The organism is Mesorhizobium sp. WSM4836 (assembly GCF_055811815.1).
Window position 1 is genome coordinate 283,136 of record NZ_JBVVQF010000005.1, and the last position, 48,547, is coordinate 331,682.

The window sequence follows — 48,547 nt, forward strand, 5'->3', positions numbered from 1 at the left end:
TGTTTTTTTGGTTGTTTTGGTTGGTTGTTTTTTTTTTGTTTTTTTCACCCCCCCCCCCCCCCCCCCCCCGCGGCGGGCGGGGGGGGGGGGGGCCCCCCCCCCCCCCCCCCCCCCCCACGGCGTGTCGGCTGTTTGATCACCGGCCCCGGCGCTGCGTGAGACGGGCTTGGCTTGGTCGCACGCTGCTCGGACATTTGCGTCACCACCGCGAGCCGGCCCTCGTCATTTCGCGGCCTTGACGAATGACGGGTCGATCATCTGCTCCGGCGTTACGTCCGCCTGAAGCAGTCCGGCGTTCTTGGCGGCCGCTTCGACATCGGTGAATATCTTGGTGGAGAATTCGCCCGTCAGCGCATCCTTGTTCTCGGCGAGACTATAGTAACGCACGCCATCAAAGGCGGTGTTGAGGTCTTCGACGCTCGAACCGACCGCCTTGGAGATGATCGCCCGGCCGTCGGGCGTGTCGGCATTGTAGGCCTTCAGGGCCGCATCCCAGGTCTCGATCATGGCAAGCACCTGGCCGGGACGCGACTTGATCACCTCATCGCGCACCACGAACACGTCACTGATCAGGCCGGGATCTTCGCCCGCGGTGAAGAGCAGCTTGATGTCCTTGTTCTGTGCCCTGGCCGCGGTGAGATAAGGCTCATAGGTAACCGCGACCGGGACCTGGCCAGCGATCAACGCGCTGCCGGCATCCGCCGCCGGCATTGGAACCGGCTGGACATCGGCGATGGACATGCCGTTCTTGGCGAGCGCGTATTTGAGCAGGATGTCGCTCGTCGTGCCTTCCTCGAAAGCGACCTGCTTGCCCTTAAGGTCGGCGACGGAGGCGATGTCCTTGCCGGCGATCATGGCGTCCGCCGTCATGCTGACGTCGAGCAGAAGCACGATCTTCACCGGCAGGCCGGCCGCAACCATTCCCATAGCCGTGTGGGTCGCGATATTGGCGGCATCGAGCTGGCCGCTCGCCAGGGCGGCGTTGATGTCCTTATCCTCGGCGAAGTTCACGATCTGCACGTCGGACAGGCCGCTTGCCTTGAACAGGCCCTTGGCCTCGGCGACGTGCCACTGGCCATAGCCAAGCCATGGCTCGATGCCGATCTTGAATGTTCCTGCCTCAGGCGTCCCCGGAATTGTCGTGTCGGCCGCGTAGGCCGCCGGGGCAAACCCGACGGCAGCAGCCATAACGAGTGCCCGAAATTGTTCTGCTAGGTTACGCATCATTTTGTTCCCCTTGATGATCAGGCCGCTTTTTTGAACCAAACATCCGGCCTGGTGAAAATCCGGGCTTATGCTCTTGCGGCACCGTGCCCCGGCATCTTAGCTGTCCGTTCAACGAGAGTGCGACGACACTTCAACGTCAGCAACAGCGGATGTCAAGGCTAATACATACATGCATATACAAGTCAGACCTCTCCTTCCAACTCTGAATCGCTTCACTGCGATCAGTTTTTTTTGGACGGAGAATACCGACTGCCAAGCGAGTAGCGGCTGCCAACGTAAGTCAGCTTGCTGATCGTGGCAACGACGGCGCCGGTCCATGTCCGGCGATGCAGAAACAGGCAGCAGCTGCCGACATCGATGCCCAGATGCCGCGCCGTTTCGGCATCGGCCGGGGTCGCCGAGATGATGTGCTCGACCTCCGTCACCGGGGTTTTCTGCATGAGATAGTCGTAGGTCGCTGTCTTGGAAAAGTCCTGCTTGTCATAGTCGGGTATCAGGCTCGGATTGACGAAGCGCTCTTCCAGTTGCACGGGCAAGTCGTTCTCGAAGTTGACGACGATGGAATGATAGACCGACGGGCGCTTTGCGAACTCGAAGGAAAGCGCGAGCTCCTTTGTCGGCGTGATCTTTTCGAGGACGACAATCTTGGAACGATGCCTGTTTCCACGCGAGGCAATTTCCGCCGCGATGTTGTTGATCTCGATCAATGCGGATTGCGGTCGAGGTGGCGCGATGAATGTGCCGACGCCCTGGAGCCGGATCAAAAAACCCGCAGAGGTCAACTCCCGCAAGGCACGATGGACCGTCATCCGAGACACGCCGAGTGTCGCCACGAATTCATTTTCGGACGGCAGCTTCCGGTCCTTGCTCCATCGCCCCTTACCGATGTTCGTTAGGATGTAGTCCTTGACCTTCTCGTAAAGAGGGCTGGCAGTGTCGGGCAAAGTGATCATTTCAAAAATCCTTTCGGGCGACGTTCGGAAATCACACGCGCCCGGCAGACCGCATGCGGATGATTGTTTTCAAGCCATCGCCCTGCCCCGCCAACAGACGCTCATAGGCTGCGGGAACATCATCCAGGCCAATCTCGCGGTCGACCAGTTCGACCATGGGCTCGGTCAACTCGCCGAGCATCCGGATGGCATCGGGAAGCTCATCGGCAAAGGCGTGGCATCCCAGCAATGCGATTTCGCGCTCGACCAGGATGTTGGGATCGATATCGAGACGCCCATGGAAGATGCCGACCATCGCAACGGTGCCGCCGGCATCGAGAACTCCAAGCAACTGGCTGAGTGCTGCGATGCTGCCGGTCGCTTCGACGGCAGCGAGCAAGGGGGCATCCGCGGTGGCAGCGGCAATGGCGTCCCGGTTCAAATCGACGATGCTGGCGCCGGTCACCCGCGCGACCCGAGCGCAGCGGCCCTTATTGCGATCGGCAACGAGCACGGTACCTGCGAATGTCCGGGAAAGCAGCAGTGCGACAAGCCCGCCGATAGTCCCGCAGCCGACGACAAGAACGGAGCCGGCCGTTTTCGGCAGACGCCGCACTGCGTGCAACGCTACAGCCAGCGGCTCGGCCATCGCCGCGACCCGTTCATCAAGCACGGCATCGATGATGTGCAGGAGGCGTGCGGGCAGCACAGCCTGTTCGGCAAATCCGCCGTCGCATATCTCTCCGACGAAGCCCAGCGACGTGCAAAGATGCCGCCTGCCTGCATGGCATTGCGCGCACTCTCCACACCAGAAACGGGAATCGGCGACCACTCGGTCGCCAACGGCGACAGTGTCCACGCCGTCGCCGATGGCGATCACCGTGCCTGTCAGCTCATGGCCTGCCGTTGAAGGCGACCGGCTTATCCACTGGCCCGTGCGGAAGTTGTGGAGATCGGAACCGCAGATACCTGCGGCATCGACCCTCAGCTTCACCCAGCCTGGCTCGGGAGCGCCTGGCGCGGCGATATCCTCGACGCGCAAGTCGCCGGGTCCATGGAGTCGCGCCGCCCTCATCGTCATCGTTTCAGCTCAGCCTGCGAGATAGCGATCGCGGATCTCCGAAACCGCGTTCTCATGCGAGCTGAATCCTTCGTAGCGGGCGAGCCTGCGGGCATGCAGGGCGAGTTCCGGATAGGCCGCCGAGGTCACATAGCCGACCGACGATCTCTTGACGAAATCGGTCACGGAAAGTGGTCCGAAGGTTCGCGCCCACCGGCTGGTCGGCAGCACCGCATTGGGTCCCAGGACGAAGTTGGCGAGGGTCACCGGCGTATGCGGTCCCATGAGGATCTCGGCGGCTTCTGTGATATGTCCGAGATGCGCAAATGGCTCCGTTGACAGAATCTCGAGGTGCTCCGGCGCATAGTCGTTTATGAAGCGGTAGCTGTCCTCCAGCGACTCAGTCAGCACGATGCCGCCGCGCTTTCCAGTCAGCACCGCGCGTGAGAACTCCACACGCTGTTCGCTCATCCGGGACCAGTGTTCCGGTATCGCAATCAACGCGGCGTCGGCGACCTTGCGGCTGTGCGTCACCAGATAGGCCGAGGAATCCGGCCCGTGCTCGGCCTCGATCAACAGGTCAAGAGCAGCCAGGCCGCCGTCGACGCTGTCATCGGCGAAGATGATCGCTTCGGACGGACCGGCCGGGAGACCTGTGTTGATGATCGGGGACAACACGCTCTTTGCCGCCACCACCCAGGGGCTCCCCGGCCCGACGATCTTGACGGCAGGCTTCACAGTCTCCGTTCCATAGGCGACAGCGGCGACCGCATGGGCGCCGCCGCACTTATACACGGTCTCCACGCCGGCGAGGCGGGCAGCAACCAGCGTTGCCGCGTCGACGGAACCATCCGAAGTCGCAGGCGTCACGATCGCGATCTGGGGAACCCCGGCAATCACCGCGGGAACAGACGTCATCATCGTCACCGAAGGGAAGGCGCCTTTGCCGCGCGGAACATACAGCGCAACCGAAGCGATCGGCGTGTATCGGTCACCGGCATAGGCGCCCGGCCGGACTTCCTTGAGCCACATCGTTTCCGGGCGCTGCTCCTCGTGGAAATGCCTTATGTTCTCGATGCCGAACCGGATACTCTCCACGACATCTTTGTCGACCTTGTCGAATGCCGCGTCGAACTCCGCTTCCGAAACTTTCAGTCCACCGTCGGCAACATCGGCTTTGTCGAGCTCGCGTGCAAACCGGAGCAAGGCTGCGTCACCCTCATCCTTGACGGCCTGGATGATTGGACGGACCTTTTCGATGAAGGAAGACAGATCTCCTTCGGCGCGTTTCAGTAAACTGGCCCGCTGATCGACACTGAGGGATGACAGGCGGTGGAAGCTGACGTCAGCCATGGCGGCTCCTTTTCTTGGGACGCAATTACGATTAACGCTTGTCGATCACTTCTGGGACACATCTCCGGTCCCTGAAGCCTTCAAATCGATGCGAGAAAGCCTCCATCAACGGGAATGGATTGGCCGGTTATGTAGGCTGCCGCATCCGAAGCGAGGAACACCGCGATTCCGTGCAGGTCCGAGAGATCACCAAAACGGCGCTGCGGAATCTTGGCGAGCATCGATTGGTGCCATGCCTCGTTGCTGTAGAACACGTCTGTCATCGCTGTCCTGAAATAGCCAGGTGCAATGGCGTTGACCCGGATCCCGAGATCGGCCCACTCCGCTGCAAGCGCCCGCGTCATGCCGAGGAGGCCTGATTTCGACGAGCCGTACGGCGCCGCTGTGGGAACCCCGACCTCGGAGGTCAGCGAGCAGAGATTGATAATGACGCCGGGCCGTCCGGCGTCTCTCATCTGCCGCGCGGCGGCTTGGGCGCAGAAGAACGCGCCTTTGAGATTCGTATCGACAATCCTGTCCCACAGCGCCTCATCGACGTCGAGCGAGGGCCGGACCTCTTCCGTACCTGCATTGTTGACGAGAATATCGAGACCTCCGAGCAGGCTGCCGGCCTCGGCTGTCGCCGCCCGGCACCGGTCGACATCGGTGACGTCCAGGGCGACGGCATGCGCGACCCCGCCGGCAGTGCGGATTGCGGCCATCGTCTCCTCGAGCGAGGCCACGCTGCGCGCTGTGACCGCGACGTCGGCGCCGGCCGCGCTGAGCGCCTCGGCGATGCTGCGCCCGATACCGCGGCTTGCGCCGGTTACAAGCGCCTTCCTGCCCGACAGATCGAAGAGAGATGCGTTGCGCATGTCGTCCTCCTTGGTAATGTCGCGCCTGGACCGATCGCATCGAGACTATCCGAATGCAGCTTATCTATACAAGCATGTACATCATTTCGGTAGTGCTCCATGCAGGCCTTTGCTTGTCAGAGCGGCAGCGTATTTGGCCGAGATCGGACGGTCTACGCGGTTCGCCCCGGCCCGTGTAGAGTTCGTCGGGAGCGATAGATGAAGCGCGCAGTAGACCACGACGCGATGAGGGTGGTTGGTTATACCACCCCCTGGAGTGCCAAAGCAGGCCAGCGGATCAACCTCAGCCTGTCATGCGATCGGCCGATAAAGGCCACACGAATTTGCCGGCTCGACAAGCCGGCTCCGGAATTTCTCGCCTGGTCGATCGAAACGATAGCTGAACCACGGCATCGGCATTTCGATCACGGGTCGTTCCTGTTCGTGCGAGCCGGCGAACTGGCCAAAGTACAAGCCGTCCACGGCATTCGTTTTGAGCTGTTCCTCACGCGCAACGAGGGTGCGCGCACGATCCTGGAAGCAGGCGTGCTCGGGCTGCGCCTCCGCGACGGCGCATTTGTCCTGGAAATCGGCGACGAAGTCTTTGTCGAGAGGAAGGCGCGAAATGGTGTGTGGCTCACTGTCGAGTTGGGTCTGCGGCAGGAGCAGTTGCGCCTGCGCATCAAATCGCATGATCTTCTCGCGCCTTACGAACTGCATGAAGGTTTTGGCAGCCCTGCACGGAACCTCCAGGCGCAGGGCGTCCATTTCGGCGCAAGTGCCACCAACCACGAACCTACCCTCAACGCGAAATTTGCCGCGATCCGGCTCGATACTCCACAGGGGACCATTGCCTGGGATTTCCCGACGCTGTTACCAACGCAGCCGATACTGTCGTCGAGCGGAGCAGATCCGCTGCTCCTCGATGTGACCAATCAGCCCGCCTTCTGCATGACTTCGGCACGCTGGGACGGATCGAGCTTCGAGCCTCGTTTCGTGCCGTCGCACTACGACGCCATCCATTGCCACGACGACGACATCGGCCCGCTTGAGTGGCCGGCCTCGCACCGCGTGACGATCCCTGAAAACGCACGCCCAGGCGTCTACGCGTTCCAGGTCGAATGGGAGGGTGGCTACGAACGCGTGGTGTTCTTCGTCACCTCTTCACAGGTTTCGTCGCCGCTGTTGTATCTCGTGCCGACGGCCACCTATCTCGCTTATGCGGACGAATATCTCCCAGATCATCTTTATGAATGGAAAGGCGACGACCGGGGACATCGCTTCGCGATCGCCAACAATCTGAAATCTCTTTACGACTACCACTCCGACCTCAGCGGCGTTTCCATCTGCTCCTACAAAAAGCCGAAAGTGACGCTCAGGGACGATTACGATTATCCGCTCTGCGGCTGCCCACATAATTTGCCGGTCGATCTGCACTTCCTCCGATTCTGCCACGAAAATGGAATCGTGTTTGACGTCATGACCGATCACGATTTGCACGAATGCGGCATAGACGGTTTGCGTCGACATCAAGCCGTCGTCACCGGCAGTCACCCCGAATATATGTCGATCGAGATGGAGCAGGCGCTGCGGCAGTTTGTGGCCGAAGGCGGCAGCATCGCCTATCTCGGCGGAAACGGCTTTGCTGCCACTGTGGCTTTCAAGAACGATCTGATGGAGCTGCGGCGCTCGCCGCTGGAGGCCGGCCGAACCTGGGACGGCCCGGTCGCCGAACAGGCGCTGTCGATCACCAACGAACCCGGCGGCTATCTCCGCTCCCGCGGCCGAGGCGAATTCTCGCTGATCGGCGGCGCGATCTCACTGATGGGCTTCGAAGGTGCGCGCCCCTTCACGCGCACTGACGAAAGCCGTGAAGCAGGATGCGCATGGCTGTTCGAAGGCGTTAAAAATGCGATCTTTGGCACCGACGGCATGGTGCTGGGTGGTGCCGCGGGCTACGAAGTGGATGCGATGGATCCAGCCCTCGGCACTTCCGCCGACACCGTCGTGATCGCGCGTGCGACGGGATTTCCCGACAGCTTCTACCAGGATCCGACGCGCTGGTACGAAGGCGGGGATACGCAACGCATCGCCCGCCGCTGCGCCGAAATGACCCTGCGAAATCTCGCAGCAGGCGGCTTGATCTTTTCGGCAAGCTCGGTCGCCTGGTGCGGCGCTCTGCCAGCCGTAGGCGCCATGAACGATGTCGGCAGGATCACGCTCAATCTGCTTAACCGCCTCGGCGCCACGAAAGGAGAGCTCAATTCCGGCCGAGAAAATCGATAAGCTGATTAGTCCCGTTGCGGAAAGACCCGTATCCGCTTTCGACCGGCGGCGCTATGCACGTCGAGTTCTGAGCCCCGGCTTTAACCGCGCAATGCGGCCGCGACGAGACTTTGCATCGAGGTGGTCGGGCGACCGATCAGTCGCCCCAGGGTGTCTCCGTCATCGAACAACGCTCCGCGTGAGGCTGCGGCGTCGGTATCGGCCAGAAGCGCGGCGAAGTCGGCCGGCAGCCCCGCCCCCGTCAACACATTCTGATAAGCGGCTTGGGAAAGATCGTTGTAGGCAATAGCCTTGCCCGACTGCCGCGAGATCTCCGCCGCAAGGTTGACGAGCGCAAAGGCCTGGTCCGCGGCGAGTTCGTACGTCCTCCCCGCCCGATCGTCGGTGGTCAGCACCACGGCTGCGGCCTCGGCATAGTCCCGCCGCGCCGCGGACGAGAAGCGCCCGTCTTTGGCGGCACCGACGAAGGCGCCATGCTCGAGAGCCGCCGGAAGCGCCAACAGATGGTTCTCGGTGTACCAGCCATTGCGCAGGATGGCGGCAGGAAGGCCCGAGGCCGCGATGACCTCCTCCGTCTGGCGATGCTCGATTGCGAGCGTTGCGGGAGACGTGTCGGCGTGCAGCATGCTGGTGTAAGCGATCAGCGAAACCCGGGCCCGTTGGGCTGCCTCGATCACCGCGCGATGCTTCGGCAGGCGGCCGCTGACGTCGGTCGAGGAAATCAGCAGTTTCTGGACGCCGGCGAAGGCCGGGGCGAGCGTGTCGGGACGGTCGTAGTCCGCCTCCCTTACGATCACACCGCCCTCCGCCAGATCGCTGGCCTTTTCCGGATTGCGAACCGCCGCGACGATCCGGTCGGCGGGCATGGTCTTCAGCAGTGCCTCGATCACGAGGCGGCCAAGCTGTCCCGTTGCTCCAGTTATTGCGTACATGGTTCAGTCCATTTCGTGGTTGTGTGATTGGAGAACCTTCGAATAGCGGCTCTCGTTACCATTGGAAACCACGTATCTTGCGGTTACCGCCATTTTCCGGTAACCAACTGGAAACTCCTCGAAGGGTGCGCGATGGTTCTCAAGGCGCGAAAGAAGGTGAAGGCTCCCCCCGGCTGCCCCATGTCGAGATGCATGGCGCTGCTTGGCGGCTGCTGGACACCCGAGGTGCTCTGGTCCCTGAGCGAAGGCCCGCGTCGGTTTTCGGAGCTCCGCCGCGATACCCCAGCCGTTTCGGCGAAGGTACTGACCAGCAGACTGCGGGATCTCGAGGAGCGCGGCGTCCTCAGTCGCAACGTGATGGCGACCTCGCCACCGACCGTGGAGTATGGGCTGACACCGTTGGGGCAGGAACTGCTTCCCGCTATCAGGGCTATCGTGGAGGTCGGGTCGCGCCTGCTGCTCCGCGATTCTTCGGCTAGATGATCGCGAGCACATCGTTTGGCGGCCAGACTGCATTCGGGCCGCCCCTGAACGGGGATGACGCCTGATGTGCCCGTTGATCTGTGGTGGAGCAGTTCCGCCGAAACGATGCACGAGGTAACATCGGCGCCGCCCAGAGAAAACCGCCCCAGCTAAGGCATTAGCCAGAGGCCATAGCGATCGACAAGCACCGGTGTTTCACACACCCTGCTGCAGGCAGTATGTTGTGAGTGCTGGCATCCACTCGATTCCTGCCGAGATTCCGGGTAGCTTGGGCGATAGATGGCTCAGTTCTGGTCGGTGAATCATAATCAGACCGTCCGTCAAGAGATTGATGGGCAGCGCCTTTGGTCCCCCAGGACCGAGAGCGATGGCGCGCGAAATGAGTTTTACAACAATGTGCGCCGTGCGACGCCCGGCGGCCTTGTCCCTGCGTATGCCGATCAAGCAATTGACAATATGGGCAGGATAGCGGAATTCGCCTTCACCACTCCGAAACCAATGGAGTTCGGAGAGACCGGAGCTTATTGGAATCAAGAGGGATGACTTCTGCCGACCTTTTGGAGACCGCTTTCCCCTTCGATCTATCCCAAAACAACAGGGAGTCTCGGCCCGCTCCCGCCGAGGCGATATTCGCCAATCCATCCAGTTTCGGACTCAGGCAATCAGAAAGCCTATCTGACAGGCATTCCACAGAAGTAATACAAAAATTTGAAAATCGCGGCCTCATGTTTCGAAACCAGGATGGTTTCGAAGCCGGCGGGTCGCTCACGGTCCTCAAGCGAGAATTCTAAGAGACGTTCAACAATGACCCAGCACGCAGAAAACGCTCGAATTCTCATGTACAGCCACGACACGTTCGGGCTCGGCCACTTGCAGCGCTGCCGGACGATCGCGCATTCGCTGGTCGAGGATTTCCGCGGACTTCAGGTGCTTATCATTTCGGGTGCGACTATCGCTGGCGCCTTCGACTACCGCGCCCGTGTCGATTTCGTGAAGATCCCCAGCGTCATCAAGTTGCGCAACGGCGAATACACCTCGCTGGAAAAGGACATCGATCTGCATGAGACGCTAAGAATGCGCCAGTCGATCATCCGCCACACAGCCGAGACCTTCCGGCCGGATATCTTCATCGTCGACAAGGAACCGCTCGGCCTGCGCGGTGAGATCGAGGACACGCTGTCCTACCTCAAGACGCGGGGCACCACGCTCGTGCTTGGCCTGCGCGAGGTGATGGACGCGCCGCATCTGCTCGAAGCAGAGTGGGCGCGCAGGGATGTGATGCGCAAGATAGGTTTGTTCTACGACAAGGTCTGGGCCTATGGTCCGCCGGATTTCTACGATCCGTTGACCGGCTTGGATGTGCCGCCGGCTGTCAGGGCAAAGATGAGGTTCGTCGGTTTCCTGCAACGGAGCCTGCAGCGAAACGAGTTGCCCGGCCACCGGCCCGAGGGCGACTATATCCTCGTTACTACCGGTGGCGGCGGTGACGGCGCCGAACTGATCCACGACGTCATCGATGCCTATCAGCAGGATCCGCAATTGCAGCATAGGGCCCTGATCGTGCTTGGGCCTTACATGCCGGCGCGCAAGCGCAACAAGCTGCTCAAAAAGGGGGCCAAGATCCCCTACGTCAAGATCATCGAGTTCGACAACCGCATGGAAGACCTGATTGCCGGCGCCAAGGCGGTAGTAGCGATGGGCGGCTACAACACCTATTGCGAGATACTGTCTTTCGACAAGCCGGCGCTGATCGTGCCGCGCGTCGAGCCCCGCCAGGAACAACTGATCCGCGCTCGGCGCGCAGCCGAACTCGGCCTGATCGAGATGCTTTTGCCGGAGGAGGCCAAGGATTCCCAGCGGTTTGCGGATGCACTGGTGGCATTGCCGGACCGCCCCCACCCATCACAGAGCAATCCGCATCTGACGCTGGAAGGGCTGCCTCATATTTCCGAAATCGTCGCGGAACTGCTCGACCGGCGGGCCGGCCATCATCTTTCGGTCATTGAAGGAATGACCTGAGTTGCAACATCGCAAGATCGTCGTGGTTCTGAAGGGCTATCCGCGGCTGTCGGAAACCTTCATCGCGCAGGAACTGCTCGGTCTTGAGCGTACGGGGTTCGACCTGATACTCGTCGCGCTCAGGCGGCCGACCGACGCAAAACGCCACCCGGTGCACGACGAGATCAAAGCGCCCGTTCATTATCTGCCGGAATATCTTCATGAAGAGCCGCTGCGCGTGCTTCGCTCGCTTTTTGCATATCTGCTGCGGCCGTGCTTCTGGCGCGCGCTCGGATCGCTGGCTGCCGATCTCCCCCGCGACTTCACGCGCAATCGCGCGCGCCGCTTCGGGCAAGCGCTCGTGCTGGCGGCCGAATGGCCGGAAGACGCGGGTTGGCTGCATGCGCATTTCGCACATACACCGGCATCGGTGACGCGCTATGCCAGCCAGCTTCGTGGCCTGCCCTGGAGCTGCTCGGCCCATGCCAAGGACATCTGGACTTCAGCGGACTGGGATCTGGCGGGCAAGCTTTCCTCGGCCCGCTGGACGGTCACTTGCACGAAAACCGGCTTCGACCGTCTGAAAAAACTCGCTAACGGCAACTCGTCTGTGCATCTGAGCTATCATGGGCTCGACCTTGATCGCTTCGGCAGTTTCGGCGAGGCGCGAAAGCAGCATGACGGCTCGGCGCCGGACGAACCGGTTGTCGTTCTGAGTGTCGGGCGCGCCGTCGAAAAGAAAGGTTACGATACGTTGCTGGAGGCCCTTGCCCTGTTGCCCGGTGATTTGGCGTGGCGATTCGAGCATATCGGCGGCGGCGAGGAACTGGAACGGTTCAAGGCACTGGCGCAAAAGCTCGGACTGGATGGTCGAGTCTCTTGGAAAGGCGCGCTTGCGCAGGAGGAAGTGCTTGAGCACTACCGCCGCGCCGACATCTTCGCCCTGGCCTGCAGGATCACCGCAAATGGCGACCGGGACGGTCTGCCGAATGTTCTGGTGGAGGCGGCTAGCCAGCGGCTTGCCTGCGTGTCGACCGATATTTCTGGCGTGCCGGAGCTTTTATCGGCGGATGAAACCGGGCTGCTGGTTCCGACTAAAGACCCAATTGCCCTGGCACAGGCGCTGGAGCGCCTGATCCGTGATCCCGTACTGCGCGCCCGCCTCGGCGACGCCGCAGAGCGGCGCGTGCGCGGCGATTTCGATCATGTGGCAAGCATTGGACAGCTCAAGGAACTGTTCGAGCGGGAGTGGCGGGCCGCCGAATGAAGCGGCTGCGCGCTTTCTTCTATGTCCAGCACCTGCTCGGTATCGGCCATCTCGCGCGCGCCAGCCGCATTGCGGCGGCTCTGGTCGATGACGGGTTTGACGTAACCGTCGTGACCGGCGGAGCGCCGATCGCTGGGTTTCCGGGACTGGGTGTAAAATCTGTAATCCTGCCACCTGTCACCTCCGGTGATGAAGGATTTTCCGGACTTGTCGACCTGCAGGGCAAACGCATCGACGATGATTTCAAGAAACGGCGTTCAGAGATGCTCCTGCAGGCATTTCAGGATTGCAGGCCTGATATCGTCATTGTCGAGGCGTTTCCATTTGGACGCCGGCAGATGCGTTTCGAACTCTTGCCGCTGATCGAGGCCATCGAGGCGACGTCGCCCAGACCGCTGCTGGCGACGTCCGTCCGTGATATCCTTCAGGAGCGCGTCAAGCCGGGCCGAAACGAGGAAACGGTCGATCTCATCAACAGGCATTTCGACCTTGTTATGGTCCACGGCGATCCGGCTTTCGCAACCATCGACAAGACATTTCCACTGGCTGGGACGATCAGGGCCGAGGTCACCTACACAGGGCTCGTTGCCGCGCCGCCCTCGCCCGCGACCTCCGAGCGCTTCGACATTCTGGTGTCCGTTGGCGGCGGGGCTGCCGGAAAGAGCCTTGTCAGCTCCACCATCGCAGCGGCGCGGCATGCCAACAACGCTTGGAAATGGTGTTTGATCACCGGCCCAAACCTGCCGAAAGACGAGTTTGACGCGATCGCACGCGATGCCACGCCGGGCCTGTCCATCTTCCGGTTCCGCGAGGATTTCGCCAGCCTGCTGAGCGGCGCCCGCCTGTCAGTCTCGCAGGCGGGCTACAACACGGTCTGCGATGTCCTGCGCGCGGGTTGCCGCTCCCTGCTCGTTCCATTCGCAGCCGGCGGGGAAACCGAACAGACGGTTCGCGCGCTGATGCTCGAAGAACTCGGTCTTGCAACGATGCTGATGGAAAAGGACCTGACGCCTGAAGGTTTGGCGCAAGCGATCGAACATGCGCTTGTGGCACCGACGCCATCCGCGCATCGTCTCGATCTGGAAGGCGCGCGTCGCTCGGCGCAAATCCTGCGCGAGCGGTATCGAACATGGTCCCTAAAAGTGGGGCCAGGTTTCGGAAAAGTTCATGATCAAACAGACGACAGATCCTAGAGCAGTTCATCGTTTCGCGGAAACGCAGAACCGCTCTATCTCATTGTTTTGACGCAATTCCGGACCGAAAACCGTTTGGCTACGCAATTTTTGGGCGAAATGTATTAAACAGTTCCGATCAGCATGAAGCGCGTATAATTTTTTGTCGGCAGTTCGCCGGAGAACCGCACCTCCCGTAGCGCTGCCATTGCTTCGAAGCCTGCAAGTGAAGCCACGCAGTTGATGTGCGTGGGCTCGCTGAAATAATCGTTCGATTGCAGCAGAACATTCGTGCCCGGCGGAAGCAGAGCAAGCCAGGCGCGCAGATCGGCTATGTGTTCGCAGCTCGTATTGATCGTCAAGTCGGGCCGCCCGGCCGCATAGTCGAGTGCGTACATATCTGCCGTCAGCGCCCGGAACCGGTCGCCGGCTTCCCGGTTAAGGGTCCGGGCGACCGGCGCGACTTCGGCGTCGATGTCGATGCTGTCCATCGCCGCGATGTCGAAGCGGGCGTCGTTGAAAAGCATTGCCGGCAATACGCCGTACCATCCACCCAGAACCCATATGCTCCCGAACCGGCCGCCGCAGCTTTCGAACAGCCTGTCGCGCGCCCACATCTTGCAGGCGACCTGCTTGTGATTGAAGGCGTTGGCGATATCGGCCTTCGGATGCTTGGTGACGACGCGCGCCAGCCCTGCCACGAGAGGGCAGTTGACATAGGCAGCAATTCCCCGAGTGAGGTCCAAGGCTTGCTGGTGCCAGTCCATGCCGGCATTGCGTGGTTGCGTGATATCCATCATATTTGTCTTGTATGTTGGGATTTCGGGCGACACAACGCAATCTTGCCTCCTGCAAGGCAGTTTGATTCCGCGGACGTGATTATGCTGCAAGCCGCTTGGCCATTGCCCGGTGCCGGAGAGAGCATGTTGCATCTGTCCGGATCATCGGCATCCATCCGCCAGCACCAGCCGTGCGGGCTCGCGCCGCTCGGCTATTCGCCAAAACCCTACGGAAGCTGCGAACCGTTTGGCCAGCTGCCTTCTTCGCCGATTGTCATCGACGACGCGCCGGAACTGGATCGCGCCGCCTCGCAGGTTCCTTGCATCGTTGAGCACAGGACAATGTCAGTGCACAGCAGCTTCGAGCTTGTCATTGGCGACGAAGAAATTGCCGACACGCCATTCGCCAGCAGGTGCTTTTACATCCTGCATCGTTCCAACTGAAGGGTCCACAGTCGCATATGGAACCCAGCCTAGCCCGTTATATCTGGAAGCACACCAAGAAGCAGCAGCTCTGGATATTGATGATCGTCGTGCTTTCGATGATCCCGTATTTCATGTCCTTTGATCTGCCGAAGCTGATCGTCAATGGCCCGATCCAAGGTAGGGGCTTCGAGCAGCCGGGCGCGACCCAGCCATTCATGAGGCTACACTACAACCTGCCGTTCATTGGAGAGGTCCAGTTCTTCTCCGGTTTTCAGCTCGACCGCAAGGAGACGCTGCTTGCCCTGAGCGTGGTGTTCCTCTTGCTGGTCGTCATCAACGGCCTGTTCAAACTCTACATCAACACCTACAAGGGCCGCCTCGGCGAGCGCATGCTGCGGCGTATCCGCTTCGATCTGATCGATCGTGTGCTGCGGTTTCCGCCGATTTACTTCAAGCGGGTAAAATCCGCCGAAGTGGCGACCATGGTGAAGGACGAGGTGGAGCCGCTGGGCGGCTTCATCGGCGATGCCTTCCTGCAGCCGGTGCTGCTCGGCGGCCAGGCGCTGACGGCCATGCTGTTCATCGTGGTCCAGAACTTCTGGCTCGGAATGATAGCGGCCGTGATCGTGGCCATCCAGATCGTGCTCATTCCCAGAATGCGGCGGCGACTGATCGTGCTCGGGCGCCAACGGCAATTGACGGCGCGCGCGCTTTCGGGCCGGGTTGGCGAAATCGTCGACGGCATCGGCGCGGTTCACGTCCACGATACATCAAACTACGAGCGCGCCGACATAGCTGCCCGGCTCGGGCTCATCTTTAAGATCCGCTTCGATCTTTACCAATGGAAATTCATGGTGAAGTTCCTCAACAATTTTCTCGCGCAGGTCACGCCCTTCCTGTTCTACATGATCGGCGGGTACCTGGTTATCCAGGGGCGGCTGGACGTCGGCCAGCTCGTGGCCGTGATCGGTGCCTACAAGGACCTGCCCGGACCGATGAAGGAACTGATCGACTGGGACCAGGATCGGCAGGATGTCCAGGTCAAATATCAGCAGGTCGTTGAACAGTTCACCGTCGAGGGTCTCATCGCGCCGAGTATCGGGGCATTGTCGATCGACGATCCCGATCCGATGACCAAGCCGCTGTCGGCAGTCAATCTGTCCATAGCAGACGATGGCGGTGCAATGCTCCTCAACCGCGTCTCTCTCCAGGTCAAGCCGGGTGAGACGGTGGCGCTGGTCAGTACGGCAACAGGTGGAGCTGAGGCGCTTGCAGAAGCTTTCGCGCGGCTGAACTGGCCGGACAGCGGAAGGGTCGCCTCGGGCACCGACGACCTGCTTGAACTCCCCGAAGCAGTGACCGGCCGGCGCATGTCCTACGCCTCTTCGGATGTTTTCCTGTTCCAGGCAAGCCTCCGCGACAACCTGCTCTACGGGTTGAAGCATGCGCCGCTGACACCGGTGCATTATGACGGTGCTGCGGCAGACCAGCACCGCTGGGACATCCACGAGGCGCGCCGGTCGGGCAATCCGGATCTTGATATCCGCAGCGACTGGATCAACTACGCTTCCGCCGGCGCTACCGGCCCGCACGATCTCTTTGAAGCCGTGCGCCGGGTGCTGGACGCGGTTGTTCTGTCGCGCGACATTCTGGATCTTGGCTTGCGCTCTTCGGCCGACCTCACGCGTCACACGGAACTTGCCAGGCGGATCGTCGAACTGCGTGCGGCGCTGCGAACCCGGCTGGAACAGGAAGGGCTGAGCGGACTGGTGGTTCCTTTCGAACCGGGCGCCTACAACCAGGAAGCAACGATCGGCCAAAACCTGCTCTTCGGCGCTGCCGCCGGCCCCGAACTGGCCGACAGGGCTCTAGCGGCCAATCCCTATTTTGCTTCTGTGCTGAGGCAAGCCGGCCTCGACCGCACGCTCTACGAAATGGGCATGGAGATCGCTCAACAGACGATCGAGCTGTTTGCCGACCTGCCGCCCGATCACCAGTTCTTCCAGCAGCTCGCCTTCATGAGCGCCGAGGAGATACCCGCCTACGAAACCCTGCTGCAACGGCTCAAGAACCGTCCCCACGAGGCGGTTTCGGAGAACGACCGCGCCATGATCGTCAGCTTGAGCTTTGCCTATATCGAGCCCCGGCACCGCTTTGGCCTGTTGAGCGACGAGCTGATGAGCAAGATCGTCGCGGCACGCAACCTGTTTTATGAAAACCTGCCGTCCGAGCTGCAAAATGCGATCGAACGGTACGATCCTGCCAAATACATTGCCGCGGCCACCGTCATGGATAATGTCCTGTTCGGGCGTGTTGGCAACAACCATCCCGACGCGCCGGACCGCATACGCTCCATCGTCTATGACATTCTTGATGAACTGGGGCTTTATGGCGAACTTCTTGATGTCGGCCTGGACTTCAACGTCGGCTCCGGCGGCAGGCGGCTGACCGGTGGACAGCGACAGAAGCTCGATGTTGCCCGGGCCCTGCTCAAGCGTCCTGATTTTCTCGTTCTCAATCGGCCGCTGTCGGCGCTCGACCAGCGCATGCAGGATAAGGTGCTGCGAAACGTGCTTGAGGAAGCCAGGCGCGACGGCCATTCGCCGGCAATTGTGTGGGTCGTAACGAATCCGGCAATGGCGATGATGTTCGATCGCGTTATCGTCTTCGACTCGGGTCAGTTGGTGGAAGACGGACCACACGAGACACTTTTGGCAGGGAGCGGCATCTTCAAGGAACTGCTGTCATAGAGCAACGGACATTCAGATGGGGTCATTCTGCCGGTGCACGACATCGGGCTCGCCATCTTTCGGGTCTTTCGTCTCGGCATCCGAAAACAGAATTGATTCCATCTGGGCGTCCGTTGCTCTAGTCTGGCAAACGCGAATTTTGGGAAGGTTTGCGACAATGCTGCTCAAGGACGAAGTTGGAATGCTGCAACGCGTTCCCTTGTTCTCTGCCATCGAGCCGACAAAGCTCAAGCTGCTTGCGTTCACATCCGATCGTGTGAGCTACAGCGCCGGCCAGATCCTTTTCCGGCAGGGCGACGAGGGAGACGCCGCCTATGTCATCCTTTCAGGCAAGGCCGATATTCTGGTCGATTCCGACAGTGGACCGATAAAGGTTGCCGAACTAATGCCAAATTCGATCGTTGGCGAGATCGCCATATTGTGCAACAGCTCCCGCACTGCCACCGTCAGAGCGGCAAGTTCGCTGGAAGTCTTGAGGATCCGCAAGGATCATTTCTTGAGGCTTATGAGGGAGTTCCCGGAAATGACTATCGAGATATTGCGGGTTCTTGCCGATCGCCTAAGCCATACGACCGCGGATCTGATCGACGCACGAAGTGCCAAATAACGAATGACGTGCGCTCGATCCTCGCCGTCGTGACGGCACTGTCCTCTCGCTGAGAAGGTCACCCGGAGAAGGCCTGTCTCGCCTAGCAGCAGTTGTTTGGATACGATGGGCGAAGGGGTAGCATGAACGACGACGTTTTCCTGGTCAGGTTTTGGGGTATCCGCGGCAGCATTTCGGTATCAGGGCCAGAATTCGCTCGCTATGGCGGCAACTCAATCTGCATCGAAATGCGATGCGGTAAGCATACGCTTCTGTTCGACGCAGGCTCTGGCCTGCGGCCTGCCGGCGGGGCGCTTCAGGCGTTGGGCGTGACCGATTTCGACCTGCTTTTCACCCATAGCCATTACGATCACATCATCGGGCTGCCGTCCTTTGCGCCGATCTATGACCGGGGCGCCAAGGTTACGCTTTGGTCCGGGCATCTTGCAGGACACATGACGACGCGGCAGATGGTCGATGAATTCATGCGGCCGCCGTGGTTTCCGGTGAGACTGGAGGCCTGCAAGGCAAGCCTCGACTATCGCGATTTCGTAGCCGGAGATGTGCTTCGCCCGCGCGAAGGGGTGGTGGTCCGAACCGGCAGTCTTATCCATCCGGGCGGCTGCATAGGCTACCGGGTCGAATGGGGCGGCCGCGTCGTGGCGGTGATCACAGACACTGAGCACGAGCCGGACAAACTCGATCAGGCTGTGCTCGGCCTGATCGAAGATGCCGACCTGGTCATTTACGATTGCACCTACACCGAGGAGGAAATGGAACGCCGCCGCGGTTACGGGCACTCGACATGGCAACAGGGCGTCAAGCTCTGTGAGGCGGCCGGTGCGCGGAGGCTTGCGCTGTTTCACCACGATCCTGCACGCACCGATAAAGAACTGGACAAGATCGAGAAACTGGCCAAGGACAGGTTTACCGGCGCTTTTGCCGCGCGGGATGGCCAGACGCTCAAACTTCCAATCTCATTGCGCAAAAAGCGCTGAGCTATTTTCCGCTATCTCTTTGTTTGACGCAATTCCGGACGGAAACCGTTCACACTTTTCCTGGAATTGCTCTACCGTTGCGCCCGATCAATGTCCTGATTGGAAGCCATGCGCAGGCTTCAGTCTGTGTGGTGACTGTGAACAGCCGTTCGAGAAAGAGCCATGCCGATTCATCATGTACGAGATGGTGGGTAAGCAGGCCGACCGGTTCGCCACTGTCGAATGCATGCCGCAATTGCGCGATAATAGCCTGAACCAATAGGCCGTGATCGCGGCAACCGCGCGTGCCATGCCAATCCATGATGTCGACATTGCTGTTGATGACCGCCAGCGAAGCCGGGTTTGGCCGCCCATAGACCGACAATGCCGCAAATCCTATCGATTCAAGATCGGATACCAAGCTGGCGTCGATCCTGTTCCAGGGTGGCACCAGAATCGGAACGGCACGTGCTCCGTGCAGGCCGGTTACGTGCGACAGCCCGCGAGTCAGATCATCGAGCACCGCCTCGCGCGGCCGATGCGGGCCGAGCTCCTCCTTTTTCTGGTTCTCGGGCGCATGATTTCGGTGCGCCCAGCCATGGATCGCGACCGTGGCGTGCGGCGCCTCGTCGAGCCGGACGACAAGCTTCTTATCAGTCAGGGCCGGAATGACGGCCAGAGTCACCGGAACCGCGAATTCACCGGTGACGTCGAGCAGCCGATCAAGCGCAGGCGTCGGATCCACGGCGTCATCGTCGCGCAGCCAGAACTCCGCCTTACGGTCCGCCCGTTGCCGGCACGCTAGTTCTTCGACCAAGGGCCGCCAGATCTGATCGGATGTCATGAAACCGGGATCTTCGCAAGGAGTTCGGCCAGACGCGCGGATGCAGCACCTAGGGAACGTTGTTCGAGGATGAAACGTCTGGCTTCCGCGGCCATGATGGTTCTTTCGTCGTTACGGGCCAGAAGCCTTTCAATGGCAGAAGCGAACGCCGCCACATCGCCCGGCGGGGTCAGAAACCCGGTCTGGCCATCCCGCATGACCTCAGGCACGCCGGCGATGTCCTGAGCCACCACCGGAAGGCCGGCAGCCTGCGCTTCAAGATAGGCAACGCCATAGGCCTCGCCGTAACCCGGCCAGACGTAAATTCCCCCACTATAGAGGACATCCGGCACAGCGGCTGGCTCAATCGCGCCAAGCCATTCGATACGGTCGGCGGGCAAGCCGGCGAATTGCGCTTTGACCTCTTCACGGGCAGGTCCGTCCCCGACGACCGACATGGTCCAGGGCAGGTGACCGATCGAACCGAGCGCTTGCGCCAGCATGCGATAGCTTTCGACTTTGTCGCCCGGGCGCATCATGGCGACGGTAACGAGGCGCGTCGGACAACCCCTTGCCGGCAGTTCCCGGAATACCGATGTGTCGATGAATGGCGAAAGCATGCCGAGAGCGGCGTCGGGTATCGCATCTGCCAGTCCCTGACGATCCCTTTGCGTGAAGCAGATGTTCAGCGCCGCCTGTTCGACGGCTCGCGCCACCAACGCTTGCGTATCGGCCCACAAACCGGTGTTGCGCCGCCTCGAATATGAGGCTTCCGCTGTCACAAAGGGGATAGCAAAGGCCGACGCGAGTTCGGGTCCGATCAGGTCGGGCGCCTTGTAATAGGGATGGTAGGAGAACCACAGATCGGGCTTGCCGTCACGATCCCAAAGCTTGGTCAGCCGCCCGGCCTCCTCCCGGGCCTCGATCTTGAGCGCATCGAAACACTTCGACTCCGGTTCGCGTAGATACAAGCGCACTTCGGATGCCAGTTCGACGCTGTGCCCTCCATGCTCCAGCGCCTTGACCAGCATCCGTGCCATCTGACGGTCGCCGGAGGCAACGGAATGATTGGGTGACTTCAGCGGCGCGTAGAAAGCAATTCGCATCGCCGGACCCTATCATCGGAAAGCCTACGCAAGTCAATTTCGAAGCATGATCGACTTCACCTTCAAGCACGGGAGTGTGCTATCTGATGCTTATGGAAACAGCTGCCGCATCCGACCCCTTTGTCGCTTCCTTGCCGGTCTTCGCCAGGTTCGAAAGCGTTGCCGATATCGATAACTATCGGCCTCTCCCCGATGGCTGGGCGCTGGCCACCGCAGACATAGTCGGCTCGACCAAGGCGATCGAGGCGGGGCGCTACAAAACCGTCAATATGGCCGGCGCCAGCGTCATTTCGGCGCTGCTCAATGCGCTAGGTCGGCAAGATCTTCCCTTTGTCTTCGGCGGCGACGGCGCGCTCGTGGCGTTTCCCGGCTCGGCGCTGGAGATCACCCGCAACGCGCTGGCGGCTGTCCAGAGATGGGTGGCGGACGAACTGGATCTGACCTTGCGTGCCGCAATCGTGCCGATCAAGGATATCAGAGCGCAAGGCCTCGACGTTCGCGTGGCGAGATTCCAGGCCTCCGATGCGGTCTTCTATGCCATGTTCGCCGGCGGTGGTGGCAGTTGGGCGGAAGCCGAGATGAAAGCGGGGCGCTACCGCATCGATCCTGCGCCGGCCGGCGCGCGGCCGGACCTGACCGGCCTCTCGTGCCGCTGGAACCCGATCGAAGCCCAGCATGGCGAAATCGTCTCGATCATAGCCATACCGGGGGCGTCGCGCAACTTGCGCGGTTTTCAGTTTCTGGTTTCCGACATCATCGCCCTTGCCGGCAGGCAGGAACGTGATGGCCACCCGGTGCCGGTGAACGGGCCGGACTACAGTTTGCTGCCCGCCGGCCTCGATATCGAAGCGCGGGCCACGGCACCGGCAGGACGGCGGTGGCTGTCGAAGCTGTGGATCGTGTTCCTGATGACGCTTACGGCTGTTACGGATAGATATGGCTGGACGATCGGCAGATTCGATCCGAAGATCTACAAGCGCGAAGTGGCCAGCAATTCGGATTTCCGGAAGTTCGACGATGGCTTGAAGATGACCATCGACGTTGACGCGGATGTCTTGCAACGGATCGAGAACCGGCTGAAACAGGCGGAAGAGGCGGGCATCTGCAACTATGGCCTGCACCGCCAGAAATCGGCCTTGATGACATGCCTCGTCGCATCGCCGCTGCAGCGCGACCACGTTCATTTCATCGATGGCGCCGCCGGCGGCTATGCGATGGCTGCCGCAAGCCTGAAGGCGAAGGTGGCGGTTTGATGACGGCTTGCGGAAATCGATCTTCCGCACTATGCCTCGGTCATGGTTCTTGAGACCAAGTGAGCCTCGCCATGGGAACGGACAGCCTGTCCGAATTGACGGGAAAGCAGATTTTTGGACGCCTCACGATCGATATATCACCGTCTTCTAAACCGGATTTCGACGCGTACCGCGCAAGTCGGTGTGATCGGACTGGGCTATGTCGGGCTGCCGCTGGCGGTTGCGATCGCACGCGCCGGCTTCCCGGTTTCCGGCTTCGACGTCGAAGGCCTGAAGGTCGAGATCCTGAATAAGGGCCAATCCTACATCGAGGCGGTGACGTCGACAGACCTTGCCGGCCAGGTGGCGAGCGGACGGTTCCGCGCCACTGCGGATTTTGCCGAACTGGCCGTCTGCGATGTCATCATCATCTGCGTTCCGACACCGTTGACGAAACACCGCGAGCCGGATCTCTCCTTCGTCAGGAACACGGCGGGCACCATCGCGAAGCATCTGCGTCTCGGCCAGCTGATCGTACTGGAATCGACCACCTATCCCGGCACCACCGACGACGTGATCAAGCCCATCCTGGAAAAAACCGGCTTGCAGTCGAAGATAGACTTCTTCCTCGGCTTCTCACCCGAACGCGAGGATCCCGGCAACCGCAGCTTTGAGGTCGCGACGATCCCCAAGGTCGTGGCAGGTGACGGCATTGAAGCGGCGACGCTCGTGCAGGCTTTCTACCAAGGCGTGGTCAAGACCGTCGTTCCGGTTTCAACCACGGCGACCGCCGAGGCGGTCAAGCTGACGGAAAACATCTTCCGCTCAGTCAACATAGCCCTCGTCAACGAGTTGAAGGTAGTGCTCGGCACGATGGGCATCGACATCTGGGAGGTGATCGAGGCGGCAAAGACCAAGCCCTTCGGCTACATGCCTTTCTATCCTGGCCCTGGACTTGGCGGGCACTGTGTTCCGATCGATCCCTTCTACCTGACGTGGAAGGCGCGCGAATACGAACTGCCGACCCGCTTCATCGAGCTGGCGGCAGAGATCAACACGGCTATGCCGCGTCATGTGGTCGATGAACTGGCGAAGACGCTGGACCGGCGCTGCGGCAAGGCGCTCAGCCGCTCGCGCATTCTCATCATCGGGCTCGCCTATAAGAAGAATGTGCCCGACATCCGCGAAAGCCCCTCATTGCGGCTCATTGAACTCATCGAGGAATGGGGCGGCAAGGCGGAATTCCACGATCCGCATGTTACCGAAATCCCGACCACACGGGAGCATATGGCGATCAAGGGGCGTCGCTCGGTCGAATTGACCGAGGTGGCCTTGAAGGATTTCGACGCGGTCGTCGTTGCAACCGACCACGACGCGATCGACTATCAGGCGATCGCGGATCACGCTCTACTGATCGTCGACACACGCAATATTTTTGGCCGCCTCGGGCTGGCCCGGGAGACGGTGGTGAAGGCCTGACGGCGTCCGAGCCGGCGAATTGTGGCGGATCAAGGAGATTTCGAGATAGCATGAGCACAGCGCAAGCAGAAATTTCTGCCATTCTCATGGATAAGGTTGCCGATTGGCTGACCCAATCGGCGCTAGCGGGCGACGACCTGGAAACATTGGTAAGGGGCTTTTGTGAACGGCTGGCTGCTGCCGGCCTGCCGTTGAAGCGGGTGCATTTGAGCTTTTCGATGCTTCATCCGCTTTATGACGCGCTCGGCTTCACCTGGCTCCGCGGCCAGGGTCTGGAAGTGGAAGGCTTCCGTAAGGAGAATGGCGTTCATTCCGACAGATTCCTGACCAGCCCATACTACCATCTGCTCAGCCACAAGCTCGACCATCTGCGGCGCCGGCTCGACCCGTCGGTGCCGTCGGAATTTCCTGTTTTCGATGACCTCAAGCTTATGGGAGTCACCGATTACATGGCTTTCGTCCATCCCTTCGGCGGCAACACCAGTCAGGGCATGATCGGGTCTTGGTCCACCGACAGTGCTGCAGGCTTCAGCGAAAGCGTGATTTCGGCGCTGCTGCGCATCCAGAACCATCTCGCTATCGCAACCAAGATGGCGGTGCTCACCAAGCTTGCCGACAACATGATGACCACTTATCTCGGCGGCGACGCCGGCAGGCGCGTGCTCGACGGCCAGATCAAGCGCGGCGAGGGCGATACAATCCGGGCGGCACTGGTCATGGGCGATATGCGCGGGTCATCAAGACTTGCCGAAACCGCTGGCCGCGAAGTCTATATCGATACGCTGAACCAGTTCTTCGACGCCGTTGCTGCACCTTTCAATCGCAAGGGCGGGCAGATCATGAGTTTCATAGGTGATGGCTTCATTGCCGTCTACCCTTGCGAAAGGCACCGTTCGCAGTCCGAGATCGCCTGCCAGGCTGCGCTTGCGGCAGCGCACAAGGCCAACGCGCGTATGATGGATCTCAATCTGCGCAGAAAGCAGCAGGGATTGAGCGACATAAACTATGGTATCGGCCTGCATGTCGGCAATGTGATGTTCGGCAATGTCGGGCTTACCGACCGGCTCACATTCTCTGTCTTCGGCGCGGCTGTAAACGAGGTCCAGCGCCTCCAGACCCTGACCAAGAAATATCCCCACAGTGTTCTCGCCAGTAAAGACTTCGCCAACTATTGCGGCGCCAACAGCTGGCTGTCGCTGGGCTTGGAGGATCTGGCGGGCATCAAGCAGAAGCTGACGGTGCTTTCACCCGATTTGTCGGGTGCTCTCGCACTCGAGGAAGACGGTGCGCTGGAGCCGATTTACGACCGAATATCGGACGCCGAACAGGTCATGCTGCTTCATCGCGATGCCGCGCGGCTGGCGGCGGGCGACCCGAGGAAGCTCCAGTGACCGCCAGGATCTGATCCGGTCCGGTCGCCGGTTCCGCCAGGGGACTGGCGAATCCAAGTTGCTCTAGGCTGGCAATGCGCTAGTCTCGCCTTCTTAACTGCCAGAGTGGGGGCTGGTGTGAGGATGAATTTGGGCGTTGATCTGCTGCGGATCGAGGATGTTGGCATCTCTTTTGCCATTACAGGGGGACCGTTGCATGCCGTCAGGCGTGCAAATCTTCGTGTCCTGCCCGGCAAGGTTACCGCGCTTGTGGGCGAGTCCGGCTCCGGAAAATCGGTTCTCAGCCAGGCAGTGATGGGCATTTTGCCGAACACAGCCCATGTTCGCGGCCGTATCCTGTTTTCCGATCCTGAAAAGCCCGGCACGACGCAGGATATCCTGCAGATGCCGCGTGACGGACCCGAAATCCGGGCGTTGAGAGGCAGCCGCATCGGCAAGATCTTTCAGGAGCCGATGACATCACTGTCGCCGCTGCACACGATCGGCAACCAGGTCAGCGAATCCCTGCAGGTTCACACGCCCATGGCTCGGGTGGAGCGCAAGGCGCACACCGAGGAAATGCTCGGTCTTGTCGGCTTTCCCAATCCCAAGCGCGCCTATGACATGTATCCGTTTGAACTTTCGGGAGGACTGCGTCAGCGCGCCATGATCGCCATGGCGCTTATCTGCCGGCCCGCGCTGTTGATCGCCGACGAGCCGACGACGGCGCTGGACGTGACCATCCAGGCGCAAATCCTGCAATTGCTGCGTGGGCTTCAGACCAAGCTGAACATGGCGATGCTGCTGATCACGCACGACCTCGGCGTGGTCGCCAATGTCGCCGACGAGGTGGTGGTCATCTACCATGGCGAGATCATGGAAGCGGGACCTGTCGAGGCGATATTCCGCCGGCCAGGCCACCCCTACCTTAGGGGTCTAATGGCAGCCGTTCCGCATTTCGACCTGAAGCCTGGCGAAAGGCTAAAGGCGCTCCGCGAGGTGCCGGTGAATGTCGGGAACCTGCTCGGCAAGCAGACGGCGCCGGTATCGAAGGGGCCGGACGACATCCTGCTGTCGGTCAGGGATCTGAAAAAGGTCTTCACCATCCGCAAGTCCGGATGGCTAGGCGGGGATCATCAAACCTCTATTCGCGCCGTGGACGGCGTGAGCTTCGACATCAGGCGGGGTGAGTGCCTGGGTCTGGTCGGCGAAAGCGGCTCCGGCAAAACCACCGTCAGCAAGATCCTCATGCGGGCTGTCACCCCTAGCGGCGGCTCTGTGATCTTCAACGGCCGCGATGGACCGATCGACGTCCTGGAAGGCGAGGGAGACGCCCTGCGCCTGTTGCGCGCGAAAATCCAGATGGTCTTTCAGGATCCGGTCTCGTCACTTTCACCTCGCATGACGGTGGAGAACATCTTGAGCGAGCCGCTGGAAATCCATCAACGCGGCAATGCCGCGTCCCGACTCGCCACGGTCAAGAGCCTGATGCAGGCAATCGGGCTCGATCCGCGCTTCATCAAGCGTTATCCGCACAGTTTCTCCGGCGGGCAGCGTCAGCGTATCGGCATCGCGCGCGCGTTGGCGCTGGGGCCTGAACTCCTGATCTGCGACGAGCCGGTTTCGGCGCTCGACGTCTCTGTCCAGGCGCAGATCCTAAATCTCCTGAAGGATCTGCAGAAGGAACTGGGCCTGACCTACCTGTTCATATCCCACAACCTGGCGGTGGTGGACTACATGGCAGACCGCATCGCGGTGATGTGCGGCGGGCGTATTGTCGAGCTTGCGCCGCGCGAAATTCTGCTTAGGAAACCTATCCACCCCTACACGCGCTCACTGGTCGCCGCAGTACCTTTTCCCGATCTCGACAGGCCGATGGATTTCAAGACGCTGAAGCTTAGCGGCGCTTCCGACACGAGCGCATGGGGACCGCAATTCCGTGACGAGGGCGACGAGAATATGCTGTCGCCGCTCGATCTTGGCGGCGGCCACCTCGTGCTGGCCCGACGTTCGGCCGATATCAGCGAGCTACGCCATTGATCCGCCGGCGCACCGTCCTTGGGCTTATGGCTTCGGCATTTCTGCCGGGCACATTGCGCGCCGGCGATCTGGAGCCGGAATTTCTCCAGCCGCAGCTGAAGGCCAGGGCGCTGCCGGCACTCGCCGAACGCCTGCCCAAGCGCCCCCGCGCGTTGAATCTCGCTGCGATGGGCCGACAGCCCGGCCAATATGGCGGCACGCTGCGCACGATCATCGGCAGCCAGAAAGATATCCGGATGATGACGATCTACGGGTACGCTCGCCTGGTCGGCTATGACGAAACGCTTAACTTGCAAGCCGACATTCTCGAAAGTTTCGATGTAGCGGATGATCGTGTCTTCACTTTCAAGATACGGGAAGGGCATAAATGGTCTGACGGTAGCCTGCTGACGCCGGAGGATTTTCGCTATTGCTGGGAAGATGTCTGGCTGAACGATGAGCTTTCGCAAGGCGGGCTTGCCCCGGCCCTACTGGCCGACGGCAAGCCGCCACGCTTCGAGATCGTCGATCCGTCGACGGTCCGCTATAGTTGGGATGCGCCCAATCCCGACTTCCTGCCCAAGCTCGCTGCTGCTTCGCCGATACCGCTTGTTCTGCCGGCCGCCTATCTCAAGCAGTTCCACAAGAAATACCAGGATCCATTCCGGCTCGCCGGCCTAATGAGGGAGAACCGGGCCAAGAAATGGACGCTCCTGCATATCCGCATGTCGCGGCAGTATCGCCCGGAGAACCCGGAACTACCGACGCTCGATCCCTGGCAGAACCGGACCAAGCCGCCGGCGGAGCAATTCGTCTTCGAGCGCAACCCGTTCTTTCATCGAATAGACGAGAATGGCCGGCAACTGCCCTATGTTGACCGGATTGTCATGAATGTCAGCTCATCGGCGATTATTTCCGCCAAAACCGGTGCTGGAGAGAGCGACCTGCAAGGCATGGGAATCGACTTCACCGATTACTCCTTCCTGAAGGATGCGGAGAAGCGCTACCCGGTGAAGATGCATCTCTGGAAACGCACACAGGGTTCGCGGCTGGCGCTGCTGCCCAATCTGAATTGTGCCGACCAGGTGTGGCGTGGCCTTTTTCGTGACGTGCGCGTGCGCCGCGCACTTTCGCTCGCTGTGGACAGGCGCGAGATCAATTTAGCTGTGTTCTACGGATTGGCGCAGGAAAGTGCCGATACGGTCCTGCCGGAGAGCCCGCTCTACCGGCCGGAATTTGCGAAAGCCTGGGTCGCCCATAATCCCGACCAGGCGAATGCCCTGCTCGATGAGGTCGGGCTTCAGGCGCGTGACGATGACGGCCTGCGGATACTTCCCGACGGACGCCCGGCACAGCTCGTAGTGGAAACGGCCGGCGAAAGCACGCTGGAAACCGACGCGCTCGAGCTCATCACCGATCATTGGCGCAAGATCGGCATCGCCCTGTTCATCCGGACTTCGCAGCGCGACATCTTCCGAAGCCGCGCGCTTGGTGGCCAGATCATGATGTCGATGTGGTCGGGCATCGACAATGGTGTGCCGACCGCCGACATGAACCCGTACCAACTGGCTCCCACCGTCGACGACCAGCTGCAATGGCCGCTCTGGGGTGCTCACTATCTGTCCCATGGCAAGATGGGTGAGGCGCCCGATCTTCCTGAGGTGGTCCAGTTGATGGCTTTACTCAAGCGCTGGAACGCGTCGACCGAAGCCACGGAGCGCGCCGAAATTTGGAATTCAATGCTGTCGATCTATACCGATCAGGTGTTTTCAATCGGCACGGTGAACGGAACGCATCAGCCGGTTCTGGCGTCCTCGCGGCTGCGCAATCTGCCTGACAAGGCGCTCTACGGCTACGACCCGACCGCCTATTTCGGTGTCTATATGCCGGATACATTCTGGCTTGGAGAGTCCTGAGCGTGCTTCGATATATTGTCTGGCGAATTGCCGTGATGGTTCCAACGCTGCTGGTCATATCGGCACTGGTGTTCACGATCATCGAACTTCCACCAGGCGACTACTTCGACAGCTATGTTGCCGAGCTTCGGGCTCAGGGCGAAGCGGTGGAGTCCGATCGCATCGAGATGATGCGCAAGGAATATGGTTTCGACCAGCCACCGGTCATTCGCTACTTCTACTGGGTCGGCGGGATGCTGCACGGCGATTTCGGCTATTCCTTCGAATATGAGCTGCCGGTTCGCGACGTCGTCGGGGACCGAATGTGGCTGACGGTGCTGGTTTCCTTTGTCACGATCATCTTCACCTGGCTCATCGCCTTTCCGATCGGCATGTACTCCGCCACGCATCAATACAGCTGGGGCGACTACGGCCTGACTTTCTTCGGCCTTCTCGGCCTTGCCATTCCGAACTTCATGCTGGCACTGATCCTGATGTATTTCGCCAACATCTGGTTCGGCACATCCATCGGCCATCTCATGGACCAGCAATATCTCGGCGAGCCGATGAGCTGGGCTAAGGCGAAGTCGATCCTCGCCCATCTCTGGATTCCGGTCTTGATCATCGGCACCGGGGGCACGGCAAGCATGATCCGGCGTCTGCGCGCCAATCTGCTCGATGAGCTACATAAGCAATATGTCGTGACCGCGCGCGCCAAAGGTCTTCATCCCTTCAGGGCGCTGGTCAAATATCCGCTGCGCATGGCGCTCAATTTCTTCATTTCAGACATCGGCTCTATCCTGCCGGCAATCATCTCCGGCGCCGAAATCACGGCGATCGTGCTGTCCTTGGAAACGACCGGGCCGATGCTGATCAAGGCGCTGCAAAGCCAGGACATGTATCTGGCAGGGTCGTTCCTGATGTTCCTCGCCTTCCTGACGGTCATCGGCGTCCTGATTTCCGACCTGGCGCTGGCGCTGCTTGATCCGCGAATTCGTTTGCAAGGCGGCAGCACCAAATGAACACGCAATCACCGCTGCCCGCTCCGGGTGCTCCACTGCAACACTACGTTTCCATCGCGCCCTTTGACCTGCAATCGGTCGAGGCGATGACGCCGGAGCAGTCGAAGGTCTTTCAGGCGTCGCAGTTGCGGCTGATGTGGTGGAAATTCCGTCGGCACCGGCTTGCCCTTGCATCCGGCATATTCCTGGCAGCGCTTTATTTCGGGATACTGATCTGCGAGTTCCTGGCGCCCTACGATCTGCACACGCGCAACATGGACTACATCTATTCGCCGCCGCAGCGGGTGCACCTGTTCCACAACGGCCAGCTCGTCGGGCCATTCGTCTATGGCCGCCATATGGCGCTGGATATGGACACCCTCAAGCGGAACTACATCGAGCAACAGGACGATGTTCAGCGGATCCGTTTCTTCTGCAAGGGCGACAGTTACCGGTTCTGGGGCCTGATCGAAGGTGACAGGCATTTTGTCTGCCCTGCTGAAAACGGCCAGCTCTTTCTGGCCGGTACCGACAGGCTGGGGCGCGATGTCTTCTCGCGCATCATCTATGGCGCACGCATTTCACTGACAATCGGTCTCGTCGGCATCAGTTTTAGCTTCCTGCTCGGCATAGTCATCGGAGGACTGGCCGGCTATCACGGCGGTATCTTCGACCTGGTCGTTCAACGGATAATCGAAGTTCTGCAATCGATCCCCAGCATTCCACTATGGCTGGCTCTTGCGGCAATCATGCCGATAACCTGGAGTCCGATCCTGATCTATTTTGGCATCACCGTCATCCTCGGGCTGCTCGACTGGACCGGACTGGCGCGGGCCGTGCGTTCAAAGCTTCTAGCCTTGCGCGAGGAGGATTACGTTTTGGCCGCGCAATTGATGGGCGCCAGCAGCAGCCGCATTATCCGGCGACACCTCATTCCCGGCTTCATGTCGCATCTGATCGCGACGGCGACGATTTCCATACCCGGCATGATCCTGGGCGAGACGGCGCTGAGCTTCCTCGGGCTCGGTCTGCGGGCACCGATAACCAGCTGGGGCATTCTGCTCACCGAGGCGCGCAGCGTCAGCGTGATCGCGTTCTACCCATGGCTGCTTTTACCGATGCTCCCGGTCGTTCTCGTCATCTTGGCATTCAACTTCCTCGGCGACGGGTTGCGGGACGCCGCGGACCCCTACAAGTGAGATCAGGACATACAATCGAACATGAGTCGCCTCGACAGTTTCATCCGCAGGATGACCGCACAGCGCGACATACTCGATCATGTCTGCGCCGAGGTGGCGAAGATTGAGGGCCCCGTGCTCGAGCTCGGCCTCGGCAATGGCAGGACATTCCACCATCTGCGCGAGCGCCTGCCCGGACGCCGGATCGTAGCGTTCGACCGCGCACTTGCCGCACACGCCACCTCAATTCCCGAAGCTGAAAACCTCGTGCTCGGCGAAATACGCGAGACGGCGAGCAGGTTCATTGGCATCGATGCGGCTCTTGTTCATGCCGACATCGGCACCGGCTATGAAGATCGCGATGCAGTGACCTCTACCTGGCTCCCCGATCTGGTTGCCCGACTGCTTCGCGTCGGCGGCATCGCGGTCAGCGGCACGCCGCTCGATCACCCGCAGTTGCAATGCCTCCCGCCGCCGCCTTCGGTGCCCGCGGATCGTTATTTTGTCTGCAGACGCGTGTGAGGAGCCGAGACGAGCCAGATCTTTGGGGGCCAACTCTTCAGGGGCCAAGTCTTCAAGGGCCAAGCCTTCAAGGGATCGTATACACCGCTATCTCTCGCTCGATGCCACGCAGCGAGACCTCGTGGGGCACGGGCGTCAGCGCGTTCCTGTGCAACAGATCGGCGGTGAGATTGTCGTCGACTACCGCCCGAGTGGCGAAGATCGCTTGTGCGTTGGCAAGGTTCTGGACCCGCGAAGCAATGTTGACCGTCTGGCCGAAATAGTCCTGTCGCTCATTCATAGACACGGCGATGCAAGGGCCGGCATGGACTCCGATCTTGAGCAGCAGATCCTCGCGCCCGCTCTTGTCGTTGAGCATACGCATGGCATCGCGCATCCTGAGGGCTGCAGCAATCGCACGATCAGGCGTCGCGAAGGTCGCCATCACCGCATCACCGATCGTCTTCACCACCGCGCCCGCCTCCGCCGTGACGATCTCGTGCAGAACCTGGAAATGCTCGCGCACGAGATCGAAGGCTGAAAGGTCGCCCACCCGCTCGTAAAGCTCGGTCGATCCGCGCAGGTCGGTGAACAGGAACGTCAAGCTCGTAATCTTCAGGCGCTGGTTGATGTCGAGTGTATCCGTGCGATAGAGATCGCGGAATGTCTGGTTGGTGAGCAGGCGCTTGGCGGTCAGGAAGGGCCGGCGTTTTCCCAGGAAATCATGCAATGCCTGGCCGGCTATGAAGACCGTCGGCAGTACGCGGGTGTCGGTCCTGTTTTCCAGCGAAATGCGCAACGGGCCGGGTTGCATCTCCAGCGTCTGGTTCTGGACATGGTCGCGATCGAAGGCCAAAGAGAGGCTCCGGCGCTCCTTTGTTGGTTCGCCCTTCCCGTCGATGAACTGCGCTGAGTGGGTGACCGGCTCGAAGACGATCATGAATTCGGACGGAAGCTGTATCGGCAGAACCGCCTTTTCACCGGGCGCAAGCTCGATATCCTCCAGCGAGAACGCTTCCATCTGTTTCGCGAAATCCCCTTCCGGCAGATCGACGCCGGACGCCCAGTAGATCTGGCGGAAATATTCCGCCACCGGCAGTTCGTGTGGATTGTGGGCGGCAATCCTGCGCACACGGGGATTGACGGTGAATGTCACCTCGACCATCTCGTCGAGGGTCGGCGAATAGCCCTCGGAGCACAGCGCGCAGGTGTATTCGTCCTTTTGCAGGGTTTTCAGCGTGGCGTTGGTGTCGAGCACGCCGCCACAGCCGGGGCACAGAACATTCCACGAAATGTCGAAGATGCCCACCCGCGCCGCATGGAGAAAGGCGCCTATGGCGCGCTCCTCGTCGAGACCATGCTTGCTGGCGAAGGCTGGCGCATTAATGCGGCAAAGTTCGCGGTCCTCGCCCTCCGCGATGGTTCGCCCGATCGCGTCGACCGCCTGTGGATCGACATTGGCCGATTGTCGCAGAAGCGAGAACAGATCCTGAGCTTCGTTCATCGTGCAGGCTCCGGAAAATGCACCTCGAGGCGTTTTGACCGGACCGGTCTTTGGTCCGAGCGCTCCATCTTACTTCGAAACGGACCGTACGGCCATTCGAATGGATAAGCCTGATGACACTTCAATTTCCATTCGGCGGATTTTAACCGGCCGCAAGCAGCACTATGATGGTTCATGGAGCATTCATCTTCGGGATTTTCTCCCATGCCGGCATCCGACAACCCGCCATTTCCCGCGGCCCTGCGCCTTTTCTCTGTGGTGGTCATCATCGTCCTGACCGTAGGGGCCGGCCTGTTTTTCGCGCCTGCGCTGATCAAGCCGGGCTGGCCTTGGGCCGTCACGCCGTTCAATGCGCGCTTCCTCGGCGGCTTCTATTCCGCCGAAATGATCGTGATGGCGGCGCTGCTGGTCTGGAATCGCTGGTCGCCCGGCAGGCTCGTGCTCGTCATGGCCTTCATCTTCACCGTCATCGTGTCAGTGGTTTCGTTCATCAATCTCGGCTATTTCAACTTCGAGCGCAAAGCGCCCTGGCTGTGGTTTTTGGTCTATCTTGCTTCGGCCGCGGTATCCGGACTGTTCTTGTGGCGGGCCAGGGCCCGTCCTTCTGCAAAAGGCGTGACCTTAAATTCCGTATGGCGCGGCAACATGCCGGCGGAATCTGCGATCCTTGGGCTCTATGGCGTCGGCTTGTTGCTGTTTCCCCTGACATTCAGTGGCATCTGGCCATGGCCGATCGATGCCTTCCACGCTCAGGTCTACAGCGCCATCTTTCTCGCCGGTGCGGGCGGTATATATCTCGTCTGGAGAAGTGCGCCGCGCGAGGAACTGCTGGTGCTCGGGTTGGCGCAGTTTCTGGTTGGCCTGCTTGCCATCCTCGGCGTCCTCATCACCGACGCTGCGGTGCACCGAATCGACTGGACCGCGACCGGGACATTGTGCTGGCTCGCCCTTTTCGGCTGGATCGGCATCAGCGGCGTCTTCAAACTCTACGCCGCCTCCCGGTAGTTTAGCTCGCAATCGGCATCATAGGTTGCACAGACGGCTGGATTTTCAGGTGTCGTCCGGTGCATCGTACCGGGCCGATTGCCTTCGCGGGAACGCCATGACCAGCACGACCTCGCCGCCCTCCGAGAAAATCCAGCCGAAGCTCCGGTCCGTCCGGCCAAGCGATGCGGAGGCGCTTTGCGCTATCTTCAACATGCCGGGCTTCCGCTGGGGCACGCTCAGGATGCCTTTCGAGATGGTGGAGCAGGTGGAGCGGCGCATCGCCAAGTCCGGCCAGGAAACCACCTGGATCGTTGCCGAGCTGGACGAAAAGGTCGTCGGCCACGGCAGCCTGGTCGTGCAGGGCTCGCCGCGCCGTTCGCATATCGGCGAGATCAATATCGGCCTTGACGACGCCTTTGTCGGCAAAGGTATCGGCTCTGCCATACTTGGCGCGCTGCTTGACGTGGCCGACAACTGGCGCGCCCTGAAGCGGGTCGAATTGACCGTCTATGCCGACAACGAACCGGCCGTCCGTCTCTACAAAAGCCACGGCTTTGAGGTCGAAGGCCGGCATGTGAAAGCCGGCTTTACCGACGGGCAGTACCACGATCTCCTGAGCATGGCCCGGCTGCGGTTCTAATATCCGCTGTTTGGCCTTAGCTGTTTAGCCAATCTGACGATTCGTGCCGAGTCGGCGAACAGGTGATTGCTCATGAAGAACTGCGTGGGATGCGGTCATTTCGTCTCACACCATCTCGGTCGAGTTGACGATCTATGTGTGGGCCGGCCGCATCCAGCAAGTCTGGTCTCGCTTGGCGTTTGCACCGCAAGCGGCTAGACGGGACCAATGACCGCCGTCTTTGACCCAACGCCTACGCCTCCGGTGGAAATTCTGGCTGTGCTGTCGCTGCTCTGCCCGGAGGTCGTGCGCGACATCGAGCAGAACTGGAATGCACCGGTTTCCGATTACGCCCGCCATCTGTGGCGGCCGGTGGCGAGGCCTGCATCGGGCCCGGCGATCGCTGCCCGATCGATCCTGCGCGAAGTCCTGCATCAGCGCCTCGGTATCATGATGCAATCTGAGGAGATCGGCAAAGCCCTCGACGAGTTCGAGCACAGACCGGTGATTCAGTCCGGCCTGCACTGCCTGCTTCTGATGGACCGGATCACCTTCGATGCCCTCCTGCTTGCCTGGCTCGGCGCGGTCGAAAACGGGCTGTCGGCCTTCTTCGGCTTCATGGGAACGACGATGACCATGGAGACAGTTGGCCGGGAGGGGCCGGGATGGCTCGATGTCGGCGACGACAAGGTCAACCTGTTTGGCATGGGGCGCCACAAACTGTGCCGCAAAAGCGCCTGCGTGGCCGGTCCCGTCTCCCTCAACAAGCACGCGCTCGAGGCGGTGGGCGATGAAACGGATGCCAGCCGCTGGCTGGGCACACTGCTTGCCAGCCAGGGCAAGGTGTTTGGAACCGCCGCCGATGCGCTGACAGCCCTCAACGAGGATCTGGTCGCCGATTGGGATCGTTCCGGCATGGCCCTGCCGGTTTTCATCGATGATCGGCTCGCCGCGGCCGCCACGGCGCGGCATCTAGAACATGACGGCAGCCTTCTTTCCAGGCTGCTCACTGAGCCCGCAAGGCGCCAGCGTCTCGAACGTGCCTTGCAAGACGCAACATCGAGCCCATTTGGCAGGTTTCTGCCCAATGCCACGGCCTATTTCTGGGGCGTCCGCGAGGAGCGCGTGCGCAAGCTCGTCCTCGAGAACGGGAATCTGGTCGAGCCTGGCAGGCCGCATGGTCTTTCCATCCCGTTCGAGCGGCCGCATCTCAGGCAGGCGCTGCTGGACGGCGTGCTGCTGCCGAACTTGTTCCTGACGTTCCTCGTCCTTGCCATATTGCCGCGCGTCCGGGTTGTGGGCGGCCTGAGACAGATTGGCTATATAGCGCTTTTCCACTCGATCCTGCTGGCTGCCCTAGATGAAAACGCGCCGGAAGAGCGCGATCTGGCCGCGGAGCTGCAGGTTCGGGAAAATGCCTGGGGCATGCGGGTCATCGATGAAAAGATCTCGGTCCGCGAGCAGCTTGCCGGCCTGCCGGAAGGGGCGCTCTTCCCGGATCTGCTCCGGCAATACCGTTTGCGGACATTTGCCGAGACGACCGACGACCTGAAACTGGTTCGCGAAAACGCCCGATGGCGCAAGATCGGCCAGGCAGAGATCAAGGCGAACTCAGCCTAGTGCGCAACCAAGCAACGGCGATCTATCGGTGAGCCTCGATCCGGCCGCATAACCCTCACCTGTCATTGCAAGACACCGGCCTTGCGGAGCCCGTCCACCACTTGTTCGAAATCGGCAGGGTTCTTGTAGGGCAAGACTTTGCGACGGTACTCCAGCGAATAGTCGGGATTGACGCGAAGCACCTCCTGCCATGCCGCGCGGGCCTCGGCGAAACGGCCCAGATGGCCGTAGCTTGCGGCCAGAAGCGCGCGCGACACGTCGGTGACAGCGTTGCGAGCCAGCCGTTGCATCAAGAAGTCAACGGCCTCTTCGTACCTTTCTAGTTGAAACAGGGCCAAAGCCTGGAAGTGCAGAAGCACATCCGAGAAGTATGGATTCAGGGTCTTCCCCCGGCCGAAACTCTCGAGGGCCTCCTCGGATCTGCCCGAGTAGTACAGCGCCTCGCCGAGGGTGACGTGCCCTTCGGCGAAATTCGGATTGAGGACTATCGCGCGCTCGGCCTCGCTGATGGCTCCATCGTGCCGTCGTGTGTACAGCTTGGCTATAGCCAGCGCCCAGTGCGCCCAGGGATCGCTGCCATCCAGCGTTACCGCTCGCGTTGCGGCCTCTTCCGCCTGCACCATCGATTCCGGCGGTGACGCACTCCACCTGTTCAGGTAATCGAGTCCGTGCGTGAGGGCGAGGAAAGCGTGGGCAGAGGCAAATTTGGGGTCCAGTTCGATGGCACGTTGCAAGAGGTCGCGGGCTGCGACGTTTGTCTCCTTCGTCAGCCGGTGCCACAGCTCCCGGCCCCGCAGGAAACAGTCATACGCCTCCGTGTTGCGCGGGTGCTCGGGCGCCAGCCGCTGACGGTCGCCCTCGGTCAGATTGAGAGTCAGCGCACCGACGATCTGCTGCGTCACGTCGTCCTGCACGGCGAATATGTCGGTCAGGTCGCGATCGAACCGCTCCGCCCAAAGGTGGCCGCCCGAGGTTGCATCGATGAGCTGCGCGGTGATGCGTACCCTGTTTCCCGACTTGCGTACGCTGCCCTCAAGTACATGCCGCACGCCGAGCTTTGTGCCCACCTCCTGCACGTGGACGTTCTGGCCCTTGAAGGTGAACGACGAATTGCGTGCGATGACGAAGAGCTGCGACAGTTTGGACAGCGCCGTGATGATGTCTTCAGAGATGCCGTCGGCGAAGTAATCCTGTTCGGCGTCACCACTCATGTTGGCGAACGGCAGGACGGCGATCGACAGCTTGGGCGGCGCTGCCGTCGCCGGCCGGCTCGTTGCGGTTTCCGAGATCGCGGCCGCCTTGGTCCCGGCGCTACCGACTTGCAGCGAGTAGACCCGGATCGGCTCAGCGATGTTCTTGAGCTGCGTGCTGCCGAGATCGCTGACCGAGAGGTCGAGCCTCGCCTTGACCTGGCGATAGGCATCCTCGGACAGGCAGATGGCGCCGGGCGCCGCGACGCCCTCCAAACGCGAGGCGATGTTGACGCCGTCGCCCATCAGGTCGCCGTCGCTTTCCTCGACCACATCCCCCAGGTGGATGCCGATCCTGAACTCGATACGGCGGTCCTGTGGCACGCCGGCATTGCGCTCAACCATACCATTCTGAACCTCAATGGCGCAGCGCACGGCATCCACAACACTGCGGAACTCAACCAGCGCCCCATCCCCGGTGCGCTTGATCACCCGTCCGTGGTGCACTGCGACGATCGGATCGATCAGGTCGCTGCGCAGTGCCCGCAACCTCGCCAAAGTACGATCTTCATCCGCGCTCGCGAGCCGGCTGTATCCGACCACATCTGCAGCCAGAATTGCGGCTAGCTTACGATTCTCGCTCACAGGTCCGTCACCTCATCTCCAAGATAGCAGGAAGACGGAGGCAAGAGTGAACTTTCGCAAGGAATGGCCGCGCAGCCGCCCGAATCGGCAGCGCTCTGCCACTGGAACCGCACCGATCGCTCGATGCCCTTTGCGCTGCCACTTGCTGGTCGATGGCTATCGGTTCATCCTTGTGAATACCCTGGCCGTGAAGTGTTTAGCGAGATCACGCCGTCACGGCCCCTAGTGAGGTCTTGTTCTATGGACTGCTCAGGCTGCGGTTTCGAGATTGAGGGCGGTTACGCTTTCTGTCCGAGGTGTGGCAGGCGCCAGCCCGTGCCATGCGCCAGTTGCGGCTACCCCTGCGCACCTGATTTCGAGTTCTGTCCGAAATGTGGGGCAAGCGTCGGTTCGCCCGCAAAAGCTGTCGAACGGCCTGCTCCGACAGCAAGCCGGACCATTGTGCCGCCTTCTCAAACTCCGTCGCTGCTTCCGAACATCCAAAGCGAAGAAGGGCTGCATCCCGTCTCTGACGCCGATCGCCGGACGGTAACGGTGCTGTTCGCCGATCTTTGCGGCTTCACGACACTCAGCGAGCAGCTCGACCCCGAGGTCATGCAAACGCTGCAGAACGAACTGTTCAAGGAGTTGGCGGCGGCCGTGCGAAACTATGGTGGTTTCGTAGACAAATTCATCGGCGATGCACTGCTCGCTTTGTTCGGTGCGCCGGTCGCGCATGAGGACGATCCGGAACGTGCACTTCGCGCCTCTCTCGACATGATCGCCCGGACGGCGCGGCTCGGCAAAAGCACCCCCCACTCCGGCTCGCCTCTGTTACTCCACATCGGCATAAACACTGGTCCGGTCGTTACAGGCGGATTGGGCATCGGCGCCGCCAGATCTTATTCGGTGACCGGCGACACAGTGAATACGGCGCAACGCCTGCAATCGCTGGCCGCACCGGGTGAGGTGCTGGTGGGCGAGCTCACTCACAGGCTGACCCGGCATGCCTTCTCTTACGAGTCGATGGGTGATGTCGTGCTTCACGGCAAGGCTGGCAGTGTGCTCGTCCATCGACTGGACGCACCGCTAGCGGCCCCGCGTGCAGCGCGTGGGCTCGAGGCGCTCGGCCTTAGTGCGCCGCTGATAGGTCGTGGTGCGGAGCTCAATAGAATGATGGCGAGCCTTGACCAGGCGTGCAGCGGCTCGGCCCAACTTGTCCGCCTCGTCGGAGAAGCCGGCATCGGGAAATCGCGGCTGGTGAAGGAGTTCGTCGCCCGCGTCGGCGACGAGGACCGTTTTCGCAACCTCGCCGTGCGGCAGGCCACGTGCTCACCGCTGGGTGAACAATCTTTTGGCGCCTTGGGCGCGGTGGTGCGCAGTGCTGCCGGGATGATGCAAAACGACAATGGGGACGAAATGCGGGGGAAGCTCGCAGGCTTGCTTGCCGACCTCGGCCTGCAGGGCGAGGAGGCGAAGCGGCTGATGCCTTTGCTCTATCATGTGCTCGGCCTTGGCGACCCCGATGCCACCTTGCAGCATGTCGAGCCTGAGCAGCTGCGGCGGCAAATTCTCTACGCAGTCCGCACAATCATCGAACGGCGGCTTGCGTTGTCGCCGCTATTGATTGTCGTCGAAGACCTGCACTGGGCCGACGCCGTGTCGCTCGAGGCACTACGTTTCGTGATGGACAGGTTGGAACGCACGCGGTTGATGTTGCTGGTCACGCATCGTCCGGCGCCGGAGAACGACCAGCTCGACTCAAGTCGGGTCAGTCACACAGCGCTCAGGCTTCCGCCGCTCAACAGTGATGACGGACGCAGCCTGCTCGCGGCGCTTTTCGGCGAGAGCTGGGTAAACTCCGCAGGAGGGCTTGTCGACCAGATCCTCGAGCGCGCGGGCGGCAACCCCCTTTTTGTAGAGGAGATCGTTCGCGGCCTTATCGATCGCGGTGTACTGATGCGAGAGGGCCAGCGATGGCGGACTGTGGCCGGCGAAGTCGCAACCGGCATCCCCGCCACTATCCAGGCAATGTTGCTTGCCCGCGTCGACCGGCTGCCCCAAGAGGTGCGCCGGTTGGCCCAGGAGGCCGCAGTAATCGGCCCGCGCTTCGATGCCACACTTCTGAAAACCGTGACAGCCCACCCCGGCCGGCTTGAAGCCGGCTGCGAACTGCTTTGCGATGCGGAAATCATCGAGGAAGTTGCCGGATCCGGCTCGGTCTCGTCGCAAAGCTACCGCTTTACCCAGACGTTGCTGCAGGACGTGATCTACCAGAACCTGCTCCTGCAACGCCGGACCGAAATCCACGGCCGGATCGGTGCTGCCTTGGAGCAACTGTTCGGCGATAAGCCGGAACGGCTTGAGGATTTGACCGTGCTCGGTCATCATTTCGCACAGAGCGCGGAGCGGGAGAAGGGCGCGCATTACCTGCAGGCGGCAGGCGATCGCGCTCGCATGATATACGCCAACGACGACGCCCTTCGTTTCTACGAGCGAGCACTGACTGCGTTGGACGCGACCGGGCAAACACCGCTCAAACTGGCAATTGCAGAGCGCATTGCCGATTTGAGCGGCCCGGCAGGCCGCCGCGAGATCGCACACCACCACTACGAGACGGTGTTGCAGGCATACCGCGAGTCTGCCAATCACGTCGCGTCGGCGCGAGTTTTGCGTAAGATCGGTCGGCTGCTCTGGGACGTCGGCAAGCGGGACAAGGCGGAACCCCGCTACGCTGAGGCGGCAGCGCTCCTCGATGGAGCGGATGCCCCGATCGAGCAGGCGCATCTGTGGCAAGAACGTGGCCGACAGGCGTTCCGTAGCGGAGATCACGCTCTCGCGGCAAAATGGGCAGATGCGGCGCTGGATTGCGTAGGCACACTGACAGCGGAGCAAATCTCCGAGGTAGGGCATGATGCCACTCTTGTGACCGCCGAGGCACTCAATACCAAGGCTGTCGCGCTGGCTCGCCTTGGGCGAAACCGTGAGGCTGTGCGTCAGGTTGAGCGCAGCATTGAATTGGCCGAAGCCGCCGGTCTACTGGGCGCGGCCTGCCGCGGCTACACCAATCTCGGCGTACTTTACACGACCATCGATCCGGCACAGGCGATGGAGGTCTGTCGGCGCGGTCTTGAAGTGGCGCGCCGTATTGGTGATTTGGGTTTCCAGGCGCGCCTCCTCGCCAATCTGGCGGTCGCTTGCTGTACTTTCACGGATCGCTGTCCAACGGAGGGCGTCCCTGCTGCCGAGAAGGCCATCGAGATCGACCGGGCGCTCGACCAGCGCGAGCACCTGCCGGTGCCGTTGATCGTGCTTGGGCAGATCCACCAGTGCAACGGCCGTCCGGACCTGGCGGTTAGCTTGTTCCACGAAGCACTGGACGTAGCCCGCGAAACGGGCGAACCCCAACTGCTGTTTCCGTGCTATGATGGTCTTGCAACGCTTAATCTCGACCTCGACAATCTGGCCGAGGCCGAACGCTATTTTTCCCTGGCGCAGGGTATATGCGTCCAGCACGGGTTCGACCCGGAAGCGCTCGTGGTGCTGCCTTTTCTCGACTAGCCGGGGTGGAGGTTGGAAATGTCCGCGCGTAATGACTTGATACCGCTTCAACCGGGCGACCGTGCGCCGAACTTGGTACTCGATGCCATTACCCAGGAAGGCAAGATCGCGCTTGACGACTTTCGCGGACAAAGACCGGTGCTGGTCGGCCTGTTTCGAGGTCTGCATTGTGCGTTTTGCCGGCGCTATATCGCCGCCCAGGCGCGGCTTGATCCGGAGCTGCGCGAAAAGGGCGTGGAGAGCCTGACGGTGGTCAACACGCCGATCGAACGGGCGCGTCTCTATTTCCGCTACCATCCGATGCCGAATCTGCTTGCGGCCTCCGACCCTGAACGTGCTTCACATCGTGCCTTTGGACTGCCCAATCTCGAATTCACCCAAAACGAGACGAACTGGCCGTACAAGGTCTCGATGGCAGCGGCAAAGGATATGCGGGTCGATATACCAGGCGAGTTGCCCGGTCCCATGGATCCTTTGGTGGCCAGCGAATTCCTCAACAAGAAGGACCATTACGAAGTGACCGAAGCCGACGAGCAGATGATGGCAACAGGACACGGACAACTGGTCGGTCAATTCCTATTGGACCGACAGGGGATCGTCCGCTGGAGCTTCACGGAGGTTCCAGAGGGCGGGCGATACATGTTTGGGAAGCCAAACCCGCAGGAGCTGATGTCAGCCGTGTCCCAAGTCGCCCAATAGACTTGCGAACGAGGTAAACGGGCGGGCACTGAACAAAAAGCGGAACCAATTTGGTACCAATCCAGACGCTGACAAGTTCAGCGTTCATGCGAGCACGGCCTCGACTTTGGCAACGAAGTCATCGAGCGAGCGATCCCCGCGAATTTCGATGCGCGGAAGGTCGATGGGATCGCAATCGAGGTCCGCCGGCCCGTGTCTGCCGCCGAAGCCGATCCGATAGCCGCACTCCTTGGCCAGCCGGCCTAGCCTCCGGTCAGTGACAGAGAAGGGTGCCGCGAACGCCGTGGTTTGCCGGCCGGTCCACCGTTCTATGAACATACGAGATCGCAGCAGTTCGGCGGCTAGCTCGGAACTCGAAAGACCATCGATTGCGCGATGCGTCGCCAGATGGCTTCCGAAGAACGCACCTTCGGCTGCGAGGCGTCGCACCGTCCCGGCGTCCATAAGCGGTGTCGGTGGACCGCTGTCGGCATCCCACCGTGCGCTTTCACCGACCAAGTCCGTCACCAGGAACACTTCCGCGGTCAGGTCGTTCGCGCGCAAGATCGGCCAGGCATGGTCGGCAAAGTTCTGGAAGCCGTCATCGAAGGTGATGAGCACTGGGCGGCCAACCAAAGTTTGACGGTTGGCGATGAACCATTCCAGCTGCTCGGACCTAATCGCATGAAAGCCGTTGGCGCGCAGCCATATCATCTGTTCGTGCAATGCGGCGGGCGTGAGCCGAAAACGGGCGAGCGCGGCCGGACCTTCATCGGAGACGCTGTGATACATGAGGACAGGGATACGCTGCCGCCGCTCGCTACGTGCAACGTCGCGGCGCAGGGCCCGCGCCCCGCCCCAGACGATATTTCGCGCGACCCCGATTTCGAGGCGCGCGCGGATTGGCACATGATCAATCACCGGTTCCGTCGCCACGTCGTCGGGTGACAGGCGGCGGAAGCGGTCTATGCGGTAGAGCTCGGTCTGGATCGATTGCTCGAGGACGAGGCCTTCGGTCCCTGCCAGCGTCTCTGAGACCGCTTGTGCGCCGAACGTGTTCCAGTCGAAGCCGGTCCTTTCAATATTGTCGCGTAGCACGAATGCGTGTGCGTTGATGAAACTGCCCCCAGGCGCCAATGCCTCAACGATTTTTTTGGCGATGCGCCGCAACTCGGCGAGATCATCCAGATAATAGAGCACTTCCGAACATACGATCAGGTCCATCTCACCCGGCAGCGTGTCCGCGGAGAAATCCAGTACGCCGAACTCAACATTCGACTGATCGCCGCATCGCGCGCGCGCTCGCCCGACCGCTACGGCGGAGATGTCGGTTGCGGTCAAATGGCCTACCCGCGGCGCCAGCTGCCGTGTGAAGTGCCCCTCCGCGCAGGCCAGCTCAAGCGCCCGTCCGATGCGACCGGCAGGCAGAATTTCGAGCTGCCGCTCATATTTTTCCTGCTCATAGGACGAACCGTAGTTCCAGGGATCCTCGGTCGCGAAATAGCCATTCCAGAACGACGTGCGATCCTTGTCGTGCCTGGGCCGTGCGCGGCGCGGCGCGGCAGGAGGCTCCGCAGGTTCGGCGCTCGACAGAGCCAGCTCCCGCGCTTCTGCGGCCAGCCGCGCGAGTTTGCCGAAGTGGCTGTCCGGATCAGGCCCGCCTTCGGCTGTGGCTGGCAATGCCTCGGCTGCGAGCGTGTTTGACGTATCGGCGCCGGCGGCCGGTTGCGGGACAGGTGATCGTCCCGCAAACCTTGCCGCACTGTCTACAAGCCGCTCAGGGGGCACGACATCCAGGATCAATTCAATCCAATGACGCCTTGTCACTGTCCCGAGTACGCCGAACTGCACGAGAGCCTCGATCTGGCCATCCATCATCAGATAGGCATAGATTTGATCTATTCCTTCCGGCACTTCGATCGAGGCCGGATTTCGCGCGTCGACACGAATTCCAAGTGTCCGTGCCAGGCTGCGCGGCGCGGCAAGATCGTCGAAGTCGAGCAGCATTTGCTCAAGGTGATACTGGACGCGGCGACCTGCGTCGGGATTTTTCCAGACCTTGCCGAGTTCGGTGATCAGCTCGGTGAGGGAGCCGCCGAACCTGTCCCACCTGGCAGCCAATTGCGCCGGCACCGACAGGCTTCCTGCCATAAGGCCATCGAAGACCACCTTGGCGATCTCACGCGCCCACTTACGTCCTGCCGGGAGCGCGCGCAGGGACTGCGGGCCGATCGAGCGCGAGCCGCAGCCGCAATCCGACGCGGCGTTCCACAAGGCGAACCACGCGAGTGCTTCGGAAGCGGTGCCGCCTTTCGCCTCGATCGCTCCATTGGCGTGAGCCGCTGCCGGGTGTTTGACCCTGGGATCAGGAGAAAAGCCGCGGGCGATCACGATTTCCGCATCTGCCAGCATCTGCATCGAATTGCGAGTGAGCGAGTCGGGGCTGGCCCGGTAGAAAGCGAGCGGCTCGTCGACGATCACCCAGCGTTTGCCCAAACGCGCGACGCGCTGCCACAAATCCCAATCCTCGCAGGTGCGCAACGAAACGTCGAAACCGCCCAACGCGGCAATCGTCGCACGATCGATCAGCAGCGCGTGAGTGCGGATGGCGCAGCGGCGTGCGAATGTCTCGAAAGGCTGGATCGCGACCTCCGTTGCGATGCTCGACGGCGTGAGTTCGCCATCGGGCATAACGCGCCGGGAACCGCAATAGGCGGCGACCGCATCGGGCGCGGATTTCAGTGCGGCCAGCATTTTCGCAAGGAAGCTGGCATCCACCCAATCGTCCGCATCCAGAAACATGAGCCAGCGGCCGCGCGCTGTCGAAATCCCGCTATTGCGCGCCCCCGCCGCGCTATGCGCGCATGAGCTCAACGTCCGAAATCGGGCATCGTGCTCCATATAACCGGCAATGATCGCCGGGGTACCGTCCGTCGAACCATCATCGACGACGATCGCCTCCCAGTTAGCAAAGTCCTGATCGAGAAGGCAATCGAGTGCGCGCGCCAGCGTTACCTCCGCGTTGTGCGCAGGAACCACGATTGAAACCAAGGGATCATGCGCCACGCCGTCTTACCCGTGCCCGGTTCGAAAGTAGAGCAAGATGCGTTGATCTTTCTCGGCGTAGGCCGTCACAATCGACGCCGATCAGTCCGTCGACCCATCGTCCACGACGACTATATCCAGTATCTGGTAGATCTGCCGGCCGATACCGGCAAGCGTTGCGCCGACGGTTTGCTCGGCATTGAACATCGGTACCACACCGCCTTGCACTAGCATTGTCCCGGATCATCGAGCTTTCGTTTTCTTCGGCAAGAGTCGGCGAATGTCAAAACCGGATGACGGAATCGGCTGCCAGCACTGCCCTGTCAAGATAAGGGCGAATTAGAGGCAGGCAAAAAACTTGAAGACAAGCTGAATGGCAAGCGCGCATGCCCCACGGCTTAGAGCTGAGGTCGATGCGCCGGGGCATCTCCGCTCGCGCGTTTCATCGGCAAAAAAGATGACCGGAGGAAGACGCGAGCGCAAGCTGATCCGGATCGAGCCGCTCGGAGCGGCGGCCGAACTGCGAGCCCTGAAGTTGCTTGATGATGGATTTAAGGGGCTCGATCTCACCGTCGCAGCGCTCGACAACCGCCTCCATGTCACGCACAAGATGCCGCAGAAGAGCCGGTTCGCTGGGCAGATTGTCGAGGTCGAGCCGCATGTCCAAATTTACCCGAATGGGGACGCACGAACCGACTTAAGCCGAGAAGATTCCGGCTTGCGGGCCGTCTATTTTGCTGACATGTTTATCAGTTTCTAAAATAGCACTGTGGCAGCTGTTAAAAAGAAGGGGCATGGGATGGCCAAGGAATCTTCGAGTACCGCTTCTTCGGCAAATAAAGCGGACGCAAATCTGATAAGTAATCCAGACGGAAACGGGCTGACCTTCATGGCGGGCCAGGCTCGCGAGAGCGGGGCATCCGGCGACGCTGTAGGTGTCGACAAGATACGTGATCTGCTGTTCGGCAACCAGATGCAGGACTATGACCGCCGTTTTTCCAAGCTTGAAGAACGGGTCTTGCAGCGCTTCAAGGATGTCGAATCCGAGGCCAAGCGCAATCTTGAAATGTACGAGTCAAATGCAAAGAAGCAGGTCGACTCGCTTGCGGCGCAATTGCGGAACGAAAAAGACGCGCGAGCCGACGCCGACAAGGAGATTGACCGGAATCTTCGCGAGCAAAACCAGGCGCTTGAAAAGCAGGTGCGCTCGTTGTCGGATCAATTGAGCGAGCTTGAGCGCGAAGTTGCGGACCGGATAAATCGAAACGATCATTTGCTGCGTGAGGAAATCAAGCAAAAGAATGATAGCATTCAGATGGTAATGGAGAAAATGTTTTCCGATCTCGGCAATGTCAAGACCGACCGAAATCTTTTGGCTGGCCTGTTTGTCGAGGTTGCAAAATGTCTAAATCAGGATCCCGTCGGTAGCAAGGGCAACTCTGAGCGTAGCTGGAAAGTGAGTTGATCGGAACTTGACGTCAACCGTCGACCCAATCAGCCTTCCTCAAAGAACAGCTTCGAACGATACAGAGATTGATCGCGAGGCTCTGGCTCGCCTTTTGATCGAAATTGCCCGGAACGTTGATCCGGAGCATCGTGCGCGTCTCGACGGAGTCCCAACCGCCGATCCTCGCATGGAAACGCTGCGCCAGTTGCTGGTCGGCCGCGAAATTTCGGAGCTTTCACGAGTTACGCACCTGCTCGACGAACCCGAGCAGCTTGCGGCTGCAGTTGGGGGTGTTCTCCCCAGTGCAGCCGCACGTGCGGCTCATGCGCAACTCGGCGAGGCGCTTGCGCCGGCTGTCGAGAGGGCCGTGCAACGGTCGATCCAGAAGAGCCCGCGTACGCTTACGGATATATTGTACCCGGTGTTTCTGCCGGCTATTCGCAAGTCGATCGGGGAAAAGATCGACCAAACCTTTCAATCGCTGAATGAAACTTTAAGACATATATTTACTTGGCATGGGCTCAAGTGGAGACTTGAAGCTTGGAGAACAGGTGCAAGCTTCTCAGAAGTTGTTCTTAAGCATTCTCTCGTCTATCGTGTAGAACACGTCTTTCTTATAAATCGCAACTCCGGGCTTTTGATAGCGCACGTAACTGCCGATAATGCGACCAGCGAAGATCCTCAACTCATTTCTTCGATGCTTAGTGCAATTCAAGATTTTGTGAAAGACTCATTTAACGAGAAAGAACAGAGCGGCCTGGACACTATTCGATTCGGGGAGCTTCGTCTCTGGTCGGAAGTTGGACCGTTTGCGACCTTGGTTGCGGTGATCCGGGGAAATCCGCCGGAGGAATTACATGAAACAATTCGCGATGTATTGCTTCGCATCCATGCTGAATGCTCCCAGGCTCTAGAGCAGTTCGACGGCGACAGTTCGCAGTTGACCGGCGTAGAGACGCAGTTGCAGACCTGCGTTGAACTGAAGCAGGAGGAATCAAACCAGGGATTTCCGTGGCTGGTGGTGGCTGCAGTCCTGCTGGTTTTGATTCCGGCGGGTGGTTGGTTCTTTCTTTCCTGGCAATCCGGGCAGCGCTGGCAAGCCTATGTGGCGCGACTGGCGACCCAGCCGGGCATCATCGTTGCCGAACAAAAGGTGCGCGATGGCCAATTCTATATTGCCGGCCTGAGAGACCCGCTTGCCGCCGACCCGCAGTCGCTGTTGGCCGGAACGCAGGTCGATCCCGCCCGCGTTCATTCACAGTGGCAATTCTATCAGAGCCTTGAGCCGGAGTTCGTGCTGAGGCGGCTAACGGCGTCGCTGGTTCCGCCGGATTCAGTACGACTTTCGATCGTCAATGATCGCATCGTTGCCGAGGGTGAGGCTCCCGACACCTGGATAGATCGCGCGCGCGCGGCGGCCCGACAGCTTTCGGCAGGCGGACCGGAATTCGACATCTCCAGGGTTCGTGATGTGAGCCCCGAAGCACGCGCGGCGGAGCGCTGGCAGGCCTATGTGTCGCGACTGGCGAGCCAGCCGGGCATCATCGTTGCCGAACAAAAGGTGCGCGATGGCCAATTCTATATTGCCGGCCTGAGAGACCCGCTTG

The 48,547-nt window shown here is 60.7% G+C and carries 37 protein-coding genes and 2 pseudogenes; 25 read left to right on the top strand and 14 right to left on the bottom strand.

Translation table 11 applies throughout. The features are described from left to right. Positions 1–222: 222 nt before the first annotated feature. The 5 genes from AC0L2P_RS09250 to AC0L2P_RS09270 all read right to left on the bottom strand — a co-directional run bounded on the left by AC0L2P_RS09250 (position 223) and on the right by AC0L2P_RS09270 (position 5,426). Complete coding sequence (locus tag AC0L2P_RS09250) at positions 223–1,224, bottom strand: ABC transporter substrate-binding protein (RefSeq protein ID WP_473500919.1); 1,002 nt, start codon at positions 1,222–1,224, stop codon at positions 223–225. A gap of 224 nt (positions 1,225–1,448) precedes the next feature. Further along, on the bottom strand, positions 1,449–2,180 hold the full coding sequence (hutC, locus tag AC0L2P_RS09255; RefSeq protein ID WP_473500920.1) for a histidine utilization repressor: 732 nt from the start codon (positions 2,178–2,180) through the stop codon (positions 1,449–1,451). Positions 2,181–2,211: 31 nt separating this feature from the next. Further along, positions 2,212–3,234, bottom strand: coding sequence for a zinc-dependent alcohol dehydrogenase (locus AC0L2P_RS09260; protein ID WP_473500981.1), 1,023 nt, complete (start codon positions 3,232–3,234; stop codon positions 2,212–2,214). A gap of 15 nt (positions 3,235–3,249) precedes the next feature. Then, positions 3,250–4,572: a histidinol dehydrogenase gene (gene hisD, locus AC0L2P_RS09265; RefSeq protein ID WP_473500921.1), complete on the bottom strand. Its 1,323-nt coding sequence runs from the start codon at positions 4,570–4,572 to the stop codon at positions 3,250–3,252. An 80-nt stretch (positions 4,573–4,652) separates the two neighbouring features. After that, positions 4,653–5,426 (bottom strand): SDR family NAD(P)-dependent oxidoreductase, encoded by a 774-nt coding sequence (locus AC0L2P_RS09270; protein ID WP_473500922.1) that lies wholly within the window; start codon positions 5,424–5,426, stop codon positions 4,653–4,655. A 198-nt stretch (positions 5,427–5,624) separates the two neighbouring features. Between AC0L2P_RS09270 and AC0L2P_RS09275 the strand changes: the two genes are divergently transcribed. After that, positions 5,625–7,691: a N,N-dimethylformamidase beta subunit family domain-containing protein gene (locus tag AC0L2P_RS09275; protein ID WP_473500923.1), complete on the top strand. Its 2,067-nt coding sequence runs from the start codon at positions 5,625–5,627 to the stop codon at positions 7,689–7,691. A gap of 80 nt (positions 7,692–7,771) precedes the next feature. Here the strand turns inward: AC0L2P_RS09275 and AC0L2P_RS09280 are convergent, their stop codons facing one another. Then, on the bottom strand, positions 7,772–8,623 hold the full coding sequence (locus AC0L2P_RS09280) for an SDR family oxidoreductase (RefSeq protein ID WP_473500924.1): 852 nt from the start codon (positions 8,621–8,623) through the stop codon (positions 7,772–7,774). Between the two features lie 192 nt (positions 8,624–8,815). Here AC0L2P_RS09280 and AC0L2P_RS09285 point away from each other — a divergent pair, with 192 nt between their 5' ends. The 5 genes from AC0L2P_RS09285 (at position 8,816) to AC0L2P_RS09305 (ending at position 13,564) form a co-directional block, all read left to right on the top strand. Continuing rightward, on the top strand, positions 8,816–9,106 hold the full coding sequence (locus AC0L2P_RS09285; protein WP_473500925.1) for a winged helix-turn-helix transcriptional regulator: 291 nt from the start codon (positions 8,816–8,818) through the stop codon (positions 9,104–9,106). Between the two features lie 279 nt (positions 9,107–9,385). Then, positions 9,386–9,649, top strand: a complete 264-nt coding sequence (locus AC0L2P_RS09290) for a hypothetical protein (RefSeq protein ID WP_473500927.1) — start codon at positions 9,386–9,388, stop codon at positions 9,647–9,649. 261 nt (positions 9,650–9,910) lie between these two features. Next, the gene (locus tag AC0L2P_RS09295; protein ID WP_473500928.1) at positions 9,911–11,125 is read left to right on the top strand and encodes a glycosyltransferase family protein; all 1,215 of its coding nucleotides are present in this window, start codon (positions 9,911–9,913) and stop codon (positions 11,123–11,125) included. Position 11,126: 1 nt separating this feature from the next. Beyond that, positions 11,127–12,371 carry a glycosyltransferase gene (locus tag AC0L2P_RS09300; RefSeq protein ID WP_473500929.1) on the top strand — a complete coding sequence of 415 codons (1,245 nt, stop codon included), beginning with the start codon at positions 11,127–11,129 and terminating at the stop codon, positions 12,369–12,371. Continuing rightward, positions 12,368–13,564: a glycosyltransferase family protein gene (locus AC0L2P_RS09305; RefSeq protein WP_473500930.1), complete on the top strand. Its 1,197-nt coding sequence runs from the start codon at positions 12,368–12,370 to the stop codon at positions 13,562–13,564. Before AC0L2P_RS09300 ends, AC0L2P_RS09305 begins: the two co-directional genes overlap by 4 nt. A gap of 104 nt (positions 13,565–13,668) precedes the next feature. On the opposite strand, the gene AC0L2P_RS09310 is transcribed toward AC0L2P_RS09305, so the two are convergent. Then, positions 13,669–14,340 carry a class I SAM-dependent methyltransferase gene (locus AC0L2P_RS09310; protein ID WP_473500931.1) on the bottom strand — a complete coding sequence of 224 codons (672 nt, stop codon included), beginning with the start codon at positions 14,338–14,340 and terminating at the stop codon, positions 13,669–13,671. A gap of 84 nt (positions 14,341–14,424) precedes the next feature. Between AC0L2P_RS09310 and AC0L2P_RS09315 the strand changes: the two genes are divergently transcribed. The 4 genes from AC0L2P_RS09315 (at position 14,425) to AC0L2P_RS09330 (ending at position 19,082) form a co-directional block, all read left to right on the top strand. Then, complete coding sequence (locus tag AC0L2P_RS09315) at positions 14,425–14,766, top strand: hypothetical protein (RefSeq protein WP_473500932.1); 342 nt, start codon at positions 14,425–14,427, stop codon at positions 14,764–14,766. Between the two features lie 17 nt (positions 14,767–14,783). After that, positions 14,784–17,498, top strand: a complete 2,715-nt coding sequence (locus AC0L2P_RS09320; RefSeq protein WP_473500933.1) for an ABC transporter transmembrane domain-containing protein — start codon at positions 14,784–14,786, stop codon at positions 17,496–17,498. Between the two features lie 157 nt (positions 17,499–17,655). Continuing rightward, positions 17,656–18,105, top strand: a complete 450-nt coding sequence (locus AC0L2P_RS09325; protein ID WP_473500934.1) for a cyclic nucleotide-binding domain-containing protein — start codon at positions 17,656–17,658, stop codon at positions 18,103–18,105. 122 nt (positions 18,106–18,227) lie between these two features. Beyond that, positions 18,228–19,082 (top strand): MBL fold metallo-hydrolase, encoded by an 855-nt coding sequence (locus AC0L2P_RS09330; protein WP_473500936.1) that lies wholly within the window; start codon positions 18,228–18,230, stop codon positions 19,080–19,082. A gap of 49 nt (positions 19,083–19,131) precedes the next feature. Here AC0L2P_RS09330 and AC0L2P_RS09335 read toward each other — a convergent pair whose 3' ends face one another. Further along, positions 19,132–19,905 (bottom strand): polysaccharide deacetylase family protein, encoded by a 774-nt coding sequence (locus tag AC0L2P_RS09335; protein WP_473500938.1) that lies wholly within the window; start codon positions 19,903–19,905, stop codon positions 19,132–19,134. Next, the gene (locus tag AC0L2P_RS09340; protein ID WP_473500939.1) at positions 19,902–20,990 is read right to left on the bottom strand and encodes a glycosyltransferase family 4 protein; all 1,089 of its coding nucleotides are present in this window, start codon (positions 20,988–20,990) and stop codon (positions 19,902–19,904) included. Before AC0L2P_RS09340 ends, AC0L2P_RS09335 begins: the two co-directional genes overlap by 4 nt. Positions 20,991–21,082: 92 nt before the next feature. On the opposite strand from AC0L2P_RS09340, the gene AC0L2P_RS09345 reads away from it, so the two are divergent. The 8 genes from AC0L2P_RS09345 (at position 21,083) to AC0L2P_RS09380 (ending at position 31,686) form a co-directional block, all read left to right on the top strand. After that, positions 21,083–22,243 (top strand): DUF3095 domain-containing protein, encoded by a 1,161-nt coding sequence (locus tag AC0L2P_RS09345; RefSeq protein ID WP_473500982.1) that lies wholly within the window; start codon positions 21,083–21,085, stop codon positions 22,241–22,243. 114 nt (positions 22,244–22,357) lie between these two features. Further along, positions 22,358–23,701 carry a nucleotide sugar dehydrogenase gene (locus AC0L2P_RS09350; protein ID WP_473500941.1) on the top strand — a complete coding sequence of 448 codons (1,344 nt, stop codon included), beginning with the start codon at positions 22,358–22,360 and terminating at the stop codon, positions 23,699–23,701. 50 nt (positions 23,702–23,751) lie between these two features. Further along, entirely contained in the window at positions 23,752–25,092 is a 1,341-nt protein-coding gene (locus tag AC0L2P_RS09355; RefSeq protein ID WP_473500942.1) for an adenylate/guanylate cyclase domain-containing protein, read from the top strand. 123 nt (positions 25,093–25,215) lie between these two features. Next, on the top strand, positions 25,216–27,111 hold the full coding sequence (locus AC0L2P_RS09360; protein ID WP_473500943.1) for an ABC transporter ATP-binding protein: 1,896 nt from the start codon (positions 25,216–25,218) through the stop codon (positions 27,109–27,111). Further along, positions 27,108–29,006 (top strand): ABC transporter substrate-binding protein, encoded by a 1,899-nt coding sequence (locus AC0L2P_RS09365; protein WP_473500944.1) that lies wholly within the window; start codon positions 27,108–27,110, stop codon positions 29,004–29,006. Before AC0L2P_RS09360 ends, AC0L2P_RS09365 begins: the two co-directional genes overlap by 4 nt. Positions 29,007–29,008: 2 nt before the next feature. Next, positions 29,009–30,007: an ABC transporter permease gene (locus tag AC0L2P_RS09370; RefSeq protein WP_473500945.1), complete on the top strand. Its 999-nt coding sequence runs from the start codon at positions 29,009–29,011 to the stop codon at positions 30,005–30,007. Continuing rightward, positions 30,004–31,185: an ABC transporter permease gene (locus AC0L2P_RS09375; RefSeq protein WP_473500946.1), complete on the top strand. Its 1,182-nt coding sequence runs from the start codon at positions 30,004–30,006 to the stop codon at positions 31,183–31,185. The genes AC0L2P_RS09370 and AC0L2P_RS09375 overlap by 4 nt, the downstream gene beginning before the upstream one ends. Before the next feature lie 21 nt (positions 31,186–31,206). Continuing rightward, a complete protein-coding gene (locus AC0L2P_RS09380; protein WP_473500947.1) occupies positions 31,207–31,686 on the top strand; it encodes a class I SAM-dependent methyltransferase in 480 nt (159 codons plus the stop codon). A gap of 67 nt (positions 31,687–31,753) precedes the next feature. Here AC0L2P_RS09380 and AC0L2P_RS09385 read toward each other — a convergent pair whose 3' ends face one another. Further along, complete coding sequence (locus tag AC0L2P_RS09385; protein WP_473500948.1) at positions 31,754–33,169, bottom strand: DUF5939 domain-containing protein; 1,416 nt, start codon at positions 33,167–33,169, stop codon at positions 31,754–31,756. Positions 33,170–33,373: 204 nt separating this feature from the next. On the opposite strand from AC0L2P_RS09385, the gene AC0L2P_RS09390 reads away from it, so the two are divergent. The 3 genes from AC0L2P_RS09390 (at position 33,374) to AC0L2P_RS09400 (ending at position 36,395) form a co-directional block, all read left to right on the top strand. Then, positions 33,374–34,174: a hypothetical protein gene (locus AC0L2P_RS09390; protein ID WP_473500949.1), complete on the top strand. Its 801-nt coding sequence runs from the start codon at positions 33,374–33,376 to the stop codon at positions 34,172–34,174. 97 nt (positions 34,175–34,271) lie between these two features. Beyond that, the gene (locus AC0L2P_RS09395; RefSeq protein WP_473500950.1) at positions 34,272–34,796 is read left to right on the top strand and encodes a GNAT family N-acetyltransferase; all 525 of its coding nucleotides are present in this window, start codon (positions 34,272–34,274) and stop codon (positions 34,794–34,796) included. 207 nt (positions 34,797–35,003) lie between these two features. Further along, entirely contained in the window at positions 35,004–36,395 is a 1,392-nt protein-coding gene (locus AC0L2P_RS09400) for a hypothetical protein (RefSeq protein WP_473500951.1), read from the top strand. A gap of 62 nt (positions 36,396–36,457) precedes the next feature. On the opposite strand, the gene AC0L2P_RS09405 is transcribed toward AC0L2P_RS09400, so the two are convergent. Beyond that, positions 36,458–38,230, bottom strand: a complete 1,773-nt coding sequence (locus tag AC0L2P_RS09405) for an adenylate/guanylate cyclase domain-containing protein (protein ID WP_473500953.1) — start codon at positions 38,228–38,230, stop codon at positions 36,458–36,460. A gap of 240 nt (positions 38,231–38,470) precedes the next feature. Here AC0L2P_RS09405 and AC0L2P_RS09410 point away from each other — a divergent pair, with 240 nt between their 5' ends. Beyond that, on the top strand, positions 38,471–41,770 hold the full coding sequence (locus AC0L2P_RS09410) for an ATP-binding protein (RefSeq protein WP_473500954.1): 3,300 nt from the start codon (positions 38,471–38,473) through the stop codon (positions 41,768–41,770). Between the two features lie 18 nt (positions 41,771–41,788). After that, on the top strand, positions 41,789–42,469 hold the full coding sequence (locus AC0L2P_RS09415; RefSeq protein ID WP_473500955.1) for a peroxiredoxin-like family protein: 681 nt from the start codon (positions 41,789–41,791) through the stop codon (positions 42,467–42,469). Positions 42,470–42,553: 84 nt separating this feature from the next. Here AC0L2P_RS09415 and AC0L2P_RS09420 read toward each other — a convergent pair whose 3' ends face one another. The 3 genes and pseudogenes from AC0L2P_RS09420 to AC0L2P_RS09430 all read right to left on the bottom strand — a co-directional run. Then, entirely contained in the window at positions 42,554–45,514 is a 2,961-nt protein-coding gene (locus AC0L2P_RS09420; RefSeq protein WP_473500956.1) for a trifunctional glycosyltransferase/class I SAM-dependent methyltransferase/polysaccharide deacetylase, read from the bottom strand. Between the two features lie 81 nt (positions 45,515–45,595). Beyond that, positions 45,596–45,727, bottom strand: a complete 132-nt coding sequence (locus tag AC0L2P_RS09425; protein WP_473500957.1) for a glycosyltransferase — start codon at positions 45,725–45,727, stop codon at positions 45,596–45,598. A gap of 241 nt (positions 45,728–45,968) precedes the next feature. After that, positions 45,969–46,154 (bottom strand): annotated as a pseudogene (locus tag AC0L2P_RS09430) (transposase domain-containing protein); the annotation flags it as partial. A 138-nt stretch (positions 46,155–46,292) separates the two neighbouring features. Between AC0L2P_RS09430 and AC0L2P_RS09435 the strand changes: the two are divergent. Next, positions 46,293–46,958 carry a DUF3450 domain-containing protein gene (locus AC0L2P_RS09435; RefSeq protein ID WP_473500958.1) on the top strand — a complete coding sequence of 222 codons (666 nt, stop codon included), beginning with the start codon at positions 46,293–46,295 and terminating at the stop codon, positions 46,956–46,958. A gap of 7 nt (positions 46,959–46,965) precedes the next feature. Then, positions 46,966–48,547: pseudogene (locus tag AC0L2P_RS09440) on the top strand (OmpA family protein); the annotation flags it as partial.

Coding starts and splice junctions, on each gene's coding strand:
- AC0L2P_RS09250 (WP_473500919.1), bottom strand. CDS start 1,224: ATGCGTAACCTAGCAGAACAATTTCGGGCACTCGTTATGGCTGCTGCC.
- hutC (WP_473500920.1), bottom strand. CDS start 2,180: ATGATCACTTTGCCCGACACTGCCAGCCCTCTTTACGAGAAGGTCAAG.
- AC0L2P_RS09260 (WP_473500981.1), bottom strand. CDS start 3,234: ATGAGGGCGGCGCGACTCCATGGACCCGGCGACTTGCGCGTCGAGGAT.
- hisD (WP_473500921.1), bottom strand. CDS start 4,572: ATGGCTGACGTCAGCTTCCACCGCCTGTCATCCCTCAGTGTCGATCAG.
- AC0L2P_RS09270 (WP_473500922.1), bottom strand. CDS start 5,426: ATGCGCAACGCATCTCTCTTCGATCTGTCGGGCAGGAAGGCGCTTGTA.
- AC0L2P_RS09275 (WP_473500923.1), top strand. CDS start 5,625: ATGAAGCGCGCAGTAGACCACGACGCGATGAGGGTGGTTGGTTATACC.
- AC0L2P_RS09280 (WP_473500924.1), bottom strand. CDS start 8,623: ATGTACGCAATAACTGGAGCAACGGGACAGCTTGGCCGCCTCGTGATC.
- AC0L2P_RS09285 (WP_473500925.1), top strand. CDS start 8,816: ATGGCGCTGCTTGGCGGCTGCTGGACACCCGAGGTGCTCTGGTCCCTG.
- AC0L2P_RS09290 (WP_473500927.1), top strand. CDS start 9,386: ATGGCTCAGTTCTGGTCGGTGAATCATAATCAGACCGTCCGTCAAGAG.
- AC0L2P_RS09295 (WP_473500928.1), top strand. CDS start 9,911: ATGACCCAGCACGCAGAAAACGCTCGAATTCTCATGTACAGCCACGAC.
- AC0L2P_RS09305 (WP_473500930.1), top strand. CDS start 12,368: ATGAAGCGGCTGCGCGCTTTCTTCTATGTCCAGCACCTGCTCGGTATC.
- AC0L2P_RS09310 (WP_473500931.1), bottom strand. CDS start 14,340: ATGGATATCACGCAACCACGCAATGCCGGCATGGACTGGCACCAGCAA.
- AC0L2P_RS09315 (WP_473500932.1), top strand. CDS start 14,425: ATGCTGCAAGCCGCTTGGCCATTGCCCGGTGCCGGAGAGAGCATGTTG.
- AC0L2P_RS09320 (WP_473500933.1), top strand. CDS start 14,784: ATGGAACCCAGCCTAGCCCGTTATATCTGGAAGCACACCAAGAAGCAG.
- AC0L2P_RS09325 (WP_473500934.1), top strand. CDS start 17,656: ATGCTGCTCAAGGACGAAGTTGGAATGCTGCAACGCGTTCCCTTGTTC.
- AC0L2P_RS09330 (WP_473500936.1), top strand. CDS start 18,228: ATGAACGACGACGTTTTCCTGGTCAGGTTTTGGGGTATCCGCGGCAGC.
- AC0L2P_RS09335 (WP_473500938.1), bottom strand. CDS start 19,905: ATGACATCCGATCAGATCTGGCGGCCCTTGGTCGAAGAACTAGCGTGC.
- AC0L2P_RS09340 (WP_473500939.1), bottom strand. CDS start 20,990: ATGCGAATTGCTTTCTACGCGCCGCTGAAGTCACCCAATCATTCCGTT.
- AC0L2P_RS09345 (WP_473500982.1), top strand. CDS start 21,083: ATGGAAACAGCTGCCGCATCCGACCCCTTTGTCGCTTCCTTGCCGGTC.
- AC0L2P_RS09355 (WP_473500942.1), top strand. CDS start 23,752: ATGAGCACAGCGCAAGCAGAAATTTCTGCCATTCTCATGGATAAGGTT.
- AC0L2P_RS09360 (WP_473500943.1), top strand. CDS start 25,216: ATGAATTTGGGCGTTGATCTGCTGCGGATCGAGGATGTTGGCATCTCT.
- AC0L2P_RS09375 (WP_473500946.1), top strand. CDS start 30,004: ATGAACACGCAATCACCGCTGCCCGCTCCGGGTGCTCCACTGCAACAC.
- AC0L2P_RS09380 (WP_473500947.1), top strand. CDS start 31,207: ATGAGTCGCCTCGACAGTTTCATCCGCAGGATGACCGCACAGCGCGAC.
- AC0L2P_RS09385 (WP_473500948.1), bottom strand. CDS start 33,169: ATGAACGAAGCTCAGGATCTGTTCTCGCTTCTGCGACAATCGGCCAAT.
- AC0L2P_RS09390 (WP_473500949.1), top strand. CDS start 33,374: ATGCCGGCATCCGACAACCCGCCATTTCCCGCGGCCCTGCGCCTTTTC.
- AC0L2P_RS09395 (WP_473500950.1), top strand. CDS start 34,272: ATGACCAGCACGACCTCGCCGCCCTCCGAGAAAATCCAGCCGAAGCTC.
- AC0L2P_RS09400 (WP_473500951.1), top strand. CDS start 35,004: ATGACCGCCGTCTTTGACCCAACGCCTACGCCTCCGGTGGAAATTCTG.
- AC0L2P_RS09410 (WP_473500954.1), top strand. CDS start 38,471: ATGGACTGCTCAGGCTGCGGTTTCGAGATTGAGGGCGGTTACGCTTTC.
- AC0L2P_RS09415 (WP_473500955.1), top strand. CDS start 41,789: ATGTCCGCGCGTAATGACTTGATACCGCTTCAACCGGGCGACCGTGCG.
- AC0L2P_RS09425 (WP_473500957.1), bottom strand. CDS start 45,727: ATGCTAGTGCAAGGCGGTGTGGTACCGATGTTCAATGCCGAGCAAACC.
- AC0L2P_RS09435 (WP_473500958.1), top strand. CDS start 46,293: ATGGCCAAGGAATCTTCGAGTACCGCTTCTTCGGCAAATAAAGCGGAC.